The 57671-nt window shown below is 74.7% G+C and carries 39 protein-coding genes and 1 pseudogene (1 of these 40 only partly in view); 17 read left to right on the top strand and 23 right to left on the bottom strand.

Going from position 1 to position 57671, the window contains the following annotated elements:
• Positions 1-139 precede the first annotated feature (139 nt).
• Complete coding sequence (locus ACFWIC_RS02070; RefSeq protein ID WP_380515030.1) at positions 140-1675, bottom strand: APC family permease; 1536 nt, start codon at positions 1673-1675, stop codon at positions 140-142.
• 237 nt (positions 1676-1912) lie between these two features.
• Between ACFWIC_RS02070 and ACFWIC_RS02075 the strand changes: the two genes are divergently transcribed.
• Both ACFWIC_RS02075 and ACFWIC_RS02080 read left to right on the top strand, forming a co-directional pair.
• Positions 1913-2668: a TetR/AcrR family transcriptional regulator gene (locus ACFWIC_RS02075; RefSeq protein WP_329883469.1), complete on the top strand. Its 756-nt coding sequence runs from the start codon at positions 1913-1915 to the stop codon at positions 2666-2668.
• Positions 2669-2939: 271 nt separating this feature from the next.
• Entirely contained in the window at positions 2940-3701 is a 762-nt protein-coding gene (locus ACFWIC_RS02080; protein WP_380360130.1) for a methyltransferase domain-containing protein, read from the top strand.
• A 103-nt stretch (positions 3702-3804) separates the two neighbouring features.
• On the opposite strand, the gene ACFWIC_RS02085 is transcribed toward ACFWIC_RS02080, so the two are convergent.
• Positions 3805-5073 (bottom strand): sensor histidine kinase, encoded by a 1269-nt coding sequence (locus tag ACFWIC_RS02085; RefSeq protein WP_380360128.1) that lies wholly within the window; start codon positions 5071-5073, stop codon positions 3805-3807.
• A 368-nt stretch (positions 5074-5441) separates the two neighbouring features.
• Here ACFWIC_RS02085 and ACFWIC_RS02090 point away from each other — a divergent pair, with 368 nt between their 5' ends.
• The 4 genes and pseudogenes from ACFWIC_RS02090 to ACFWIC_RS02105 all read left to right on the top strand — a co-directional run.
• Entirely contained in the window at positions 5442-6017 is a 576-nt protein-coding gene (locus ACFWIC_RS02090; RefSeq protein WP_329879113.1) for a TetR family transcriptional regulator, read from the top strand.
• Between the two features lie 104 nt (positions 6018-6121).
• Positions 6122-6841 (top strand): transposase, encoded by a 720-nt coding sequence (locus tag ACFWIC_RS02095; RefSeq protein ID WP_380515035.1) that lies wholly within the window; start codon positions 6122-6124, stop codon positions 6839-6841.
• A gap of 396 nt (positions 6842-7237) precedes the next feature.
• Positions 7238-7399, top strand: a complete 162-nt coding sequence (locus ACFWIC_RS02100) for a hypothetical protein (protein WP_329949439.1) — start codon at positions 7238-7240, stop codon at positions 7397-7399.
• 81 nt (positions 7400-7480) lie between these two features.
• Positions 7481-7753: pseudogene (locus ACFWIC_RS02105) on the top strand (GNAT family N-acetyltransferase); the annotation flags it as partial.
• Positions 7754-7991: 238 nt separating this feature from the next.
• On the opposite strand, the gene ACFWIC_RS02110 reads toward ACFWIC_RS02105, so the two are convergent.
• Both ACFWIC_RS02110 and ACFWIC_RS02115 read right to left on the bottom strand, forming a co-directional pair.
• A complete protein-coding gene (locus ACFWIC_RS02110) occupies positions 7992-8897 on the bottom strand; it encodes an aminoglycoside phosphotransferase family protein (protein ID WP_380360123.1) in 906 nt (301 codons plus the stop codon).
• Between the two features lie 202 nt (positions 8898-9099).
• Positions 9100-9762: a hypothetical protein gene (locus ACFWIC_RS02115; RefSeq protein WP_329949437.1), complete on the bottom strand. Its 663-nt coding sequence runs from the start codon at positions 9760-9762 to the stop codon at positions 9100-9102.
• 226 nt (positions 9763-9988) lie between these two features.
• Here ACFWIC_RS02115 and ACFWIC_RS02120 point away from each other — a divergent pair, with 226 nt between their 5' ends.
• A complete protein-coding gene (locus tag ACFWIC_RS02120; protein WP_380515040.1) occupies positions 9989-10474 on the top strand; it encodes a DUF1877 family protein in 486 nt (161 codons plus the stop codon).
• 116 nt (positions 10475-10590) lie between these two features.
• Here the strand turns inward: ACFWIC_RS02120 and ACFWIC_RS02125 are convergent, their stop codons facing one another.
• Positions 10591-13338 carry a M4 family metallopeptidase gene (locus tag ACFWIC_RS02125; protein WP_380515042.1) on the bottom strand — a complete coding sequence of 916 codons (2748 nt, stop codon included), beginning with the start codon at positions 13336-13338 and terminating at the stop codon, positions 10591-10593.
• Between the two features lie 400 nt (positions 13339-13738).
• On the opposite strand from ACFWIC_RS02125, the gene ACFWIC_RS02130 reads away from it, so the two are divergent.
• From ACFWIC_RS02130 to ACFWIC_RS02140, 3 genes are all read left to right on the top strand, one after another.
• Positions 13739-14212 carry a hypothetical protein gene (locus ACFWIC_RS02130; RefSeq protein ID WP_380360305.1) on the top strand — a complete coding sequence of 158 codons (474 nt, stop codon included), beginning with the start codon at positions 13739-13741 and terminating at the stop codon, positions 14210-14212.
• 276 nt (positions 14213-14488) lie between these two features.
• On the top strand, positions 14489-15118 hold the full coding sequence (locus ACFWIC_RS02135) for an RNA polymerase sigma factor (protein ID WP_380360303.1): 630 nt from the start codon (positions 14489-14491) through the stop codon (positions 15116-15118).
• Positions 15115-16179 carry a CU044_5270 family protein gene (locus ACFWIC_RS02140; RefSeq protein ID WP_380515045.1) on the top strand — a complete coding sequence of 355 codons (1065 nt, stop codon included), beginning with the start codon at positions 15115-15117 and terminating at the stop codon, positions 16177-16179. Before ACFWIC_RS02135 ends, ACFWIC_RS02140 begins: the two co-directional genes overlap by 4 nt.
• Positions 16180-16279: 100 nt before the next feature.
• Here ACFWIC_RS02140 and ACFWIC_RS02145 read toward each other — a convergent pair whose 3' ends face one another.
• Positions 16280-16489, bottom strand: coding sequence for a DUF397 domain-containing protein (locus tag ACFWIC_RS02145; protein ID WP_380515047.1), 210 nt, complete (start codon positions 16487-16489; stop codon positions 16280-16282).
• The gene (locus ACFWIC_RS02150) at positions 16476-17318 is read right to left on the bottom strand and encodes a helix-turn-helix domain-containing protein (protein ID WP_380515050.1); all 843 of its coding nucleotides are present in this window, start codon (positions 17316-17318) and stop codon (positions 16476-16478) included. The genes ACFWIC_RS02145 and ACFWIC_RS02150 overlap by 14 nt, the downstream gene beginning before the upstream one ends.
• Before the next feature lie 124 nt (positions 17319-17442).
• Between ACFWIC_RS02150 and ACFWIC_RS02155 the strand changes: the two genes are divergently transcribed.
• The 3 genes from ACFWIC_RS02155 to ACFWIC_RS02165 all read left to right on the top strand — a co-directional run bounded on the left by ACFWIC_RS02155 (position 17443) and on the right by ACFWIC_RS02165 (position 18501).
• Complete coding sequence (locus ACFWIC_RS02155) at positions 17443-17697, top strand: hypothetical protein (RefSeq protein ID WP_380515052.1); 255 nt, start codon at positions 17443-17445, stop codon at positions 17695-17697.
• Positions 17694-17936 (top strand): hypothetical protein, encoded by a 243-nt coding sequence (locus ACFWIC_RS02160; protein WP_380515054.1) that lies wholly within the window; start codon positions 17694-17696, stop codon positions 17934-17936. Before ACFWIC_RS02155 ends, ACFWIC_RS02160 begins: the two co-directional genes overlap by 4 nt.
• Before the next feature lie 76 nt (positions 17937-18012).
• On the top strand, positions 18013-18501 hold the full coding sequence (locus tag ACFWIC_RS02165; RefSeq protein ID WP_380515056.1) for an NUDIX domain-containing protein: 489 nt from the start codon (positions 18013-18015) through the stop codon (positions 18499-18501).
• A 90-nt stretch (positions 18502-18591) separates the two neighbouring features.
• Here ACFWIC_RS02165 and ACFWIC_RS02170 read toward each other — a convergent pair whose 3' ends face one another.
• Positions 18592-19119, bottom strand: a complete 528-nt coding sequence (locus tag ACFWIC_RS02170) for a hypothetical protein (protein ID WP_380515059.1) — start codon at positions 19117-19119, stop codon at positions 18592-18594.
• A 587-nt stretch (positions 19120-19706) separates the two neighbouring features.
• Here ACFWIC_RS02170 and ACFWIC_RS02175 point away from each other — a divergent pair.
• The gene (locus ACFWIC_RS02175; RefSeq protein ID WP_380515062.1) at positions 19707-21335 is read left to right on the top strand and encodes a hypothetical protein; all 1629 of its coding nucleotides are present in this window, start codon (positions 19707-19709) and stop codon (positions 21333-21335) included.
• 109 nt (positions 21336-21444) lie between these two features.
• Here the strand turns inward: ACFWIC_RS02175 and ACFWIC_RS02180 are convergent, their stop codons facing one another.
• The 3 genes from ACFWIC_RS02180 to ACFWIC_RS02190 form a co-directional block, all read right to left on the bottom strand.
• Positions 21445-22737, bottom strand: coding sequence for a hypothetical protein (locus ACFWIC_RS02180; RefSeq protein WP_329948161.1), 1293 nt, complete (start codon positions 22735-22737; stop codon positions 21445-21447).
• A gap of 316 nt (positions 22738-23053) precedes the next feature.
• Positions 23054-23863 (bottom strand): hypothetical protein, encoded by an 810-nt coding sequence (locus tag ACFWIC_RS02185; protein WP_380515064.1) that lies wholly within the window; start codon positions 23861-23863, stop codon positions 23054-23056.
• Between the two features lie 7 nt (positions 23864-23870).
• A complete protein-coding gene (locus ACFWIC_RS02190; RefSeq protein ID WP_380515067.1) occupies positions 23871-24254 on the bottom strand; it encodes a hypothetical protein in 384 nt (127 codons plus the stop codon).
• Positions 24255-24356: 102 nt separating this feature from the next.
• On the opposite strand from ACFWIC_RS02190, the gene ACFWIC_RS02195 reads away from it, so the two are divergent.
• Complete coding sequence (locus ACFWIC_RS02195; protein ID WP_380515070.1) at positions 24357-28550, top strand: CHAT domain-containing protein; 4194 nt, start codon at positions 24357-24359, stop codon at positions 28548-28550.
• Positions 28551-28571: 21 nt separating this feature from the next.
• Here the strand turns inward: ACFWIC_RS02195 and ACFWIC_RS02200 are convergent, their stop codons facing one another.
• Positions 28572-29447, bottom strand: a complete 876-nt coding sequence (locus ACFWIC_RS02200) for an S-methyl-5'-thioadenosine phosphorylase (RefSeq protein ID WP_380515073.1) — start codon at positions 29445-29447, stop codon at positions 28572-28574.
• Positions 29448-29973: 526 nt separating this feature from the next.
• Here ACFWIC_RS02200 and ACFWIC_RS02205 point away from each other — a divergent pair.
• A complete protein-coding gene (locus ACFWIC_RS02205; RefSeq protein WP_329880693.1) occupies positions 29974-30453 on the top strand; it encodes a hypothetical protein in 480 nt (159 codons plus the stop codon).
• Between the two features lie 103 nt (positions 30454-30556).
• On the opposite strand, the gene ACFWIC_RS02210 is transcribed toward ACFWIC_RS02205, so the two are convergent.
• On the bottom strand, positions 30557-31582 hold the full coding sequence (locus ACFWIC_RS02210) for a hypothetical protein (RefSeq protein WP_380515076.1): 1026 nt from the start codon (positions 31580-31582) through the stop codon (positions 30557-30559).
• A gap of 414 nt (positions 31583-31996) precedes the next feature.
• Here ACFWIC_RS02210 and ACFWIC_RS02215 point away from each other — a divergent pair, with 414 nt between their 5' ends.
• The gene (locus ACFWIC_RS02215) at positions 31997-35110 is read left to right on the top strand and encodes a BTAD domain-containing putative transcriptional regulator (protein ID WP_380515079.1); all 3114 of its coding nucleotides are present in this window, start codon (positions 31997-31999) and stop codon (positions 35108-35110) included.
• Positions 35111-35248: 138 nt separating this feature from the next.
• Here ACFWIC_RS02215 and ACFWIC_RS02220 read toward each other — a convergent pair whose 3' ends face one another.
• From ACFWIC_RS02220 to ACFWIC_RS02265, 10 genes are all read right to left on the bottom strand, one after another.
• A complete protein-coding gene (locus ACFWIC_RS02220; protein WP_329948169.1) occupies positions 35249-35458 on the bottom strand; it encodes a hypothetical protein in 210 nt (69 codons plus the stop codon).
• Between the two features lie 199 nt (positions 35459-35657).
• Positions 35658-36464, bottom strand: coding sequence for a dimethylargininase (gene ddaH, locus ACFWIC_RS02225; RefSeq protein WP_380515083.1), 807 nt, complete (start codon positions 36462-36464; stop codon positions 35658-35660).
• Between the two features lie 80 nt (positions 36465-36544).
• On the bottom strand, positions 36545-37834 hold the full coding sequence (locus ACFWIC_RS02230; protein WP_380515086.1) for an MFS transporter: 1290 nt from the start codon (positions 37832-37834) through the stop codon (positions 36545-36547).
• A gap of 7 nt (positions 37835-37841) precedes the next feature.
• A complete protein-coding gene (locus ACFWIC_RS02235; RefSeq protein ID WP_380515089.1) occupies positions 37842-51554 on the bottom strand; it encodes an amino acid adenylation domain-containing protein in 13713 nt (4570 codons plus the stop codon).
• 56 nt (positions 51555-51610) lie between these two features.
• A complete protein-coding gene (locus tag ACFWIC_RS02240; protein WP_380515092.1) occupies positions 51611-52609 on the bottom strand; it encodes a TauD/TfdA family dioxygenase in 999 nt (332 codons plus the stop codon).
• An 8-nt stretch (positions 52610-52617) separates the two neighbouring features.
• The gene (locus tag ACFWIC_RS02245) at positions 52618-52830 is read right to left on the bottom strand and encodes an MbtH family protein (RefSeq protein WP_329880702.1); all 213 of its coding nucleotides are present in this window, start codon (positions 52828-52830) and stop codon (positions 52618-52620) included.
• Between the two features lie 265 nt (positions 52831-53095).
• On the bottom strand, positions 53096-54280 hold the full coding sequence (locus tag ACFWIC_RS02250) for a cytochrome P450 (protein WP_380360614.1): 1185 nt from the start codon (positions 54278-54280) through the stop codon (positions 53096-53098).
• Positions 54274-55074 (bottom strand): thioesterase II family protein, encoded by an 801-nt coding sequence (locus ACFWIC_RS02255; RefSeq protein ID WP_380515097.1) that lies wholly within the window; start codon positions 55072-55074, stop codon positions 54274-54276. The genes ACFWIC_RS02250 and ACFWIC_RS02255 overlap by 7 nt, the downstream gene beginning before the upstream one ends.
• The gene (locus ACFWIC_RS02260; protein WP_380515100.1) at positions 55071-56924 is read right to left on the bottom strand and encodes a non-ribosomal peptide synthetase; all 1854 of its coding nucleotides are present in this window, start codon (positions 56922-56924) and stop codon (positions 55071-55073) included. Before ACFWIC_RS02260 ends, ACFWIC_RS02255 begins: the two co-directional genes overlap by 4 nt.
• 161 nt (positions 56925-57085) lie before the next feature.
• Positions 57086-57671: the 3' end of an amino acid adenylation domain-containing protein gene (locus ACFWIC_RS02265; RefSeq protein WP_380515103.1), read on the bottom strand. Its footprint extends 3983 nt past the window's final position; 586 of the gene's 4569 nt are visible here — the last part of the coding sequence; its start codon lies beyond the right edge, outside the window; its stop codon occupies positions 57086-57088.

The following is a 57671-nucleotide window of genomic DNA, read 5'->3' on the forward strand; positions in this document are numbered from 1 at the left end:
GTTCAGCTTATCCGTGGTTGTGCTGTGGGTGGTGTACTTGGTCGGGGGGGTCCGCGTGGGGGGGGGGGGGCGCGCCGGGGGGGGGGGGGGCCGGCGCGGGGAGGTGTCCGCGGGGCCCCGCCGCAGGGCGCCGGGCGGGTCAGCCGGCGTTGCCGCGGGCGGCGGCGCTCCCTGACGTGGTGGCGTTGCCGTGGGTGGTGGCGTTGCCGGACGGGCCGTCGCCGGACGGGCCGGTGGGGCCGTCGGCTGCGGCGGCATCGGCGGCGTGGGGGAAGAAGTACGGCGATCGGCGGTACCAGCGGGCCCACGCGGCGGCCACCAGCCCGGTGACGATCATCAGCGCGGGCACCATCAGGTTGAACCAGCCGTTGTCGGCGGCCAGTTCGAAGTGGTCCGTGGAGACGTAGAACGTCCGGACGAGGTACCCGCCGACGGCCAGCAGGACGATCGCGCCCACCACCGGCGCCACGACGGCGCGCAGCCCCTCCAGCGGTGCGGTCCGCAGCAGGTGCCGGAAGCGGACGGCGGCGGCGATCGCCGTGAGCGCGTAGTAGAGCGCCACGACGATGCCGATCGCGTTGACGGCGGCCGAGATCAGGTCGTTGACGACCGGGATGGACACCGACAGCAGCGCGAGCACGACGGCGATCGCGGTGATCAGGAGGGTGGCGGCGGCCGGGGTCCCGTACCTGGGGTGCAGCCGCATCCAGACCGGGCCGAGCGTGCCGTCGCGGCCCATCGCGTACATCCCGCGGGCGGTCGGGATCACGGAGGCCTGGAGCGAGGCGACCGCCGAGAAGGTGAGGGCGATCAGCGGGAGCGCGGCCAGCGGCTGGTCGGCGAGCTTCGCACCGAAGTACGTCAGGCCCTGGGCGCCGTTGTCGGCCAGCTCGTCGAGCGGGAGCACCCGCTGGAAGGCGGTGCCGGCGAGCAGGAACAGCGTCAGCATCATGGCCAGCGCGATGAACCCGGCGCGGAACGCCTCGCGCGGGTGACGGACCTCCTCGCCGACGCTGAAGACCGACTCGAAGCCCCAGTAGCAGAACACGGCGAGCACCATGCCCTGGGCGAGCGCCTCGGGGGACGGGATGTCGAAGGGGTTGAACCACTGGAGCGAGAACGGCTGGTCCCCCGCGAACAGGCCGTAGCCGCAGAAGGCGAGCAGCACCGCGTACTCGAAGACCAGCAGGTACTTCTGGAGCCGGGCCGCGAGGTCGAGCCCGCGTACCGCGACCAGTGCGGCGCCGATCAGGACGGTCAGGCCGATCAGGGTGCACTGGAGGGTGGACTCCGGGTCGAGCCGCAGCCCCGCCACGCTGCGCACGCCGGCCTGGTCGGCCAGCTGGACGAGCGCCGAGCCGGTCACCGTCGTGGTGTACGCCATGAAGACGACGGTGCCGAGGGCGCTGACCCAGCCGGACAGGAAGCCCAGCCAGGGGTTGAGGGTGCGGCCGATCCAGCTGTAGCTGCTCCCCGCGTCGGGTTCGACCCGGTTGAGCCGTCCGTAGGCGCCGGCGATGCAGAGCACCGGGAGGAAGGCCAGCAGCATGATGGCCGGCAGGTGGAGGCCGACCACGCCGGCGGTCAGACCGAGTCCGATGCCGATGCTCGTGGTGGCCGCGGTACAGGTCGCCGCGATGGTGACGCTGCCACCGATACCGATGGAGCGGCGCATGGCCGCAGGCGCGCCGGGGGCTCCGGGTCCGCCGGGGGTACCGGTGGCACCGGCGGACCCGGGGGCTCCAGTCGCGCCGGGTGCGCCGAATCTCGGACCGTTACCCGTGTCCTTGGACGTACCGGCCAAAGGATCACCGCCTTGATCGTGGGGGGGGTTCGGCCGAACGGCCGGTTGGCGAGCCATGAAACCGCCGGGCCCGTTCACACGTCAATGCCGTTGTCATAAGCTCCCGCCATGGCCGAGCGAGTAGTCCCGGAGCCGCACCGGCGGCGCAGACGACCCACCAAGCAGGGCGTCGTCCTGTCCGAACAGTTGATCGTCGACACCACGTTGCGGCTGGTCGGCAGCCACGGCGCCGAGGCGCTCACCGTCCGGCGCCTGGGCGCCGCCCTCGGCGCCGATCCGAGCGCGATCTACCGGTACTTCCACAGCACCGACGACCTGCTTCTGGCCCTCGCCGACGAGTTCGTCGGCCGTGCCCAGAAGGGCTGGCGGCCCACCGGCGACTGGCGCGCCGATCTGCGCGAGATCGGTCTGCGCCTGCACGCCGCCTACCAGACCCACCCGCAGGCCGCGATACTCGCCGCCCACCGGACCACCGGGCGCGAGCACGAGATGCGGGCCGTCGAGCGGATCCTCGGCGTGCTGCGCGGCGCCGGCTTCCCGGACGTCGAGGCCGTCCGGATCTACCACGCCTTCGTCGACCAGGGCCTCGCGTTCGCGGCCCTCGACGCCGCGGCGCTCGCCCTGCCGCCCGCGGCCCAGGCCGCCGACCTGGAGGTCTGGCAGGCGCGGTACGGCCGGCTGGACGCCTCCACCCACCCGAACATCGCCGCGACCGCGGGCCTGCTGGCCCAGGACATGCGGCGCAGCGGGTACCCGTTCGCGCTGGAGCTGCTCCTGGAGGCGGCGGCGGCCCGGCTGGCGGCGACCGACGGGAACGCCGCGACGGGCGGGAAGACGGGCGGTGGCGCCGAGCGCGGACGGTGACGGCGGCCCGAGCGGCGGCGGCCAGGCGCCCCGCGTCGGGCCACTGCCCGTTCCCGCAGGTGGTCGGCGGGCGGCACCGGCCGGGTGCCCGGTCGGTGCGGAGCCCCGAAATCCGGTGGGGAGCCGCCGCCGTCTCGGATAGGTTTCCCTCGCCGAGGCGTCGAGCCACCGGGACCAGGACGGCTACCCCCGCGACGGCTGCCCCCGGCGACGGCGGCCCGCGTGGACGACGGACCGGTGACAGGCCCGCGGACCGACGAAGGGGAGAGCCGTGTCCGAGACCGACGAGGCGATACACGAGCTGCTGGTGGACTCCGCGCAGTTGCCCCCGGGCGGCCGGGTGGCGGATCTGGGCTGCGGGCGAGGTCCCACGCTCGCGGCCTTCGCCCGCCGGCTGCCCTCGGCCCGCCTGATCGGGTTCGACGTGTCGACGGCCGACGTCGAGGCCGCCCGGACGCTGTTGGCCGACCACCCCGGCGGCGCCGAGCTGCGGGTGACCGACCTGTCCGGCCCGCTCCCCCTGGCGGACGACAGCGTCGACGCGGTGGTCTCCTACAACGTCCTGGAGTGCCTCGCGGACCCGGCCGCGCTCCTTCGCGAGGTGGCGCGGGTGCTGCGCCCGGGAGGACGCGCCGTGGTGGCCCACGTCGACTTCGACTCACTGATGGTCGCGGGCGCGCCCCGGGAGCTGGACCGCCGCGTCTGCCACGCGTTCACCGACGACCAGCAGCCGTGGATGTCGCACGTCGACGGCCGGATCGGGCGGAAGCTCCCCGGCCTGCTCGGGACTTCGCCGCTGGTGGTCGAGGACGTGGTCCCCCTGGTGACCACCTCGACCGTGCTGGAGGGCCACGCCGCCCGCCGCATCGGCCACATCCGCGAGGCGGTGTCCGGCGCCGCGGCCACGGGGCGCGGGCCGGTCTCCGCCCAGGAGGTCGCGGACTGGGACGCGGCCGTCCGCCTGGCGGCCGCCGAGGGCAGGTTCTTCTTCGCCGAGACGGCGGTCACCGTCATCGCCCGGGCCGTCGCCTGACGCGCACGCGCAACCGGGTGCCGGGGGGTCGATCCCGTGGTGGCGGGCCGTGGCCGTGCCCCGTCCCGGCGGTCCGGGGTCCGTGGCCCGGGGTCCGGGTCGGTCAGGGCGTGGACGCCGCGCGTTCCGCCCCGTGCCCGGCGGGTGCCGCGGCCCCGTCGGCCCCGTCGGTCGCCCCGGCCGCCCCGATGGGCGGCAGCGGCAGGTCGGCGACCACGGCGAAGCCTCCGTCAGCCTGCGGGCCGACCGTGAGGGTGCCCCCGTGCAGGGTGACGCGCTCGCGCATGCCCACCAGGCCGTAGCCGCCCGAGCCCGCCGCCCGGACGCCGTCCTGCGGCAGCACGCCCCAGCCGTCGTCCCGCACCTCGACGGTGATCCCGTCCTCGCGGTACGTCAGCCGGACGGTCGCGCGGGCCGGCCCCGCGTACTTGCGGGTGTTGGTGAGGGCTTCCTGGACGACCCGGAACACCGTGAGGCCGACGGTCGGCGGCAGCGGACGCCGCGGCCCGCGGACGTCGAGCGCGGTCGGCAGTCCGGCGAGGCGGGACTCGTCCAGCAGACGGTCGAGGTCGTCGACGCCGGGCTGGGGCAGCGACGGCGCGGTCTCCGGCTCGTCGTCGGCGCGCAGGACGTCGAGCAGTTGGCGCATCTCGCGCAGGGCCATCCGTCCGGAGCCCTCCAGCGAGACGAGGGCCTCGCGCACGACCTCGGTGTCGCGGCCGAGGTTGGCCCGGGCGCCGCCGGCCATCAGCTGCATGGTGGTGATGTGGTGCGCCACGATGTCGTGCAGCTCCCGCGCGATGCGACGGCGCTCGTCCGCCACCGCGCGCTCCGCCAGCAGGGTCCGCTTGATCGCCATCTCACGCTGCCAGCGGTCGACCACCATGGCGGCGCCGACGACCATCAGGGTGCTGAGGACCGGGGAGAGGGCGTCCTGCCAGAGCGGCCACCGGCCGGGATTCTGGCTCAGCAGCGTGACCGACACCGTCGCGACGGCCGCGACGGCCGTCCCCCGGCCGGAGTGGGCCCGGGCCGCCGAGTACAGGGCGACCACGAGGACGGCACCGAGGTGCGGGGGCAGCGGAAGGACCAGGGAGGCGATCCCGTCGAGTGCCAGGACGGCGGCCAGCGCCGTCGCCGGGTGACGGCGCCGCGCGAGCAGCGGCAGGCCAGCCGCCCCGACGAGGAGGAGTCCGGCCGGGCTCACCTGGTACCGGCCGTCGAGGCCGGAGAGGAACGCGTAGCTGAGCAGGTTCATCGCGCAGGCGCCGACGGCCACGAGCGCGTCGCTACGGGACCACGGCGGCCCGGCGCCGTCGGTGTGCAGCGGCTCCCGGGCGTCTTCGGACCCGGTGTGTCGACTCATGGACATGTCTGTTCCCCTTGCGTCCGGCCTCCCGGCCACTCCCGGGACAGGGTTGCACAGCGGGCCGCGACGGCCGCACCGGCGGCGAGCGGCGCACGGACCTGCCCCCGGGAACGGTCCCGGCGCAGCGGCGCCGGTCCACCCGGCGGGGGCCGCGGCCCGCCTCCCGGCTCCGTACGGGGCGGTACCGATCGCCGTACGGGCGGAGGTACGGGTGGAGGTGCGGGTGGAGGGCCGAACTCCTCGCCGGGACCGGCGAGGCGGCCGTGGACGGAGACCGCGAGGTGGGACGCGAGCTTGCGCATGCGCCGCTCTCGGGTGCAGTACTCTGAGCGAATCGGTCAGGCCGTAGTACTTCAACCGGAGTGGTGTCCATGGCGCGCAGGAACGACGAGCGACGAGCCGCCCTCGTCGACGCCGCGATCGAGGTTCTGGCCAGGGAAGGAGCGCGCGGGCTGACCTTCCGGGCGGTCGACACCGAGGCCGCCGTCCCGGTCGGCACCGCGTCCAACTACTTCGCCAACCGCGACGACCTGCTCACGCAGGCCAGCGCCCGGGTCTACGAACGCCTCCGCCCCGACGAGTCGGAGATCACCCGCCGGCAGACGGGCGTGACGGACCGGGAGTCGTACGCCGCGTCGATGCACGAACTCGTCGACCGGGTCAGCTCGTTCCGCACCGGCTACCTGGCGCTGCTCGAACTGCGACTCGAAGCGACCCGGCGCCCCGACCTGCGCGCGGTCCTGACCGAGCGCGTCCGCGCCGATCTCGACGCCAACGTCGCCTTCCACCTCGCCTCGGGCCTGCCCGGCGACGAGACCACCGTCCGGTTGCTCTACCTGGCGTTCAACTGGCTGATCGTGGAGCAGCTCACCCTCCCCGACGTCCTCTCGGAGGCCGAGCGCCACGCACTCGTCAACGCCGCGGTCGACCGCCTCGTGACGCCCTGACCTACGCGGATCCGTCGCGGACCCGTCGCGGATCCGCACCGGCGCCCGGGACGGCCGCGCCCGGCCCTGTCGGTGCGCCGGGTCGGACCGCCAGGGTCGGTCGCATGCGACGGCGAAAGCACGTCCCGGATCCGACCCCGGCCCCGGCACTGCCCGAACTGCCGGAGAACCGCGCCCTGTTGGACTACTTCCGCGAGCGTTCGACCCTGCCGCGCGGCCCGAACGACCTCACCCTGGGCAACCGGCAGCTGCATGCGCACCCCGACCTCTGCGACCGACTCTCCCGCCTGGTGCCGCGCCACCCCGTGGAGTCCGCCTACGGCGTGCCCGTCCTCGCCTTCGAGGGCGTGGCCGCCGTCGTGGCGTGCGGCACGGACATCCTTCCGTTCCGCCGGTGGCAGCGGAACGGCACCTGGCATCAGGTCTTCACCCGGCTGCAGTCCTTGGCCGACGCGAAGGGGAGGATCACGTGGGACCTGAGCGTCGACTCCACGGTCTGTCGTGCTCATCAGCATGCGGCTGGGGCCCGCAGGCAGGGCGAGCTGCAGAAGGAACCGCCAGGCGGTGTGTTCACCGAACCCGAGGATCACGGACTGGGTCGCTCACGCGGCGGGTTCACCACCAAGTTGCACCTGACCGTCGAGCAGGGTCAGAAACCCATGTCGATCGTGATCACGGCCGGGCAGCGCGGCGACTCCCCGCAGTTCGAACCCGTGTTGGACAAGGCCCGCGTGCCCCGCATCGGTCCGGGACGGCCACACGTCCGCCCCAACCGCGTGCGGGCCGACAAGGCCTACGCCTCCCGCCAGCCCTGTCGATCGTGAGCCCAGTCCATCATCACCTTGGCGGTCGACTCCTCTGGGCCGAACACTTCATGGAGCCTTGGAACGTGGGCCTGGTAGTGCTTGTCTGCACTGCCTTCGCGGTACTCGACCTGGTAACAGCAGGTCGTGCAGAACCTCCTCGGTTGGATCGTCCACGGTACGACCGCCCGCTTCAACTACACGCGGCACTGGCTCTAGCATGCACGCGACTGTACCGACCCATAGGACTCAACTGCCCAGCCGTCCACAACCTCCCGAGGCAGAACACCTGGCCCGATGACGAGGCTGGCCGCGCCGCCCACCTTCCAGGAGAGGAAGCTGCGATCCTTGCCCAGGCGGACGAGCTCAACGCCCACATCGCTCGGTTCCTCGAACACTACGGGTAGGCTCGTAGGTATGGGAATTGACTGGGAGAACATACTCGGCGCAAGCGGTGACGGCCTCGACGATGCCTACGACAGCGCGGTCTCCGCGGCCATCTACAGCGATGACCCGGTGGAGGACCGTCGGCCACTCCCGGTCGGCGAAGAGCACGACGACACAGACGGCTTGCGCTGAACTGAGGAAACGCCCTGGCAAGCCGCGGCGTTTCGCCGTCAGGTCAGGGGTCAGTCAAGAGGCGGCCGAGCTCAACTCTGCGGCTCGATCGCCGCCTTCACCGAACTCGTCATCCCCGGCAACGGCACAGGTGACGGCCAGCACTGCGGCACGGGGGTGCTGCCCGAGCACCGAGGTCACGGCCTCGGCCGATGGATGAAGACCGAGTCGATCCGACAGGCCCACAGGGACTATCCGGACCTCGGTGACCTCCTGACCGACACCGCCGACAGCAGCGCGCGCATGCGACGGGTCCACGACGGTCTCGGCTACACACCCACGCACACGACACACCAGTATCAGCTCGACCTTTAGCAGAGAGCGGACGGGCCGGACCGGGACATCACCCCGTCCGGCCTGTCCGTGCTTTCGATACACGCCCTAGTCGCACTGCTGCGCGAAGCCCTGGTCCACGCCCGCGACCTCAGCAGGAACCGGCCCGGAGGTGCACCGGTCGCGCGGGGCGTGGCCGCACCGGCCGTCAAGGCCCCGCAGGACGGGGCCCGGTGAGCGGGGCGCGGTGAGCGGGGCGCGGTGAGCGGGCCCGGGCGGGTCAGCCGACGACCGGGTCGTCGAGCACCTCGACGAGGACCCGGGCCTGGAGCCCCCCGGAGTCGGGGCCGGACAGACCGGCCGTCGTCGCCAACGCCTTCCACAGCGCCCACCCGCGTGCCCGCCGCCAGGTGTCGTCGGGAAGGCCGACGGCCTCCCGGAACGCCTTCCGCTCGTCGCCGGTGAAGTACGTCCAGGCCATGACGAGGTCGCACGCCGGGTCGCCGGTACCGCAGGTGCCGAAGTCGATGACCGCGGAGAGCCCTCCGTCGACGGCGAGGAGGTTGCCGGGGGCGACATCGCCGTGGAACCACACCGGGGACGACGGCCAGGCCGTGGTCAGGGCGCCCGCCCAGACCGCCCGGCAGGCGGCGACGTCGACGGAGTCCCGCAGCACGTGGAGGGCGTTCTCCACCTGGTCGGCGTAGACGCTGGGATGGCAGCCCCGGAAGAACGAGTGGCGGCCGGCCGCGGGGCCGTAGACCGCCGGGACGTCGCGGAGTTCGGTCAGGAACGCGCCCAGGTCGGCGGCCAGCCGGGTGCGGTCGACGGCGTCGGCGGCCCCCGGCGCCCCGGCGTCGTCGACGGTGCCGCCCGGCAGCCAGCGCCGCACCGACCACGAGAAGGGGTAGCCCTCCCCCGGACGGCCGGTGGCGACCGGCTCCGGCACGGGCGTCGACAGGTGCTCCGCCAGGAGCGGGAGGCAGCAGTCCTCCTTCTCGACGCCGGCGACGTAGCCCTCGGCACTGGGCAGGCGGACGACCAGGTCGTCGCCCAGCCGGAAGGTGCGGTTGTCCCAGCCCTGACGGGCGACCGGCCGGACCGGAAGGCCGCCCCACTCGGGGAACTGCTCGGAGACCAGCGCACGGACGAGTTCGGCGGAGATTTCGACGGAGATGTCGGTCACGGGCGAAGTCTGTGCCCGGCCTTCCGTGCACCGCAAGCGAGTTACCGGCCGATACTCCGGTCCCGCCGGTCGGGGAACCGTTCTGGCGTCCCGTCAGATCACTTCGGGCCGGCCGGACCTACCGAGCCGCCGAGCGACTTCGGGGCCGGGGGCCGCCGCCCGGGGGCGTCAGGCGTCCGGGGGCGTCAGGCATCCGGGGGCGTCAGGCGTCCGGATCGGCGCCCTGCTGGACCTGCTTGATCCGCTCCGCCTGGAGCGTGGCGAACTGCTGGAGCGTCTTGTGGTCCCGCTCGTCCTCGTCGAGTTCGATCAGGGCCACGACGGTGCCGACCCGCATCGCCGTGGACGAGGCGACGGTCCCGTCCCCGGAATCAGCCGAATCGGCGGGCTGCTCGAATCCCCGCGCCTGGTCGGCGGCCACCTTCAAGGTGATCGGACGCACGTCGTCGTCGGCCTTCTCCAGGGACGCCGCCAGTGCCTCGAAGACGGGGCCGGCGTTCTCCACGGTGTCGAAGGTCAGCAGGGTGAAGCGGATGTCGTTGTCGGTGTCGGCGGCCAGCTCGTAGCGGACGGAGCCGCCGAGTTCGAGGCCCTCGCAGTCGACCGACAGCTTCTTCCGGCAGGTGCTGGACGCCTCGGCCTGCCCGATGGCCTGCGGCGGCTTCGAACCGGAGGAGAGGCCCCAGCCAGTGGGGAGCGAGGCCGGGCTCGGCAGCGCGTCCTGCACCTGGTCCGGTTCCGACAGCACCACCGCGGCCCGGATCGCCGCGCCGCCGCCGGAACTGCACGCGCCCGTGCCCAGTGCGAGCGCGGCGACCGCCGCCGCCAGTGCGAGATTGCGTCCGTGCCGCTTCATCTTGTCCATCGCGGTGCCCCGTTTCGTCCTTCACCTCAAGATCAGCAGCGCACATCAAACCACATGATCACCTGGTCGTTCCGGCTCGTCGCCCCTGCCGAACCAGGGCCCCGGAACAGGGCCCCGAACCGGACCCGGCCGGTCACCTGCACCGCACGGGCACCATGACGCGGCGTGAGGGCCGACCCCGCGGTTGATCTCGCCGGTCGAGGTCCTAGGCTCAGGGGCCATGGGCATGAACGGGCGATACCTGCGGCTGAGCGCACGCCAGTTGGAGCGCGCGGCGGCGGAACCCGGCTGGGTGCGGGAGTGGGTCACCGAACTGGACGAGGACGTGGACGAGGCGGCCGCCCGGGGGCGGCTGCACGAGACCGGGCGGGCCGGGCCGGTACTCGACTTCCTGCTCCGCCGCCACGACTTCCCCGTCGACGTCATCCACGGGGAGGCGGAGCTCCCCGGCGCCGGGCAGTGGGGGTACGGACCACCGCGCTGCCTCACCCCGGAGCGGGTCGGCGCCGCCGACGGGGCGTTCGCGGACCTCCCGCCCGGCGCGCTGGTCGACGGCATCACCCCGGCCGAGCTGGCCACCGCCGTTCCGCTGCCCGCCGGTTGGACGGACGGGGAAGCGCTCCACCTGGCATCCGGCCACTACCGCTCGCTCGCCGACTTCCTGCACACGGCTGCCCGCTACCGACACGCGGTACTCGTCTGGACCGAGTAGGACCCGTCACCCGACCCCGCCCGGCAGCGGCTGACCGTGCGCCCCCGACCGGGCGGGGGCGCACGGTCCGGCGAGCAGTGGCCCCGCCCGCACGGGGCCACTGCTCGCGAAACGGATCAGCAGGTGCCGGCCGGGCGGTCGCGGACCACGAGGTCGATGCGGCCGGGGCTGTAGTCCAGCCAGAGCACCCGGGTGCCCCGGTCGGCGGCCGGGTAGGCCTGGACACCCCGGTTGCAGGAGAGCCGTACGGGGGCGCCGCCGGTGACGGGCACCTGGTACAGCTTGGGGAGCGCCGCGTTCGTCCAGCCGCCGCTCGGCTTGGCGCCACCACGCTGGTAGGTGACGACCCGGTCGGAGGCGGTGAACTCCCCGGCCGTCGGGGCGTAGGGCGAGTCGGCGGGCACCACGTCGGTCACACCGGAGCCGTCGACGGCACCGGACCGGATCGCGACCCGCAGGTCCGGGGGCGCCGCCCACCGCGACCAGAGCAGCCGGCCGCCCGCGAACTGCGCGGAGGTCAGTTGGCCCGGCCTGTCGCCAGCCGGGAAGCTCTCCGGGTACTGCGCGGTGATCCGGCCGGCGGCGAGGGAGTAGACCGTCGGCGCCGAGAAGGTGGCCCCCTCGGCGTTCCAGCTCTCGATCCAGCCGAGCAGACCGTCCTTGAAGGCGAGGTCGGACAGCCGGTGACCCTCGGCCACCGGGATGTCCACCGGGTCGGCCCCGTCGCGGAACACGAGGAGCCGGTTCCGGCCGTCCGCCCAGGAGGTGACCAGGACGGCGATCTGCCCATCGGATATCCGGGCGCCGTTGATGCCGTAGTCCGGGGAGTTGAACACGCTGCGGACCGGGCCGCCGGACAGCGGGCGCGCCAGCACCTCCGTCACCCCGAACCCGATCGCCTGCCAGACCGCGGTCCTTCCGTCGGTGTCGGGGGACAGGTGGATCCGGCCGTCCGGCGGGCTCAGCCGTGTCCGGGTACCGGGGGCGGTGACGGAGCCGGTGTAGAGGGACTCGTCGACGCTCTTCGGGTCGTCCCGTCCGCTCGCCACCCAGTGACCCCCGGCCACGGCCGGCGGAGCCTCGATGCCGGCGCTCCGCAGCAGCCCGCGGCTGTCCATGCCGATCCGGCTCTGCCAGCCGGCCTTGATGCCGTGGGCGTCGAACGCGGCCGCCACCGTGCGCAGTTGCGCGCGGCTCAGGCCGAGCGAGCGGCCGGCGGCGAGCACCGCGTTGCGGCCGTCGACGAACTCGTCCAGCGGGGTGAGGTACTCGGTGATCGCGCGGTAGACCAGACGGTCGGCGACGAGCGGGTCGAGGGCCCGGCGGATGTCCCACAGCGCCCCGCCGAAGATGGTGGCGTTGAGGTGGACGCCGCTGTTGTCGACGTCGCTCCAGGCCCCGATGTAGTCGTCGACGGTGGTACGGCGGTCGTCGAGGCGACGCCGCGCGCACTCCTCGGGTGTGCCGGTGCGGCAGAGGCTCTCGTTCATGAGGGCCGCACGGGGGTCGGTCATCGGGATGCCCCGGGTGGTGACCTCGATGGCGTTGCCGAAGTAGTCGGCCAGTGCCTCGTTCATCGCCCCGGGCTGGGCGGAGCCGTCCAGGTCGGCGGTGTGCTGGACGACGGCGTGGGTCAGCTCGTGCCCGACCACGTCCATCGCCACCGAGAACGGCCGGTAGGTGGCGTCCCCGTTGCCGTAGACCATCTTCACCCCGTCCCAGAAGGCGTTCAGGCTCGGCTTGCCGCCCTCGCTCGTGTTGGCCACGGAGACGATCGGACCGCCCTTGCCGTCCAGCCCGTTCCGGCCGAGCCGGTCCCGGAAGAAGTCGTACGCGGCGGCGGCGTTGAGGTGCGCGTCCGTCGCTCCGCCGGTACCGGTCGAGGCCGGGAAGTCCGGGCCCGGGGAGGAGACCGGTGACCGGCCGGTCATCGGGCCCCGGAACGCGCCGGCGTCCTCCCCGGCGGCGTCGTAGGTGAAGATGCCGGCGCCCCGGGTGAGGTCGACGAGCTGGTGGCTGCCGTCCGGCCGGCGGGCGACGTTCACCGGGACGGTGCGGCCGAGGATGTCGGGGGCGGTTCCGATGACGGGCACGCCGACGTCGGCCGCCGGGGCGGCTGCGGCGGCCGGGGTGCCCGGGGCGGTGGCTCCCCCGGTCGGGTACGGGGCCCGGGTGTCGCGGGCGAGGGCGACCACGCCGCGCACGGCGTCCACGAAGACCTCGCGGACCAGCGGCGCCCCGGTGGCCGGGTCGGCGGCACGGACGACGAAGCGCTGGACGAGCCGCCCGCCGCCGCCCGGGAGCACGATCCGGCCGCCGTCCTCCGCCGTGGCCCCGCCCCGGGCGCCCCGGTCCGCGACCGAGTCGAGCGCGAGCCCGCGCAGCGCCTCGTCCGACACGGCCGGGGTGGTCGGGGCGGTCAGCCCGGTGAAGTACTTGCCGCCGACCGACTCCACCGTGCGGTCCGCGCCCTCGCCGACCAGGCGGACCAGGTACTGCCCGCCCAGCACCGGCACGCCGCCGTGGTGCTGCTGGAACCTGACGGTGTCGCGGCCCTCGGCCGCGTGCTCGACGGCGAGTTCCGTCAGCTGCGCGGTGTCGATGCGGTAGCGGTCGGGATGGGCCGCGAGATGGGCCCGGGCCGCCTCGGCCGGACTGCCGGGCGCCGGCTCGGACAGTCCGGTCACCAGCTGCGGGGCGGCGGTGCCCTCCCCGGCCACCAGGCCGGGGACCGGGTCGGGCTCGGTGGCCGGGGAGGGCGGCGCGGCCAGGGCGGGCGACGCGCTCAACGCCAGGGCCAGCGCCAGGCTCAGGGCGGCGCCGACGCCTCGGGGCTTCTCGGGTAAGCGGGAACGGTGATGCACTGCGGTCCTCCGGGGGATGCGGATGCGGCACAGGCGACACGAAGACGCTGATGTGACGATGCGTCACTCGATGCTCGGTCGCGGAGGCGCGGCCCGTCCAGGCGATCGGACCAGCCCTGCACCCCTGCGCACCCCTCCGGTGTCCGAACGGGCACGACCCGGCGCGGGCGGCGGGAACCGGCCCGGCGGGGCAACCGATCCGGGGCCCGTGGCGTACCCGCGACCGATCGTTCGAGGAGGGAGGTGCTCGGTGACCGCCGACCGGTGGGCGGGCGAGCGATGAACTCGATCGGCCGGCACTCCCGTTGGTACCGGTGGAGGCCCCGCCGGGCGGGCCCCGGAGGGTTGCGGCCCGGGCGCCCCGGGCGGAAGGCCCGGTCCCGACCGATCAGGAGCAGACATGAACAAGATCAAGGCCGCCGTCGCGGCCGTCGCCGCCCTCGCCGGAATCGGGCTGAGCGCGGCTCCCGCGTCGGCGGGTGACATCAACATCCCCGCGCGTTGCAGCAACAACCAGTTCGGCGGCAGCTTCCTGTGCGGCGGCGACTTCGGCGACGGTGTGACCTACTTCGGCTTCCAGGACGGGAACAGCGAGATCTTCGTGATCGGCACCGACCACGCCGTGTGGACGCGCTGGACAAGCGGCAGCTCCCACAAGCTGAGCAACTGGACCTCCATGGGCGGCTACTTCACGAGCAAGGTCGTGATCCGCCGCCAGACCCTCGGCGGCGCCTTCACCATCACCGCGCGCGGCAGCGACTACAACCACATGTGGTCCCGCGACCGCAGCCAGAGCGGGAACTGGAACGGCTGGTACGTCGACGGGCCGCCGATAGCCGGCGGCGGGCAGGTCCTGACCGGGGCGCAGGAGTAGTCCCGGACGACCACTCCCTGACCGCCCCCTGACCGTTCCCGGCCTCCTCCGCGCGCCTGGCCGCCAGATCGCCCCGGTTCCGGTGACCCCGCCTACGGCCCGGCACCCGCGCCGACGGCCCGGCCGTGGTGGACGACGAGTTCGCGGGGAGGGTCGGGGGCGTAGGAAGCTCAGGGGCCGGGGGGCCGGGCGTAGTCGGCGGGGCCGACCGACTGTGACGCGGGTCACCGGAACTGCCGTACGGCGGCCGGACAACCCAGTGACGTGGACTTTTCGATGCACGAACGGATCAGAGCCGGCGACCCCGACGCCTTCCGGCAGTTGTTCCAGGAGCACTCGCGGGCAGTCCTGGCACACGCGGTCCGGGTGACCGGGGACCGCGCCGGGGCCGAGGACGTCATGGCGGTGGTCTTCCTGGAGGCCTGGCGGCTGCGGGAGAAGCTGCGCGACGAATGGGCGACGCCCCGCCCCTGGCTGATGGGCATCACCGTCAACGTCCTGCGCAACCGGGCCAGGGCCGCCCGCCGGCACACCGCCGCCCTCTCCCGCATGCCGATCCCCGAACCGGACCCGGACTTCGCCGACGAGCTGGTCGGCCGTCTCGCCGACCACGAACAACTCCTCGCGGCCAAGGCGGCGTTGGAGAAGCTCCGGCGCGGCGAGCGCGAAGTCTTCTCACTGTGCGTGTGGGCGGGTCTCACGTATCCCGAGGCCGCAAAGGCGCTGGGCATCCCGGTCGGCACCGTGCGCTCCAGGCTCTCCAGGGCCCGCACCCGACTGCGTGCGCTGGCCGACAAGGAGCTGCGGCGGATGCCGAGAACTCTCCCGGAACCCCTGCGGGCCGCCGGACAAATACAGGGTGGCCGGATGGTTCCGGCCCGGTCGGACAAGGAGTGGAACAGATGACCAGCGTCCCGGAGCGGCAGCAGCCTCTCGACGACACGGAGCTGAGGCACCTGCTGCCCGCGGCCGAAACGCCGGCCGTCCAGCCCGACCGGCAGCGCCAGATCGAGGAGTTCCTGATGAGCGAGATCACCCGCACCCCCGAAGCCGCAGGGCCGGCCCGACCCGAGGCCAGGAACCGGCGCCGGCTGCTGATCGCCCTGCCCGCCACACTGGCCGCCTTCGCCCTCGCGGCCACCGTGGCGGTCACCACGTTCGGCAACCCGGACACCGCCCCCGTGCGGGGCGACCGTGTCCCGGCGTCCGTCGTGCAGGTCACGGCCGGCGACACCGCAGGACTGGCCGGCGCGGTGGAACGCATCTCCCTGGCCGCCCAGTCCACCCCCGACCTCGTCCTGCGCCCCGGCCAGTACGTCTACGTCGAGAGCACCGTCTCCTACCTGATGGGCTCCCTCAACGCCGACACCGGCGCGGAGAAGGCGTGGGTCGACAAGCCCCACCAGCGGCAGATATGGCGCTCCGCCGACGGCCGCACCGGCTGGCTCACCGAGGAGGGCAAGACCGCGCAAGGAGGCGAGGCACTCAAGTCGGACACCGACGCCCGCCTGCGGTACCCCTCCTACGACTACCTGCACACCCTGCCCACCGACCCGCAGGTGCTGCTGCAGAAGATCTACACCGAGACCGCGGGAGGCGGAAACAACGGACCGGACCAGGAGGCGTTCGACACCGTCCTCGCCATGGTCCGCGAACAGGCCGTCCCCGGCAAGCTCGCCGCCGCGCTCTACCAGGCCGCGGCCCGGATCCCCGGCGTCGTCCTCGTCGACAACGCCACCGACGCCGCCGGACGCGCCGGAATCGCCATCGCCCGCACCAACACCACCACGGGCTCCCGCGACGAGATGATCTTCGACCGCACCAGCTACACCTTCCTGGGCGAGCGCGGTGTCCAGGTCACCGAGGCCTTCGGGGTCAAGCCCGGCACCGTCACCGCCAACACCGCCGTCCTCAAGCGCGTCGCGACCGACGCCCCCGGCCGCCCGCCCGGCACCGGCAAGGCCTGACGCGTCGGCCGCTGAACGACCGTAGACAGCGGGCCTCCCGCACAGGAGGCCCGCTGTCGTATCAGTCGGCCGCCCGTGTGCCGGTCGATCCACGGTCGCGTCAGACAGAACCGAACTCGTCCGACCGGACCGCAGCGACGAAGGAGCGCCAAGCCTCCGCAGGGAAGACGAGAGCCGGGCCTTGGGAGTCCTTTGAGTCACGGACAGGCACAACACCGGGAAAGCCGCGGGCAACCTCGACGCAGTCACCACCCTGGCCGCTGTACGAGCTCTTCCGCCACTGAGCATCGGTGAGGTCAATGTGCTGCATGGCTCTCAAATTCCTTCCGTACTGCTCTGATCAGCTCCAGTGATCCGGCCCGGGGTAGCGCCTCGACCTGCAGCCGATCGTAGTCCCTGGCCCAAGATGACAGTATCTGGACGTCTCGCTCCAAGTAGCCCGTCTTGTGGCTCTCCGTGTAGCCCAGGGGCTTGCCGTTCGGCATGGTCAGCAGTGTCACTGTATGGGCGAACGGGCGGTCCTCCCCGAGCTCAAGCGGCGCTACCTGGATGGTCACATTCGGCAGCTCGGCCAGCTTCTCCAAGGATAGGAGTTGCTGGGCCATCACTGCAGGCCCACCGATCGGTCGCCGCAGGTTCCACTCGTCAACCACCGCTTGCACGAACGGTGGAGGGGTTCGCCGCATGCCTGCCTGTCGGTCCAGAAGGAACTTCACACGGGCTTCCGCCTGCTGCTGCGTGGTCATCCCCCGCCGAACAGCAGCCAACTCGTACGCCGTCGCGTACTCCTCGGTCTGGAGAAGCCCCGAGATCACGCCAAGGTGGAAGAGTCGGATTGTGACCGCCTTCGCCTCCTTCTCCGCATACTCCGGGAATCCCTCTTTGAGCACGACGTGTTCCAGTTGGTCGAGCATCAGTTCAATGGTGCCGCCGGTCTCAAGGGCGCGATCCGCCTCCTGAGCGAGACGGCGGCTCGGAGGCTCCACTCCTCGTTCAATTCGCGAGATGTACGAGGCTGAGAATCTGATGATCTCGCCGAGTTGGGGCTGCGTGAGCTTCTGAGCCTTGCGTGACCTGCGGAGTTGAACGCCGATCGGGGCGAACCGAGATGAGGTTGGGTCAAGCTCGCGCTCGTTCATGGCGTCTCCAACTGAACCTACAACTATTTCGCCAGTTCCTCAGCTTCCGATCGTAGCTCCAGTTCCTCCACCATGGATGCGGATCGTAGTGATCCCGATGCACAGCGCGACCAAGGGAGCCCCCATGCCCAGCTGCCCCCGCATGCCCGTGTACACCCCCGTCGTCGGGGAGGTGGTCCGTGACTTCGGGTGCCGCGTCCCCGCCGGTGGGGTGCTCGAAGGCGTCTACATGGACACCCTCGGCGGCCTCGCCTACCTCCGCCACGAGGGCGGCGGCTGCGAGTGGACCACCAGGCCCGAACTCGTCCGACCCCTGCCCGAACCCCGCTACCTCAGCGTCCAGCAGCCCAGCAGGCCGCGCGCCGACGACCCGTCGTGAACCGGGCCCCCGCGCTCGTCGCCACCGCCCTCGGCGTCCCCGCCCTCAGCACCCTCACCGCCGCCCTCGCCTGCCGGCCGATCCACGACGGACCGCTCGGACCCCGCCTCCTGATCTTCGGCCTCGTCCTCGCCACCGGCATCAGCGCCGGCCTGCCCGCCTGCTTCACCTGGCTCTCACCCGACACCCACGACAACCCCGACCCCGACCCCGGTCCCGATTCCGACCCCACCCCCTGAACCCCCACGGTCGGGCCGCCGGCCCCGGCGCAGGCCCGACCGGAACCGCCGTCAACTCCCCACCGAGGAGACCCCCGTGCTCAACCACCTCCCCACGATCCTGACCCACCCGCCCCGCCGCCGCCTCGGCCACCAGGCCCTCATCCTCAACCGCGACGGCGCGATCCTCCTCGTCGCCACCACCTACCGCTCCGGCCTCATGCTCCCCGGCGGCAGCGCCGAAGCCGACGAACTCCCCCACCTCGCCGCCCGCCGCCACACCGAAACCGAAACCGGCCTCGTCCTCCCCCTGCGCTCCGTCCTCGCCACCGACTACGTCGACGCCCGACACCTCCCCGAAGCCGTCAACTTCGTCTACTGGGGCGGCCGACTCACCCCCGCCCAGGAATCCACCGTCGCCCGCCACCGCCCGCCCCACACCATCACCGCCGTCCACTGGCTCCACCGCGCCCAACTCACCGACGCCATGACCCCCGACCAACACCACCGCACCACCCAGGCCCTCGACGCCCTCGCCCGAGGCGCCCACCTCCCCTTCCTCCTCCGCGGCATCCCCGCCGAATGACACCAAAACGCTCGCGCGCCGCCCCAACAGGACGGCGCGCGAGGGACCGTAGGGGACCGGGACCTGAACGGGCCGGGCTCGGCTCCGGGATCAGCCGATCACCTTGATCGCCTCGATCGCGCGGTTCTCACCGGTGGTACCGACCAGGACGCGCCCGCCGCTCCGCCACCCCTGCCAGCCGTAGCCGCTCAGGTGCGCGTCGGCGTCCATGCTCCTGCCGTCCGTCAGGAACTCGACGGCCTCGATCGCCAGGGACTGACCGGTGGTGCCGATCTGGAGGATCCCGCCGTCCCCGACACAGGCCCAGGGCTGCCAGCCGAGGGTGGACACGTGTGCACGGGCGCACAGTCCGGACATGCCGCTGGTGCTGAACTTCAGTGCCTCGACCGCCCGCCCCTCGCCGACGGTTCCCGCGACGGCGCCGTTGCAGCTGCTGCCGCTCTGCCACCCGATGCCTGCGACATGAGCCCAGTAGCAGATGAGGCGGACGCTCGCCGCCTGCCCCGAGCCCGCGACCGGACGGCCGTCCGCCGCCGCTCCCGCAGGACCGGCGGCGGCGAACGACCCTCCGACGGCAAGGACGGCGGCGGCGAGTGCCGTACCCAGTGACTTGCGCATGGGCGATCCCCTCCAAGGGGGGGCGGGACGGGTCCGATGACCCGAGCGGTCGGACTCTGCACGGCCATGGTCGACAACCGACCTCTTCCGGTCAACGCCTGTGATTCACCATGACCCCACGAGCAAGAGGACTTGGCAGACATTGCACCGGCCGCCCCCGGCCGACGCCCGGCCGCCGAACCGCACCCGCCGGGTACGGCGGCCTTCCCGTGGACTCCCCGCAGCTCGACGGCGGCCGGGACGCCTCCGACCTGCTCGCGGCCGGGGCGCCGAACGGGCGGGAAACGCCCGCCGCGGCTCTGGCTGAATTTCCCTCAACTCCTCTTTTTGCCAACGGTGTTGATTGCCCCGAACCCGAGGAATCCGGGATCCGCGGTTCCGGCCAGATCGAGATCGGTTCGGGCCAGCTGCACGTGATCGCGATGCCCGGACGGGTGGGGGCTGCTTACCGTCGACAGGCCTGTTGGCACCTGTCCTCGGGCGCGGCGTGGGGCCCCGAACGACCCGAACGGCACTTCGCGACACCCGGCCCCGCTGTGCGTCCGCTGCCCGCACCGTGTGTAACGCCGAGGTAGGGAGTCCGCGCTGTGCCGTCCTTGCTGCACTACGAGATCGTCACGGATCCGACGTCACTGCAGGCGTCGTCCGACGGGGCACCGTCCGTGGGGACGGTGTACGTGATCGTCTCCAACTCCCACCAGGAAGAGGTGGAGTGGAGGTACATCGACGTGGAGATCCCGGTCGGCTCCGACCCCGATCACCTCACGGCGGACTCCGCGGCGATCACACCGGGCTTCTCCATGACGTACACGCCGCCACCCTGGCTGGACGAACCGCAGTTCGCCTGGGACGACACCCAACGCGTGTTCCGGGCCCAGCACGGCACCTGGCCGGGGAAGAAGGTCACCCTGCCCGGCAACGAGGGGATCATCCTCAAGCTGGAGAACATCCCCGTCACCCGGGGCGACGGCCTGGTCCTCGTCAAGATCCACGAGAGGACCGGTGGCGGCGACGGCAACGCGGCCATGCCGACGGACTCCTTCACCACCACGCTGGCGTTGGCCAAGCAGTCCCCGAAGGTGCCGCGCAACTTCCGCGCGACGCAGTCCCTGCTGGACACGGACGCGGGCCAGTGGCTCGAACTCAAGTGGAACGGGCCCAGCAACCTCGACTACTGGATCCGCTACCCGGACGGCACGGCGGCCCACGCCGTGCAGGCGGTCACCGCGCCTCCGGTGGTCGACACGTCCTTCAGCTGGTCCGTCCCCGCCCCGAAGCGCGGCACCACGTACACGCTGATCGCCGGGACGGACAACGGCGGGCAGCCGCAGCACGGGTACTTCCTCACCACCACCGTCCACGCGCTCATCCCGGAGTTCGGGAGCGGGACGCGCTCCCCGTGGATCGAGGGGACGGCGGACAAGGGCCGGGTCACCTTCACCCCGGACGGCGTGAAGGTCGACGACCGGAACGGTGCTGCGGGCACGGTCACGGCGAAGACCGCCGACGTACAGGACGTGAGGACCGGGTCGGTCAAGGGACGGACCCCCGACTCCGGCTGGATCGACTTCCCCGACACCGGCATCGACGTCTACCACGGCCCCCACAAGGACCTCGGCGTCGTCACCGCCGACCGCGCCGACGTCAACGGCGTCAACACCACATGGGTCGGCGACCGCGCCGCCGGAAACGGCTGGATCGACTTCCCCCAAGCCGGCATCAACGTCCGCAAGGACGGCACCCAGGACTGGGGCACCGTCGCCGCGGACAAGGCCGACCTCAACGGTGTCAACACCAAGTGGGTCCAGGGCCGTGACACCTCCGACGGGTGGATCGAGTTCCCCAAGTCCGGCGTCCGTGTCTACCGCGACGGTGGACACGACCTCGGCGCCGTCGTCGCCGACAAGGCCGATCTGAACGAGCTGCACGCCGGCGAAGGACACGTGAAGGGCCTGCTCACCGTCGGCGGGGGGATGAAGCTCAGCCACGACGGCGAGCGGCTGTTCGTCACCATGCCGGACCGGATCCTCTTCTTCGGGATCAACGAGTTCAAGAAGTGGGTGACCTTCGATCGGGGACTCGGCGTCACCTTCGGCCGGGGCAACTTCTCGCTGACGAAGGACTACGGCCTGCTGACCCGCGGGTGCGACGTCCAGATCCAGCAGGGGAAGCTGTCCATCTCCACCGGCAACCCGCCCCACGTCCGGGAGCTCTAGGGTCTGCGGTGCGCGTGCCGGTCGCAGTCGCAGTCGCAGCGCTTCGCCGAGGACTGCGGCTTCGACCGGCACGCCGCCCCGTCGCGGCCGGTCGGCCGGCGGGGCCCGATCAGCCCTTCGGCTTGTTCAGACGGGACTTGAGCATCAGCGCGCGGGAGAACTGGTCGGCGGCGGTCGTCGTCCGCTTCGGGAAGTTGGCCTTCATCAGCTTGTCGTAGGCGTCCGGCCGGAACTCCGCCGTGAGCAGCCAACCGCTGCGGACGTAGCTCGTCGGCGCGCTGTTCCCGGTGCCGTCGGTGCCGTCCACACGCCCGGCGTAGTGGCCCGATCCGGTGCTCATCACGTCCACGAAGGTGTTCGCCAGCGGCGCCAACTGCTGGGCGGTGATGCCGTACCGGCCGGACAGGTAGGCACGGTAGAGGCCCGCGCAGTCCAGGCTGCCGTGGTTGTTGTCCTCCTTGTCCCGGGTCTGCGCCGCGTACACCCAGTCGTAGGCGGTCTTCCCGGCGGGATCCCGGTAGCTGCGGGCCTCCGCGAAGAACCAGTCCACGCTGGCCTGCACCAGCCGGTCGTACCGGGCGACCCGCTTCGCGTCGTCGCCCAGCAACTGGTGGGCGACCGCCAGGTTCTGGAAGGCGTAGTCGAACATCATCTGCTGGTTCCACGGGACCGGCTTGCCGCCCTTGTACGGCGAGTCCGCGGCGAAGTACTGGCGGTCGCCCTTCGAGACGTCCAGCAGCCGGCCCAGGATGTGGCGGTCCACGGCGGTGTCGGCCTCCTTGACGAACCGCTTCGCCCGGTCGAGGTAGGTGGCACCGTAACCGTGCGGGTCGTGGTCCGGCACCTTCGTCTGCCAGAGGGCGGGCGTCCGCAGGACGAGCTGCGCGCAGTAGGCCAGGTGGCCGACCGGATCGCCCTGCTCGCCGCCGGTACCGACGGGCGCGGCCGACACGTCGTTGGGCCAGGCCGGATCGACCTTGCCGGTCCAGAGCACGTGCTGCCCGACCGGCTTCGCCGCCAGGTCGTTGCGCTCGGAGAGGACGGCATCGCAGAAGACGATCATCCGGTCGAGGACCGCCCGGTCGGCGGACACCTCGTACACCAGGCCCATCGCCTTGGTGTCCTCGCCGCTGTGTCCCTGGGCCCACTGGTTGCGGATGTTGTTCGGGGCGGGAGTGAGCGTCAGGGCGTAGGAGCGGAAGGACTCGATCTCCGCCTTCGTGACCGGACCGTCCAGGCTGCTGAACGTCAGCACCGGGCGCGCGGCTCCGGACGGCCGCTCCGCGGCGGACGAGGTCGGCGCGGGAGCGAGGGTGAGGATCACGGCACCCGTGGCGACGAGCGTCGTGCACCCGATCACCAGCCTCCGGACGGGGATCCGGACGGGATTTCGCTGGGCCATGGCAGTCTCCTGGGCGGGGCGTCGGGCTTCGGGCTTCGGGCTTCGGGCTTCGGGGCGTAGCGGGGCGGTCCTCCGGGGGGACCGCCGCACGCATCCTGTCGCCCGCCGACCCGGCCGGGCCGCCGATCCGGCCCCACCGGCGGGAGGTCCGCCCGAACGGGCAGCGACGGGGCCTCGTAGGGGTGGGGCCGGTGCGCGGCAGGGCACCGGCGGGCGCCCGCCGCCGGCGTCTGCCCGGCCCGGGCGCGCGAGAAGTCGGCCCGTCCGACGTCCCGCGCGGGACGGGCGGGGGCCGGACCGAGGGTCGGGGCCGAGGTCAGGGGCTGGGCGGGCTGTCGGTCTGCCGCAGGGCGAAGACGGCCTCGGTGGTACGGCAGAGGGAGTCCACGGCGCGGCGCAGGGAGCGCCACGAGGCGAGGCCGACGAGGATCCCCACCACCGCCGAGGGCCACCACCAGAGGCCGACGACGGCGAAGGCGGCGCCCCACACCAGGCCCTCGCAGGCCGCGTCGTAGGAGTCGCGGACCGCGCTCAGCGCCTCGCGGGAAGCGTCGGACGCACCGAGGAACAGGCCCGTCCACGCCTCGGCGACATCCGCGCCGGTCGTCGCCCTGATGCGCTCCTCCGCCGCGCGCAGCCGGTCGCCCGACCAGGTGGGGCCGGTGGGAGCGATCGGGTTCGCCCGGGCCCGGAGCGCGTCGAGCCGGGCGGCGCGCAGTTCGCGGCCGGCCGCGCGGGCCCGGACGGCCTGCCGGGCGATCTCCGCAGGCGACGCCCACCGGCGTGCCCGACGGCGGGTCAGCCGCTCCCCCAACGGCGTCAGCCACCAGGGCCAGGCCCCCGACGCCAGCGCGCCCACCGCCCCGGCGGCGAAGGGCAGCAGGAACGCGGCGACCACCGCGGCCACCGCGAGGAGGGCGAGCACCGCCGCGCTGTCGGACGCGAGTCCGCCGTCGAACCGCAGCACACCGGCGACCGCCTCCCGGGCGAGGCCGCGGTCGGCCCAGTGCCGGTGCCCGAGCCGGCCCCCGACGGCGGCGACGACGACCAGGAGGACGGCGGGCAGCAGACGGCGCAGGAACCACCCGTCGGGGATGCGTTTCTGGAGTTCGAGGAGCAGGCCCATGCGCGTCTCAGTCCACTCGGCGCAACGGTCCGCCGCTCAGCGCGCAGACCCGGGCGTCCGGCGGGGCGTCGTCCGGCAGGTCGACCCGGGCGCAGCGGTCCGTGGGGCAGACCCAGCCGACCGACCGCGGCGTGGGCCCGCCCGGCCAGTCGCCGACCCCCATCGTGGTGCGCAGGCCGATCCCGCCGGGGATTCCGGCGTCCTCGGCGGCCTCGTGGAGGGCCCGGACGGCGTCGCGCCACGCGCCGGTGGCCGGGTCGGCGTCGCGGACGAGGGCGAAGGGCCCGTCCCAACGGGTCGCTCCGACGAGATCGCGCAACGCCCCGGCGTTGCGGCACAGGTACTCGACGGCGTCCTCGAAGACCCGCCGCTCCTTGCCCCCGGCTCCCACGGGCTCTCCCTTACCGTTCCCCCTCGATGCGCTCCTCGCCACGATACGTCAGGTTACGCTGAATACGTGACTGACCTTCACCAACGGTTTACTGCAAGGCTGTTGAGGTACAGGGACACCGACGACGCACTACCGCTCCGGGCTCCGGAGGTGACGGACGAGGCGTACGCGCTCCTGCGCGAGGCGACGACATGGCCCGAGAGTCCCGTCGATCTCGACAGGGTCTTCGCCGTCTTCCGGACGTTCTGGTTCCGGCACGAGGGGCCGGACGACCCGGAGGCCGCCGTCAACGTTCTCTTCATCGGCGCCACCTCCGGCTTCCTGCAATCCCGCACCCCCGGGGACATCCGGTTCCCGGCCGTGCTGCGCGAATCCTTCGACCCCGCCGACCCGCTCCACGACGCGCGCTTCGCCCAACTCGCGGGCGCCGCCCACGGCGAGCTGGTCGAAGCCCCGGATGTCGCCGAACCCGACCGACTGGCAGCCCTGGGCCGCGCGCTCGCCTGGTCCGCGTTCGCCCGGAGCCTGCTGCCGGAGGGGCCCGACGGGGACATCGGATTGACCATGCAGGCCCTCGTACTGGAGCTGGCCCGGTTCCGGCTCACCGCCGATCCGGGCGCGCTGGCCGTCGCCGGGCGGCACGGCCGGGTGGCGACCGAGGCACTGTCCTCCGTCACCCCCGGCGACCTGGACGCGGCCGGCACCGGCATGGCCGCGCTCGCCCTCGGAACCGTCCTGGACGCGGCGCGAATGCTCGGGGACCCGCCGCTCGCGGAGGTCGACCGCCTGGTCGCGGCGGCCCCGGCCGGCACCCTGCCCCCGGAAGCCCTGGAGGCCCTGCGGACGGTGCGCGAGCTCCAGGCCGATTCGACCTCCTGGCCGGGGCAGCTCGAGCTGCGGATCGGACTCGTCCTCACGGAGGCAGGCACCCAGGAGCACGACGCCTGCCGGATCGCCTGCGCCGTGCACCGGCTGCGCTCGGCCCTCGCCGCCACACCCGCCGAGCACCCGGCGCATCCCGTCGTCACCGCCGCCCTGAGCGTGGCGCAGCAGGCGTTCCTCCGGGAGCGAGGTGACGGCACCGCCCCCGAACAGCTCGACCCGGGCGCGGCAGGGGAGCTCGTGAACCAGCTCCGGGAGCTGTACGACCACCAGGGCGCGCCCCCCGACATCGAGCTGGAACTCCTCGCCGTCGCGGACTCGATGAGCACGGGCACGAGGGTCCCCGACGAGCAGATCACCCGGTTCCGCGCCGCACTGGCCGCGGTCCCCCCGGAGGAGCCGCGCCGCTACGCCTACGTTGCCGTCCTGGCTGCCCTCACCGGGCTCGGGGCCGACGAATCGCGGGCGGTCGACCCGGCCGGGGCCGCCCGGAGGGATGCCGACGTGAGAACGCTGACCGAGGAGGTCGCCCGCACGTCACCGGCGGGCTCGTCGATCTGCGATCCACTGCTCGCTGGCCACTACGCGCCGGCCCTGGCCCTCGCCGTGATCGCCGCCCTCCCCTCGGAACCGGCCGACGGCCTCGACGACCCGCAGCTCGCCCGGCTGAGGTCCCTGCCGACCCGGTTCGCTGCTCTGCGGCTCGACCTCATCGACCCCGGCGACACGGACGGCCTCGACCACGCGATCGCGGAGTTGCGCGCGATCATGGCCGAACTCACCGAGAACGAGAGCCTCCAGAGGGCCCACGTGGCCGCGACCCTCGGCACCACCCTGATGGTCCGGGCCAACACCTCCCAGGACCTCGGTGTCATCGACGAGATCATCCAGCTGCTCCGCTACGCCCGCACCCGTGCCCCTGCGGACTCCGAGGCCACCGACGAGCTCCTCGCCTACGCCCTCACGGCCGTCTCTGCCTTTCGCATCGATCCGGAGGCCGCTCGCGAGGCAGCCGCGGTCATCGCCGAAGCAGCGATCCGCCCCAGGGACCCGCGCAGGGCCACCGGCCTCGCCCAGGCGTTCGTGTCGGCCAACACCGAGTACGCCACCGCCGTGCAGAACTACCTGCTCGGTCACGAGCCGGACCAGCTGGCCCTGGCCCGCCGGGCGGCGCTGCGGATCAAGGAACTCGGCGCCGAAACGAGCTCGGCCAGGTGGACGGCGCAGTTGCGGCTCGACGCGGTCGGCGATGACTGCCTCAACCTGATCGACCTCCTCGGCCCGGGGGGTCGTCCGAAGGCCGTCCTCACCGACGAGCTGATCGACCGGTGCCGGACGACGTTCGCCGCGTTCGTCCCGGGTCACCGCCGACGGCTGACGTCCGCGATGACGCTCGTCACCGTCCTCACCCAACGGGTATGGGCGAACGGGAGCAGCGACCCCGGTCAGAGTCGGCGTTTCATCGACGAGATCGAGCGGGTCATCGCCACCGTCGCGCCGGAGGCCCCCGAGGGGTGGGCCGACCTCCTGCGGATCCCCGTCTCCATGGCCGTCGGAACCCTGCAGTTCCCACCACCGGTGGACTCGACAGGGCCGGCACCCGAGAGCTCGAACCGGCTGGAAGCCGTGGACCGTCTGCTGTTCGAGGGCCTGATCGCCATCAACCCGCGGATTCCCGGCGGCTTCACGCCCTCCGTGGCGACCAGGGTGCACATCGAGATCTGGGGCGCGCAGGATGCCCTGCGGGCGTCGAGGTCTGGCATCCCCAAGGCCCTTGCGCACGTCGAGGTGGCCGTCGACCTGCTGGCGCAGGTCACCGACCGGGGCAGCTCACAGCCCGCGGCCGAGCACGGGCTGTCCTCGTTCGACGGGGACCTCCGGGGCATCGTCGAGCTGATCCTGTCGGTGGCTGCCGGCCGGGACACGGGCGCCCGCCGGACGGGGTCCGTGGTCGACGGGCCCGACGTCGAGCGGGCCGTCGAGCTGCTGGAGCGCGGGCGCGGGCTGCTGCTGTCGCGGCGGATCGAGGCGAGCGCCGACCTCGGTGATCTGCGGGCCGCCCACCCGGGGCCGGCGGGCGAGTTCGAGCGGCTCACCGGCCTGCTGGCCGATCTGACCACGACCGGGCCGGAGGCCGGACCGGCGACCGGGCCGGCCCCCCGTCCGGCCGAGGCCGGGCCTCGCCGGGCCCCCGACGTCGTGCCCGAGCGGGCCCGGCTCGACGGGCTCCACGCCTCGCGGGACCTCGACGAGCTGATCGGGCACATCCGTACCCTGCCCGGATTCGACGCCTTCCTCCGGCCGCTCACCGGCGACCGGTTGCGCGAGCTGGCCGTCGACGGGCCCGTCGTCGTCCTCCTCCAGGGCCCGCACTACCTCCACGCCCTCGTGGTGACCGGCCGGACGATCACCGCGCTGCCCCTCGCGCCCCCGACCGACGAGCTCACCGACACGGCCCACCGGCTGCGCGAAGCCGTCGGCGCCGTCAGCCTCCGGGGCTCCGCCCGGCCCTCCCCGGCCGACCTCGTCGGCGCCGGGGCCACCACGCGTCGCACCCTGTCCTGGACCTGGCACAAGATCGTCCGCCCCGTCCTCGCCCATCTGGGGGCCGACGGACCCGTGCCCGACTCCGGGGCGTGGCCCCGGATCTGGTGGATCCCCACCGGGGCCTTCCACGCCCTGCCGCTGCACGCCGCCCAGTGCACCCTGCCCGACTGCGACGAGCCCGGCTGCGGCGCCGCGCTCGACACCGTCGTCTCCTCCTACGTCCCCGGGTTCCAGACCCTGGCGTACGCCCGCTCCCGGGCCGCCCACCGCGAGGGCGGCGGCCCGGCCGCCGGAGGGACCGCCGCCCTGCTGGTCGCCGCCCCCGAGAACGAGATGCCCGGCGTCGCGGAGGCGGCCCGCTACGCCGCCGGCCTGCTCCGGGCGCCCGCGCCGCTGGTCGGCACCGCGGCGACCCGCGAGGCCGTCCTCGGCGCACTCGGCGGCACCCAGTGGGTGCACTTCGGCTGCCACGCGGCCACCGACCCGGCCGAACCGTCCGGCGCCCGGCTCCACCTGCCCAGCGGCGAGCAGCTCTCCGTCCTGGAGATCTGCCGGGCCCGGCCGCACGCCGCCAGGCTCGCCTTCCTCACGGCGTGCGGCACGGCGCGCACCTCGGAGCGGCTCAGCGACGAAGCCATCCACATCACGAGTGCCTTCCTGCTCGCCGGCTTCCCCGCCGCGGTCGGCACGCTCTGGGAGATCGACAGCGCGCACGCGGACCACGTCACCCGCGACTTCTACCGCCGAGTGACGGCCGACGACACCCCGGGGAGCGCCCTCGCCCTGCACCACACCGTCCGCGAACTCCGCCGCCGGACACCCGACCGCCCCCACATCTGGGCCGCCTACGTCCACGCGGGCGCCTGAGGGCGGGCCGGGCAGTCCCGGTCAGGTGGCCGGGAGGCCGGGGAGGCCGGGGAGGCCGGGGGTGAAGCCGTCGAGGGCGTGCGGGCAGGGGCAGGTGCGGGTGGCGGGGAGGGCCTCCAGGGCGGTGAAGAGGACCGTGCGCAGCCGGTCCACGTTTCGGGCGAAGACCTTCAGCACCTCGGCGTGGGTCACGCCCTCGCCGCTCTCCACGCCCGCGTCCAGGTCGGTGACCAGGTTCAGGGAGGTGTAGCAGAGGGCGAGTTCGCGGGCGAGGACGGCCTCCGGGTGGCCGGTCATGCCGACGACCGACCAGCCGTTCGCGGTGAACCAGCGGGACTCGGCGCGGGTGGAGAAGCGCGGGCCCTCGATCACCACGAGGGTGCCGCCGTCGACCGGTTCCCAGGTGGCGGCCCGGGCCGCCGCCAGGACGGCGCCGCGGCCGGCCGGGCAGTAGGGATCGGCCATCGGCGCGTGCACGACGCCCGGGACGGAGCCGTCGGGGAGCGGGACGCCGTCGTAGAAGGTCTGCTCCCGGCCGGAGGTGCGGTCGACGAACTGGTCGGGCACGAGCAGGGTGCCCGGCCCGTACGCGGGGCGCAGCCCGCCGACCGCGCAGGGGCCGAGCACCTGGCGGACCCCGAGGGAGTGCAGGGCCCAGAGGTTGGCGCGGTAGTTGATCCGGTGCGGCGGGACGGCGTGCCCGCGCCCGTGCCGGGGCAGGAACGCGACCCGCCGGCCGCCCACCTCGCCGACGAACAGCGAGTCGCTGGGCGGCCCGTACGGGGTGTCGACGGTGACTTCGGTGACGTCGTCGAGCAGCGCGTACAGGCCGGAGCCGCCGATCACGCCGAGTTCCGCGCGCGGGGCCGGATCGGGTGCGGGCCGGGTGGTCGTCACGTGGTCACCTCTCGGGGGCGGTCGGGGTTGCACCGGCCACCCTAGGAGGGCGCGACGGACGAGGGGTACCCGGCGGCGGTCCGGCCGCGTCGGGCGGGCCCGGCCGGGCCTGGTGGTGGGCCGCGTCGTCAGCGGGGCGGTCCGCCGGCGGTCAGCTCGGCCACCGCGTAGGGGCGGTGACCGAGCATCGGGACGCGCAGGACGGCGGCGGCGATCCGCTGCGCGGGGCCGATCCGTTCCATGACCGGGTGCTCGGCGACGGCCTTCCAGCCGGGTGCGGCGGCGGCGAGCCCGGCGGCGCCACGCCCGAGAGGCCGTGCACCGGGAAGTCATCCGACATGAAGGTTAGCCTTGCCTAAGTTCGATGTCCGGTCAAGGCTCGACCGTCCGCCGGCGAACCGGCAACTCCCGTGGACGTGAAGCGAGAAGGGCGGACGGGTCGAGGGAGCCGCGGTGGTCGGGCCCTACGCTGAGAGCGACTGGAGCGAAACGAGAGGTGGCCGGTGACCGGGAGCGGTGAGCGGGCGTGACGGCGGGCGCGGGGTTCGGCAGGCTGGTGCCGGTCGCGGACGGGCCGGGCGGGTTGCGGGTCTGGGGAGTGACGGAGCCGCCCCGGTGCGCGCGGGGCGGGGAGCCGGTCGAGGTCAACGTGCTGCTGGAGGCCGGCGAGGAGCCGGGGCAGGTGGATCGGACGCTTCTCGGCGAGGTGGTCGCGGAGGTGGACCGCTTCGTCGGGGCGGCGCTCGGGTTCGTCCAGCGGGTGATGGCCTCGGACCCGGGGTCGCTCGGGCTTTCGGCGGAGGAGGCGGGGCACTACCTCGCGGCGCCGGCCGCGGAGCTTCCGCTGGGCGCCCCGCAGGTCGACTTCTTCGTGGACGGGTGGCAGCTGCGGTTCACCGAAGGGAGCCTGCCGGTCTGCGACCCGTACGGCCTGGCCGTGGTGTTCGACGGGCGACGGCCGGTGCGGGTGGAGGACCTGAGCGACGCCGAACCGGTCGAGGAGTAGGACTTCTCCGGCCGACCGGCCGGCCTGTCGCCGCCGTGGTCGCCGCCGTGGCGGCGGGCAGGGCGTAGCGGCGGGCAGGACGTAGCGAAGCGAAGCGGCCCGGTCAACAGAGTGCGTCCCAGTCGTGGAGCGCCCGCAGCCCCGCCGCGCGTTCCGCCTGCGTGGCGGAGTCCGGGGCCGGGGTGAGGAGGTAGTCGGCGACGGGGGTGAGCAGGAGCGGGCCGTCGGGCACGGGGGCCAGAAGGGCCTCGTCCCAGTCGTGGCGGATGGCCGTACGGCGCAGCAGGGTGCCGTGGCGGGCGGCGGGGCGCAGGGCGGCGGCGGCCTCGGTGCGGCGGCGGTTCTCGGGGGCGAGTTCGGCTTCGAGGGAGGCACGGACCAGGGCCAGCGGGCCGAGCGGGAGGTACGTGGCGGCGAGGTCGAGGAGGGCCGCGGCCTCGGGGGCGAGCCGGTAGGCGGCGACGACGGCGGCGGTCTCGGCGGGTTCGAAGGGTTGCCGGTCGAGGGCCGCGACGTCGAGGACGTCGACCGGGAGGAAGGGGCGGCGGAGGCCCTCCTCGGCGAGGGCGATGAGGCATTCGACGTGGTCGTCGGCGACCAGGTAGGGGCGGACGGGGACGCCCGCGCCGTCCCCGTCGAGGGCCGCGGTGGTGACGCGGACGCGGTACCACGGGTCGACGAGCGGGTCCTCGGCCGGCCAGAGGACGGTGACGGCGGTGTGGTGGGGGCGGTCGCCGAGCAGCGTGACCTCGATGTGCTCCACCGGGTGGTCGGTGACCAGGCGGACGACGGCCTGCCAGAGGGCGGCCTCGCCGGGGGCGACCAGGTCGAGGACGTCCAGCGGCCTGAGCAGGTCGGCCGGGTAGTAGCCGGCGAGCGGGAGGCCGCGGAGGGCGCGGACGCCGGTGGAGCGCGCGAGGTCGTCGGCGAGGCGGGTGTAGCGGTCGGCGCGGTCGCGGGCCCGGCGGAGTTCGGCGCGGGCGGGCTCGCCCATCCGGACGCCGTCGCCGGCCAGGGCGGAGAGCACCAGGGTGGGCAGCCGGCGGCTGCCGCGGGCGCGGTGGAGCAGTTCGGCCGGCCCGTCGGCCGGGTCGACGTCGAGCAGGTGGTAGAGCAGAGCGGTATTCACGGACGTCCGCCTCCGAAGGTATGGTCGTGGCCCGCGCTGCGGCGACCGACGGCGGGGCCGGAGCACGGGGGTCCCGGCCGTTCCGGGCGGAGGCAGGCGCGGGGTGGACCGGCCCGCAGCGGTAGCGGCCTTGGGGGGTAGGGAAGTTCGGGGAGCAGGGGGTTTCCCTGTGCCCGGCGTGCAGGGCGGGACGGGGGCCGGCCGGACCGTCTCCGGTGGCCCCCCGCACGGTCGATTCTGTACGACCGCGTTCAACGCCCGGTCACCGCAGGCTCAACGAAGTCTCGACATCGGGTGCGGCGCTGTGGTTTATAGGTGACACGAAGTCTGACATGTGCACGAGCGGGGCGGGCACTGTCCTGGGGCAGCTGGGGGCAGGATTTGGGCGATCTCCGTTTTTCCTTACTCGGTCTGATGCGGTCGTACCGGGGCGCGTCGGCGCTCAAGGTGGGCAGTCCGCAGCAGCAGGCGATGCTTGCCGTCCTCCTCCTGCGGCCCGGCCACTCCGCGAGCGCCACCGACCTGATCGCGGCGCTCTGGGGCGAGGAGCCCCCGAACGCCGCGATGACCACCGTGCGCACCTACGCGTGGCGGTGGCGGAAGATCCTCGACGGGGGAACCGTCGGCGGCGCGGACGGGCCCGCCGACGGCGGTCGGGGCGGCGACGACAAGGCACCGAGCGTCCTGGTGTCGATGGGCGACGGCTACCGCCTCGTGCTGCCCAAGCTCGCGGTGGACGCGGCCGAGGCCGAGTCGCTGGCCGCCGAGGCGGAGCGCACGGCCCGGACCGACCCGCTGCGCGCCCGCGACCTGCTCAACCAGGCCCTGGAACTGTGGCAGGGCGAGCCGCTGGCCGGCATCCCCGGTCCGTTCGCGGAGCGGCACCGGCAGCGGCTGGAGGAACTGCGGCTGACCCTCCTGGAGGAGCGGATCGGCCTGGACCTGACGCTGGGCCGTCACTCGCGCTGCATCCCGGAGCTGACCGCGCTCACCACCGAGCACCCGCTGCACGAGCGGGCCTACGAGCTGCTGATGCGCGCGCTGTACCAGGCCGGACGGCAGGCCGACGCACTCGCGGTGTTCCGCGGCGTGCGGCAGCTCTTCCTCGCGGAGCTGGGGGTCGGGCCGGGCACGGAGCTGGAGCAGCTGCACCGGCGGATCCTGGAGGGGGACCCGGCCCTGGCCGCACCCGCCGCGCCGGAGCCGGCGGGCCCGGCGGTGGCGGGGAGCACCGGGCCCGAGGCCGCCGCCGGGGCGGGCGAGCCGGAGGAGACGGGCGAGGCCCGCGCGACGGCCCGACCGGCCGCCGCGCCGCCCCGCCCCGCGCAGCTGCCGCCGGACGCCGCCGACTTCACCGGGCGGACGGCGCCGGTCCGGGTGCTGGACGAGGCCCTGGGCTCGCCCTCCCCGCAGGCCCTGGTGATCGCGACCGTGGTCGGCATGGGCGGGGTCGGCAAGACCGCGCTGGCGCTGCACGTCGCGCACCGGGTCCGGGACGCCTACCCGGACGGCCAGCTGTACGTGGACCTGCGCGGGTCCGACCCCGTCCCGGCCGATCCGGAGGCGGTGCTCAGCGGGTTCCTGGTGGCCCTCGGGGTGGCGGCGGACGCGGTGCCGGACGGGCTGGACGCCCGCTCGGCGCTGTTCCGCTCGGTGGTGGACGGACGACGGCTGCTGCTGGTGCTGGACAACGCGAAGGACGCCGCACAGATCCGGCCGCTGCTGCCGGGGGCGGTCGGCTGCGCGGTGCTCACCACCGGGCGCACCCGGCCGGCCGGACTGCCCGCCACCGTCCAGGTCGACCTGGACGTGTTCCAGCCCGCCGAGGCGTTGGACCTGCTGGGCCGCACCATCGGCGCCGAACGGCTGGCCGCCGAACAGGACGCGGCGCGGGAGCTGGTGGTGGCCTGCGGCCACCTGCCGCTGGCGGTCCGGATCGTGGCCGCCCGGCTGGCCGCCAGGCCCGGGTGGACGGTGGAGACGCTCAGCCGCCGCCTCCAGGTGGAGCGGCGGCGGATCGACGAGCTGCGGATCGGGGACCTCGCGGTGGCGGCGGCCTTCGAGCTGAGCTACCGGCAGCTGACCGCCGACCAGGCCCGGGCGTTCCGGCTGGTCGCGTCGGTGGACGGGCCGGACATCGGCCTGGCCTCGGCCGCCGCGCTGCTGGACCTCGACGAGTACGACGCCGAGGACCTGCTGGAGGCGCTGGTGGACGTGGCGATGGTCGAGTCGCCGTTCCCGGGCCGGTACCGGTACCACGACCTGCTGCGGGCGTTCGCCCGGCGGCGGCCGGCGGAGGGTGCGGAGCCGGCCCGGGACCACGGCGAGGTGGTGGCCGCCCGGGACCGCCTGCTGGACCACCTGCTGGCCACGGCGTGCACCGCGTTCCAGCACGCGGTGCCGGGCGACCCGGCGGCCGGCGCGCTCGGCCCGGCCCGCTCCCGCGGCGTTCCGCTGGCCGGCCACGACGCCGCGCGGGCGTGGGCGTCGGCGGAGCGGGCGGGCGCGGTGGCCCTGGCGGCCCAGGTCGCGGAGCAGGCGGGAGCAACCCCGGCGGGCGAGAATCCGGCGGGCGGGGCGGCTGCTTCGGACGGTGGGGCGGCCCACGGTGGGGCGGACGGGTCGGCGCTGCGGGCCGCGATCGACCTGCTGATCGCGCTCACCCCGTTCGTGCTCACCCCGCCGAGCCGCCGGCTGGCAGCCACCGCCGACGCGCTGGCCGAGGCCGCGGCCCGGCACCGGGACGTCCGGGCCGAGGGGCGCGCGCACTTCCTGCGCGGGAACGTCGCCCTCGCCGCGACCCGGCTGGACGCGGCCGAGGCGGCGGCCCGGCAGGCGGCCGGGGCCGCGCGGGCCGCCGGGGACACGGTGATCCTCCGTCAGGCGCTGAACGACCTGGGCCTGATCTGCCAGTTCCTCAGCCGCTACGACGAGGCGGTCGACCTCTACGACGAGGCGCTGCTGCTGGCCAACGCGCTGGGACACCGTTCCGGCGCCCTGGTGACGACGGTGAACGCCGCGCTGGCGCGGGTCCGCAGCGGACGGGCGGACGAGGCGGTGGCCATCTGCCACGAGGTGCTCGCCGAGCTGCGCACCCGGCAGGACGACCCGGGGCGCGCGTACACCCTCTACGTGCTGGGGCTGGCGCTGCACGCGCTGGGCCGGCACGCGGAGGCGGTCACGTGGTTCGGCGAGTGCCTGGCGGTGGCGCTGGGCGCGGGTCTGCGGGACCGGGCCGCGCACGCGCGCTACCGGTTGGCGGACAGTCTGCGCTCGCTCGGCCGGGCCGACGAGGCGTTGGACCACGCCGGGCAGGCCCTGGTGCTCTGCGAGGAGCTGGGGGCGGAACGGGACCAGGCACAGGCGCTGGTGGTACTGGGCCGCTCGCTCGCGGACCTCGGACGCGGGGCGGAGGCGGGGGTCAGGCTCCGGCAGGCGTTCGAGATCTTCGCCCGTCTGGGGCTGCCTGAGGCCGCCGAGGTGGCGGTGCTGCTGACGGAGCCCGCGTTCGCGCTGGTCGAGCCGTGAGCCGGCCGGCCGCCGGTGCGGCGGAGGGCTCGGGGCCGTCCGTGCCGTCCGTGCCGTGTGGACGGGGGCGGAGCAACGGCCGTTGAAGAAACGGTTCTGCGCTCGGGGAGGCGGCGGGAGCCGTGCCCGGTACGGGGGTCAGGAGCCGGTGCTGTTCCAGTCGCCGTGTCCGCCGCCGTCGGTGGGGGTCGGGGTCGGGGTCGGGGTGGTCGTGACCACCCCGCCCTGGCCGGCGCCGGTCGCACCGTCGGCCATCGCCGTGCCCGCCGCACCGAGGGCGATCGCCAGACCGAGGCCGGCGGCGGCCAGGCGGATCCGGGTGAGACGGTGGTTCGAGCGCTTCGCCATGACTGCTCCCTAGGGCGTCTTCCCTGGTGGGAAGGGGTTTTCCGGGGTGATGGGATCATCATGGCAAGGCGCGTTCAACGGCAGATCGACGCACGAGCACCGTGCGTCGATCACCGTCGTCGATCCGGTCGCCCATCACCGAGAGCGGGCGGGCGCGGGCGAGCGGGGGCGGGCCGGGTCCCGGTGGCCGCAGCACGCTCTAGGGGCGGATCTCCAGGGTGCAGCACTTCACGCTGCCGCCGCCCTTGAACAACTCGGAGAGGTCCACCCCGATCGGCCGGAAGCCGCACTCCCGCAGCCGGGCCGCCACCCCGGTCGCGGCCTCCGGCAACACCACGTGCAGGCCGTCGCTGATCGCGTTGAGCCCGAACACCGCCGCGTCCGCCTCCTCCACCAGCACCGCGTCCGGGAACAGCCGCCGCAGCACCGCCCGGCTGCCCGCGGAGAAGGCGCCCGGGTAGTACATGACCTCGTCGCCGTCGAGCACGCTCAGCGCGGTGTCGAGGTGGTAGAAGCGCGGGTCGACGAGGTCCAGGCCGATCACCGGCCGGCCGAGGAACTCCTGCGCCTCGGCGTGCCCGGCGGATTCGCTGCGGAAGCCCCGCCCGGCCAGCAGGTGGCCGCCGGTCAGCAGCAGGTCGCCCTCGCCCTCGTTGACGTGCTCCGGGTCGTGCGTCGTGAAGCCGTTCGCGCGGAACCACTCCAGGTAGGCCGGGCCCTCGGCGGCGCGCTCGACGTTGCGGAACCGGGCACCGAGCACCCGGCCGTCGACGACGGTCGCACCGTTCGCCGCGTACACCATGTCGGGCAGGCCGGGCAGCGGGTCGATCAGGTCGACCCGGTGACCGAGCTCGCCGTAGAGCTCGTACAGCCGCTCCCACTGGGCGACGGCGAGGCCGGTGTCGACCGGCTTGGCCGGATCCATCCAGGGGTTGATCGCGTAGCTGACCTCGAAGTGGGTCGGACGGCACATCAGGTAGCGGCGCGGGCGGGCGGTGCGGGTCATGGCGGGGCTCCGGGAAGTGAGGGAGGTGAGGGAGGTGAGGAGACCGGGGAGACCGGGGGTGAGGGTCCGCCGGGGGCGGGTCAGGAGTCGGCGGGTCGCTCGGGGAAGTTCCGCAGGCCGCGCAGGGGGCCGGCCAGCAGCACCGCGCCGGCCGACAGCAGCACGCCCGCCATGATCCAGATGGTGGTGCGGGCACCGAGCACCTCGCCCAGCCAGCCGCCGAGCAGGGCGCCCACCGGGATGGCGCTGAAGTTCACGGTCGAGGCGCTGGCCCGGATCCGGCCGATCATCTCGGGCGGGCAGTACGACTGGTAGAAGCTGCCGGCGATGACGTTCCCGGCGATCACCCCGCAGACCGCGACCGACCAGGCGACGGCGCTCGCCGCGAGCGGCAGCTGCTCACCGGCCAACGGCAGCAGGAGGATGAACGGCGCGGCGACCAGTTCGCAGAGCAGCAGCCCGCGCGCCGTGCCGAACCGCCGGGCGATCCGCCCGGCCAGCGCCGCACCGGCCAGGCCGCCGATCGACACCACCGCGAAGACCATGCCGATCCCACCGGGCGTCACCCCCACGCTGCGGACCAGGAAGACCGTCTGCACCGCCTGGATGCCGTTCAGCCCGAGGTTGCCGACGGCACCGAAGGTCGCCAGCGTGCGGAGGTACGGGTCGTGCGCCAGGAAGCGGACGCCCTCGCCGATCTCCCGCAGGATGCCGCGCCGTTCGGAGACCGGCGGCGGCGTCTCCTCGGCCTTGATGGTGCCCACGCAGAGCGCCGACACCAGGTAGGTGACCGAGTCGGCGAGCAGCCCGCTGGCCGCGCCGAACACCTGGGAGAGCAGGCCCGCCAGACCCGGCCCGGCGATCTCCGCCGCGGAGTCCCCCGAGCGCAGCTTGACGTTGGCCTCCAGCAGGTCCTGCTTGGCGACCAGCGCGGGCAGGACGGCGCCGTAGGCGGTGGAGAAGAACACCTTGACCGCACCGGCCAGCAGCGCCACCGCCACCAGCTGGGCCATGGTCAGGGCGTCGAGCCAGCCCGCCACCGGCACGCTGCCGAACAGCAGCAGCAACAGCAGGTCGCAGACCAGCATCACCTTCAGCCGGGGCCAGCGGTCCACCCAGGCGCCGGCCAGCAGACCGAGGAAGAGCCAGGGCACCCAGGCGGAGGCGGTCAGCACGCCGACCATGAACGGGGAGGCGTCGAGGGTCACGACGGCGACCAGGGCGAGCGCGACGTTGCCGACGGCGGTGCCGAGGCCGCTGGTCGTCTCGCCGATCCAGAGCTTGCGGAAGTCGCCCTGCGCCCAGAGGCCCCAGCGGCTCCTCCTCGGCGGGTCCGCCACGGGCGGCGGGACGGAGACAGTGGTGGTCATGACGGGGTCACTCTCCAAGCTTCTCGGCCAGCACGGCAGCGATCCGTGCGACGGGGTCGGGCTGTGTCATGGCGCCGTGCTCGCAGGCGATGCGGTGGAGCGTGACGCGGCCGTCCACGTACGGCCGCCAGGCCGCCTCGTAGGGCCAGTCCGCGGGCTTGTCGAGGGTGGCGCCGAAGAAGACGGCGTCGCCCCGGTAGCGGTCCGGCACGTGTTCGGCCATCAGCTTGCGGTGGTGTTCGAAGACGTCGGGCAGGACGCCGGCGGCCTCGCCGAGCAGCGCGGTGAGGTCGGCCTGCCCGCGTCCGTCGGCCGGGTCGTACCCGAGCGAGACGAGCAGCTCGGCGAGGGTGTCGACGGGGTCGTCGGACGGCGGGGCGTCCGCGTACCCGGCGGGGTCGGCCGGCACGCCGTCGAGGAGGGCGAGCAGCGCGACCTCGGCGCCGTCGGCCTGGAGCCGGACGGCCATCGCCTGGGCGACGACCGCGCCGAAGGACCAGCCGAGCAGGTGGTACGGGCCCTCGGGCTGGACGGTGCGCAGCTCGCGCACGTAGTCCTCGGCGATCTCGGTGACGGCAGCCGGGGAGCCGCCGCGCAGGCCGCGGGCCTGGAGGCCGTAGACCGGGCGGTCGGGGCCGAGGTGGCGCAGCAGGCCCGAGTAGACCCAGCTGATGCCCGCGGCGGGGTGGACGCAGAACAGCGGGGCCCTGCTGCCGCCGGCGCGGAGCGGGAGCAGCACGTCGAGGGCGTCGGAGGGGTCCGGGGCGCCGGGGGCGCCGGCGGCGGCCGACGGGCCGTCCGCCGCGTCCAGGCGGCGGGCCAGGCCCGCGACGGTGGGGGCCTCGAAGAGGGCCCGCATCCCGAGGTCGGTGCCGAAGGCGGTGCGGATCCGGCCCAGCAGCTTCATGGCGAGCAGCGAGTGGCCGCCGAGGTCGAAGAAGCCGTCGTCGACGGAGACGCCGGGCAGTCCCAGGACCTCGGCGAAGAGGCCGCAGAGCCGTTCCTCGCGCGGGGTGCGGGGCGGGCGTCCGGTGGGCGAGGCGGCGAAGTCCGGGGCGGGCAGGGCGCGGAGGTCGACCTTGCCGGCGGCGGTCAGCGGCAGCGCGTCGAGGAGCACGACGGCGGACGGGACCATGTGGGCGGGCAGCGACTCGGCGGTGAAGGCCCGCAGCTCGGCCGGGTCGAGGGGGGTGTCGGGCGTGGCTCCCGGGCCGGTGTCCCGGCCGGTTCCCCGCGCGGCGGATCCGCCGTCGGCGACCACGTAGGCGACCAGGCGGGGGCCGGCGGCGCCGTCCTCGCGGGCCGTCACGGTGGCGGCGTGGACGCGTGGGTGACGGGTGAGCACGTGCTCGATCTCGCCGGGTTCGACGCGGAAGCCGCGGATCTTGATCTGCTGGTCGGTGCGGCCCAGGTAGGCGAGGGCGCCGTCGCGGGTGCGGCGGACCAGGTCGCCGGTGCGGTACATCCGCTCCCCCGGCGCGCCCACGCCTGCGGCGAAGGGGTCGGCGACGAAGCGCTCGGCGGTGAGCTCCGGGCGGCCGAGGTAGCCGCGGGCCAGGCCCGCCCCGGCGAGGTACAGCTCGCCGGGGACGCCGACGGGCACCGGGTTCAGGTGCTCGTCCAGCACGTACGCCCGAGTCCCGAGGACGGTCCGCCCCAGCGCGGGGCGATCGGTGGCGGCGAACGGCTGGGTGAGCGCGTCGACGGTGGACTCGGTGGGCCCGTACAGGTTGTACGCGGCGGTGGCAGGGGCCTCCCGCAGCCTGGTCCAGAGCGACTGGCCGACGGCCTCGCCGCCGAGCAGCAGCACCCGCGGCGCCGGCGCGGCCAACAGGCCCTCGTCGAGCAGCTGTTCGGCGTAGGAAGGGGTGATCTCCAGGACGTCGACGCGCTCGGCCCGGACGTGCCGGACGAGGGCGGCGGCGTCGCGGCGGACGTCGTCCCCGAGCAGGTGCAGTTCGTGGCCGGCGACCAGCCAGAGCAGGCCGTCCCAGGAGGCGTCGAAGCAGAGCGAGGCGGTGAGGGCGACGCGCAGGCGGCCGTGGGCGCGCTCGGCCGCGCCGATCGGGCCGGTCGGGGCCCGGTGCGAGGCGAGCAGGGCGGCGATCGAGCCGTGGCTCACCACCACGCCCTTGGGGCGGCCGGTGGAACCGGAGGTGTAGACGACGTACGCGGCGTCCCCGGCGGTGGCACGGGGGGCGCGGGTGGCGCGGGTGGCCGGGGTGCGGGGGGCCGGGGTTCGGGTGGCCGGGGTGCGGGGGGCGGCCGTCCGCTCGGCGGCAGCGCGGGCGGCGGCGGGGCCGTCCGCCGGGCCGGGGCAGAGGGTGGCCAGGCCGTCCAGCAGTTCGGGCAGCGGCCAGCGGTCGTCGGTGAGGACCAGCGCGGGCGCGGCGTCGGCGAGCATGGCGGCGGTCCGGTCGGCCGGGTACTCGGCGTCCAGCGGGAGCGAGGCGGCGCCGGACCTGAGGACGGCGAGCACGGCGACCACCGTCTCGGCGGACCGCGGCAGCGCCAGGGCGACCACCGACTCGGGGCCGGCGCCCGCCGCGACCAGGCGGTCGGCCAGCCGGTCCGCGAGCGCGTCCAGCTCGGCGAAGGTCAGCCGGGTCCTCCCGGAGACCAGGGCGGTCGCGTCCGGCGTCCGGGCCGCCAGGGCCGCGAAGGCGTCCGGCAGCAGCGGCGCCTCGGCCGGCGGCGCCGCCGCTTCGGTGAGGAGTTCCGCGCGCTCGGCGGCGGAGAGCAGGTCGGCGCGGCCGATGGACTGTTCGGGGCGGGCGGCCACCGCGGCCAGCAGCCGGCCGAAGCGGACGGCGATCGACTCGACGGTCTCCCGGTCGAACAGGTCGGTCGCGAAGTCGATCGCGCACTCCAGTCCGGCGGGCGCGCCGTCGGCGTCGAAGGACTCGCCCATGCCGACGGAGAGGTCGAACTTCGCCTCGTACCCGCCGACCGGTTCGACGGTGGCCGGCAGGCCGGCCAGGTCGAGCGGTGCGTCCCCGGCGCCGCCCGGCGTGCCGCCCTGGAGCAGCAGCATCACCTGGAAGAGCGGGTGGCGGGCCAGCGAACGGGTGGGGTTGAGCTCCTCGACGAGTCGCTCGAACGGCACGTCCTGGTGGGCGTGGGCGTCGAGTTGGGCCTCCCGGACGCGGTGGAGCAGCTCGGCGAAGGCCGGGTCGCCGGACGTGTCGGTGCGCAGGACGAGGGTGTTGACGAAGAAGCCGACCAGGTCGTCCAGCGCCTCGTCGGTGCGGCCGGCGACGACCGAGCCGATCGGCACGTCGGTACCGGCGCCGAGCCGGGTGAGCAGCGCCGCCAGGCCCGCCTGGAGGGTCATGAACATCGTGACCCGGTGCTCGCGCGACAACGCGACCAGCGCCCGGTGCAGTTCGGCGCCCAGCGGGAGGACCACGCGGTCGCCGCGGTGGCCGCTGTCGGCGCGGCGGGGGCGGTCCACCGGGAGCGCGAGCTCCTCCGGGAGGTCCGCCAGGGTCTCGCGCCAGTAGGCGAGTTGACCGGCGGCGCGGCTCCCGGGGTCGGTCTCGTCCCCGAGCAGGGCGCGCTGCCACAGCGCGTAGTCGGCGTACTGGACGGGGAGTTGACGCCACCCGGGGGCCGAGCCGTCGCGGCGGGCGGCGTACGCCTCGGCGAGGTCGCGCAGCAGCGGGCCCATCGACCAGCCGTCCCCGGCGATGTGGTGGAGAACGAGGACGAGCAGGTGCTCGTCCGGGGCGAGCGGGAGCAGGTGGGCGCGGACCGGGAGGTCGGCGGCCAGGTCGAAGGGGATCGCGGCGCAGGCGGCCACGGCGGCGGCGGGGTCGGCGGGCGGGGCGGGGTGGCGGTCGAACGGGACGTGGGCCCCGGTGGGCGGAACGATCCACTGGTGGGGCTCGCCGTCCTGCTCGGTGACACGTGTGCGCAGGCTCTCGTGCCGGGCCGCCAGGTCGCCGAGGGCCGCTTCGAGGGCGGTCGGGTCCAGTGCTCCGGTGAGGCGCAGCGCGATCGGGAGGTTGTAGAGGGCGCTCGGGCCCTCCATCCGGTCGATCAGCCAGAGCCGTCGCTGGGCGAAGGAGAGCGGCAGCCGCTCCGGGCGCTCGCCGGCCGTCAGGGCCGGCCGGGCGTCGGAGCCGTCCAGCCGCCGGTCCAGGCCCGCCACGGTCGGGGCCTCGAAGACGTCCCGGATCCCCAGCTCGGCGCCGAGCGCCGAACGGACCCGGCTGACCAGCTTCATCGCGAGCAGCGAGTGGCCGCCGAGGGCGAAGAAGTCGTCGTCGATCGAGACGGTCGGCAGCCCGAGGACCTCGGCGACGAGGCCGCAGAGCAGTTCCTCGCGGGCGGTGCGGGCGGCCCGGCCGCCGACGAAGAGCCCGAAGTCCGGGTCGGGCAGGGCGCGGCGGTCGATCTTGCCGCTGCCGGTCAGCGGCAGCGTGTCGAGGGTGACGACGGCGGACGGCACCATGTGGGCGGGCAGCGACTCGGCGGCGAACCGGCGCAGTTCGAGGGCGAGTTCGGTGCCGGGCGCGGCCGTCGCGCAGTGGGCGACGAGGCGGCGGTCCCCGTCGGCGCTCTCGTGCAGGGTGACGACGGCCTGACGGACGGTCTCGTGGCGGGCGAGCACCTGCTCGATCTCGCCGAGTTCGATGCGGAAGCCGCGCACCTTGACCTGGTGGTCGGTGCGGCCGAGGTACTCGACCCGGCCGTCGCGGGTGCGGCGGACCAGGTCGCCGGTGCGGTACATCCGCTCCCCCGCCGCGTCCGCCCCCGCGGCGAAGGGGTCGGCGACGAAGCGCTCGGCGGTCAGGCCCGGGCGGCCGAGGTAGCCGCGGGCCAGGCCCGCCCCGGCGAGGTACAGCTCGCCGGGGACGCCGACGGGCACCGGGTTCAGGTGCTCGTCCAGCACGTACGCCCGAGTCCCGAGGACGGTCCGCCCCAGCGACGGGCGGTCCGAGTCGGCGACCGCCTGGATCAGGGCGTCGACGGTGCACTCGGTGGGCCCGTACAGGTTGTACGCGGCCGTGGCGGGGGCCTCCCGCAGCCTGGTCCAGAGCGACTGGCCGACGGCCTCGCCGCCGAGCAGCAGCACCCGCGGCGCCGGCGCGCCCGGCGGGACCTCGCCCGGCAGGCCCCCGCCCGGCAGGAGCTCGTCCAACAGGCCCTCGTCCAGGAGCTGTTCGGCGTAGGACGGGGTGACGTTGACGACGTCGACGCCCGTCTGCCGGAGGTGGCGGACCAGCGCGGCGGGTTCGCGGCGCAGCTCGTCGTCGATCAGGTGCAGTTCGTGGCCGGCGACCATCCAGAGCAGGCTGTCCCAGGAGGCGTCGAAGCAGAGCGAGGCGGTCAGTGCGACGCGGAGCCGGCCGTGCCGCCGCTCGACGTCGCCGAAGGTGTCGGCCCGGTGCGCGGCCAGCAGGGCGGCGATCGAGCCGTGGCTCACCACCACGCCCTTGGGGCGGCCGGTGGAACCGGAGGTGTAGATGACGTAGGCGGCGTCGGACGGCCCGACCCGGGCGGGGAGGGCGTCGGCGGGCTGCCCGGCCCACAGGTGCTCGTCGGTACGGAGCTGCGGGAAGCCGTCCAGAGCCTCCGGCAGCGGCCAGGCCGCGTCGGTGAGGACGACCGCCGGGCGGGCGTCGGCCAGCATGTGGGCGGTGCGGTCGAGGGGGTGGTCGGCGTCCAGCGGCAGGAAGGCGGCGCCGGCCTTGAGCACCGCGAGCCGGGCGACCACCGTGTCCGCCGACCGGGACAGGGCCAGCGCGACCAGCGACTCCGGGCCGAGGCCGGCCGCCGTCAGGCCGTGGGCGAGACGGTTGGCGCGGGCGTCGAGTTCGGCGTAGGTCAGCCGGGCGCCCCGGAAGACCAGGGCGGTGAGCTCCGGCGTGCGGGCCGCCCGGTCCTCGAAGACGGCCGGGACGAGCGGCCGGTCGGCGGGCGACGGCCGCGCGCCGCCGAGCAGTTCGGCGCGCTCGCCCTCGGCCAGCAGGTCGGCGCGGCCGATCCGCCGCCCCGGCCGCTCGACCACGGCCGCCAGCAGCCGGCCGAAGCGGGCGGCGATCGACTCGACCGTCTCGCGGTCGAACAGGTCGGTGGCGTAGTCCATCGCGCAGTCCAGTCCGGCGGGCGCGCCGTCGGGGCCGAAGAACTCCTCCAGCGTCACGTTCAGGTCGAACTTGGCGACTCCGGTGCCGGCCGGCAGCGACTCGGCCCGCAGGCCGGCCAGCTCCGGCTCGGCCTCCTCGGTGGACTGCAGGACCATCGCCACCTGGAAGAGCGGGTGGCGGGCCAGCGAACGGGCCGGGTTGAGCTCCTCGACCAGCCGCTCGAACGGCACGTCCTGGTGGGCGTAGGCGCCGAGGCCGGTCTCCCGGACCCGGCCGAGGAGTTCGGTGAAGGTCGGGTCGCCGGAGGTGTCGGTGCGCAGGACGAGCGTGTTGACGAAGAAGCCGACCAGGTCGTCCAGCGCCTCGTCCGAGCGGCCGGCGACGACCGAGCCGATCGGCACGTCGGTACCGGCGCCGAGCCGGGTGAGCAGCGCCGCCAGGCCCGCCTGGAGGGTCATGAACATCGTGACCCGGTGCTCGCGCGACAACGCGACCAGCGCCCGGTGCAGTTCGGCGTCGATCGGCAGGGCCACCCGGTCGCCTCGGTGATCGGCGCGGGCGCCGCGCGGGCGGTCCGCCGGGAGGGCCAGCTCCTCCGGGAGGTCTGCCAGGGTCTCGCGCCAGTAGGCGAGTTGACCGGCGGCGAGGCTCTCCGGGTCGGTCTCGTCCCCGAGCAGGGCACGCTGCCACAGCGCGTAGTCGGCGTACTGGACGGGGAGTTGACGCCACCCGGGGGCCGAGCCGTCCCGGCGGGCGGCGTACGCCTCGGCGAGGTCGCGCAGCAGCGGGCCCATCGACCAGCCGTCCCCGGCGATGTGGTGCAGCGCCACCACCAGGACGTGGTCCTCGGGGGCGATCCGCAGCAGGGTGACGCGGACGGGCGGCTCGGCGGCCAGGTCGAAGGGGCGGCGGGCCGCCCGGTCGACCTCGGCGTCGACGGCCCCGGGCGCGCAGTCGAGGAGTTCGACCCGCAGGGGCGCCTCGGCGGGGGTGAGGATCCGCTGGTGGGGCTCACCGTCCTGCTCCGCGATGACGGTGCGCAGGCTCTCGTGCCGGGCCGCCAGGTCGCCGAGGGCCGCTTCGAGGGCGGTCGGGTCCAGTGCTCCGGTGAGGCGCAGCGCGAGCGGCATGTTGTAGAGGGCGCTCGGGCCCTCCATCCGGTCGATCAGCCAGAGCCGCTGCTGCGCGAAGGAGAGCGGCAGCCGCTCCGGGCGCTCGCCGGCCGTCAGGGCCGGCCGGGCGTCGGAGCCGTCCAGCCGCCGGTCCAGGCCCGCCACGGTCGGGGCCTCGAAGACGTCCCGGATCCCCAGCTCGGCGCCGAGCGCGGTGCGGACCCGGCTGAGCAGCTTGGTGGCGAGCAGCGAGTGGCCGCCGAGGGCGAAGAAGTCGTCGTCGACGGTGACCTCCGCCAGGCCGAGGACCTCGGCGAACAGCCCGCAGAGAATCTCCTCGCGGGCCGTCCGGGCGGCCCGGCCCCCGGTCGCGGCGGCGAAGTCGGGGGCGGGCAGGGCGGCCCGGTCGAGCTTGCCGTTGACGTTGAGCGGCAGCGCGTCCAGGGTCACGAAGGCGGCCGGGACCATGTAGTCGGGGAGGGCGGCGGCCGCGTGGACGCGCAGCGCGGCCGGGTCGAGCTGCGGCGTGCCGACCACGTAGGCGACCAGCCGGGTGCCGGCCGCGCCGTCCCGGTGGGGCAGCACGGCGGCGCGCAGCACGTCGGGGTGGGCGGTGAGAGTGGTCTCGATCTCGCCGGGTTCGATCCGGAAGCCGCGCACCTTGACCTGGTGGTCGGTGCGGCCCAGGTACTCGACCCGGCCGTCGGGGCGGCGGCGGGCGAGGTCGCCGGTGCGGTACATGCGCTCCCCCGCCGCTCCCGCCGCTGCGCCGAAGGGATCGGCGACGAAGCGCTCGGCGGTCAGGCCCGGGCGGCCGAGGTAGCCGCGGGCCAGGCCCACCCCCGCCAGGTACAGCTCACCGGGGACGCCGACGGGCACCGGGTTCAGCTGCCCGTCGAGGACGTACGCGCGGAGGTTGGGCAGCGGGCGGCCAATCAGCGGGCGGCCGTCGGTGAGCCGGTGGTACAGCGCGTCGACGGTGCACTCGGTGGGGCCGTACACGTTGAGGACGGCGGTGTCGGGGGCGGCGGCGAGGACGCTCCAGAGGGACTGGCCGAGGGCCTCGCCGCCGACCATCACGAGGGCGGGCGGGCAGACGGTGAGCAGGCCCTCCTCGACCAGCCGTTCGGCGTGGCCGGGGGTGATGTCGAGGACGTCGGCCCCGGTGCGCGCGAGGTGGCGGACGACGGCGGCGGCGTCGCGGCGCAGGTCGTCGTCCAGTACGTGCAGCTCGTGGCCGGCGACCATCCAGAGCAGCGCTTCGAGTGACGTGTCGAAGGACAGCGAGGCGGTCTGGGCGAAGGTGAACCGCCGCCCGGGGCGGGCCTGTTCGGCGACGGTGACGGTCTCGGTGCGGTGGAAGGCGAGCAGGTTGGCGAAGCCGGCGTGGCGGACCACGACGCCCTTGGGGCGGCCGGTGGAGCCGGAGGTGTAGATGACGTACGCGGCGTTCTCGGGGCCGGCCGTGGCCGGAAGGTCACCGGCGGGCCGGTCGGCCCACGCCTCCGGGGCGGCGGGCAGGACGGGCAGGCCGTCCAGCACCTCGGGCAGCGGCCAGTCGTCGGTGGTGAGGACGGCCGCCGGGCGGGCGTCGGCGAGCAGGTAGGCGATCCGGTCGCGGGGGTAGTCGGCGTCCAGCGGCAGGAAGGCGGCACCGGCCTTGAGCACGGCGAGCAGGGCGACCACCGACTCGGCCGACCGGGGCAGCGCGAGGGCGACCACCGACTCGGGGCCGACGCCGGCGGACCGCAGCCCGTGCGCGAGGCGGTTGGCGCGGGCGTTCAGCTCGGCGTAGGTCAGCCGGGTGTCCCGGAAGACCAGGGCGGTGAGCTCCGGCGTGCGGGCCGCCCGGTCCTCGAAGACGGCCGGGACGAGGGCGTCGGACGCGAGGCCGTCGGGGGCGAGGGCGTCCGGCCCCGGGCGGGCGGTGCCGTGCCAGTCGGCCAGGGCCGCCCGGCCGGCCTCGCCGAGCACGTCCAGCTCGGCGACCGGGAGGTCCGGGCGCTCGGCGACCTGGGCGAGGATCGCGGTGAGGGCGGCGGCGAGCCGCTCGGCGGTGCTCCGGTCGAAGAGGTCGGTGGCGAACTCCAGGCCGCCTTCCAGCCCCGCCGGGGCGCCGTCCGGGTGGTGGCGTTCGGAGAGGTTGAGGGTGAGGTCGAAGGCGGTGGTCGGCAGGCCGAGCGGCTCGTAGGCGGTGCGGGTGCCCGGGAACTCCGGACCTCCGCCGCCGGTGGTGTTGTCGAAGGCGATCATCACCTGGAAGAGCGGGTGGCGGGCCAGCGTGCGGGCCGGGTTCAGCTCCTCGACCAGGCGCTCGAACGGCACGTCCTGGTGCGCGTAGGCGGCGAGGTCGGCCTCCCGGACGCGGGCCAGCAGCTCGGCGAAGGTGGGGCGGCCGGCGAGGTCGGTGCGCAGCACCAGGGTGTTGGCGAAGAAGCCGACCAGGTCGTCGAGGGCCTCGTCGAGGCGGCCGGCCAGCGGGGTGCCGATCGGCAGGTCGTCGCCGGCGCCGAAGCGGTGCAGCAGGGTGGCGTACGCGGCCTGGAGCACCATGAACAGGGTCGCCCCGTGCGCGGTGGCCAGGGCGGCCAGCCGGGCGTGGAGGGCCGCGTCCAGCTCCAGCGGGACGACGTCGCCGCGGTGGGTGGCGACGGGCGGGCGGGGGCGGTCCGCGGGGAGCGGCAGCTCGTCCGGCAGGCCGGCCAGGGCCTCGCGCCAGTGGGCGAGCTGACGGCCGAGCGGGCTGTGCGGGTCGGTGTCGGAGCCGAGCAGCCGGTACTGCCAGAGGGTGTAGTCGGCGTACTGGACCGGCAGCGGTTCCTGGACCGGCCGTTCGCCGCCGAGCCGGGCCGTGTAGGCCTCGGTGAGGTCGTGGAAGAGCGGCCGCAGCGACCAGCCGTCGCCGGCGATGTGGTGCAGGACCAGCAGCAGGACGTGCTCGTCCGCGCCTTCGGGCCGCAGGTAGGCGTGCAGCGGGACGTCGGCGGCCAGGTCGAAGGTGTGGCCGGTGAGTTCGTCGACCGGGCGGTCGGTGACGGTGAGCAGCGGGCCGGGCGGGGCGGGCAGCACCCGCTGGTGGGGGACGCCGTCGTGCTCGCCGAAGACGGTGCGCAGGGCCTCGTGCCGGTCGACGACGTCGCCGAGGGCGCGTTCGAGGGCGGCCGGGTCGAGCGGGCCGGTCAGCCGCAGGGCGAGGTTCACGTTGTAGGTGGCGGCGGGGCCCTCGGCCCGGCCGAGGAACCAGAGGCGGCGCTGGGCGAAGGACACCGGCAGCCGTTCGGGGCGCTCCTCCCGGCCCAGCACGATCCGGGCGGGGCCGGCGGCGGACCCTGCGGACCCGGCACGGCCGACGGAGGCGGTGGCGGCGGCGGGCCCGGTCGAGCCGCTCGGCCCGGCGGCGAGGCGGGCGGCGAGGGCGGCCACGGTCGGCGCCCGGAAGAGGTCGCCGATGGCGAGTTCCGCGCCGAGTTCGGTGCGGGCCCGGCCGACCAGGCGGGTGGCGAGCAGGGAGTGGCCGCCGAGTTCGAAGAAGTCGTCGTCGACGGTGATGCCGTCGATGCCGAGGATCTCGCCGAAGAGTGCGCAGAGGGCGCGCTCGCGGTCGTCGCGCGGGGCGCGGCCCGCGGTGTCGGCGGCGAGGTCGGGGGCGGGCAGGGCGCGCCGGTCGACCTTGCCGTTGGCGTTGAGCGGCAGGGCGGGGAGCACGACGACGGCGGACGGGACCATGTACGCGGGGAGCGTCCCGGCGGCGAACTGCCTGAGCTCGGCGGCGAGTCCGGACGCGCCGTCCGGGGCGGCGGCGCAGTAGCCGACCAGCCGGGTGTCACCGGGGCGGTCCTCGCGGGCGATCACGACGACCTGCCGGACGGCGGGGTGGCGGGAGAGCACCGCCTCGATCTCGCCGAGCTCGATCCGGAAGCCGCGGATCTTGACCTGGCCGTCGATCCGGCCGAGGAACTCGACCGCGCCGTCGGCCCGGCGGCGCACCAGGTCACCGGTGCGGTACATCCGCTCCCCCGGCGTGAAGGGGTCGGCGACGAACCGCTCGGCGGTCAGCGCGGGCCGGCGCCAGTAGCCGCGGGCCAGGCCGGCCCCGGCGACGTACAGCTCGCCGGGGACACCGGCCGGGACGGGCTGCAGCCGCGCGTCCAGGACGTGGGCGCGCATGTTGTCGAGCGGGCCGCCGATCGGTGCGCGGGGGCCCGCCAGGTCGGCGGGGGCGAGGTGGTGGAACGTGGCGAAGGTGGTGGCCTCGGTGGGGCCGTAGACGTGGGCGAGCAGCAGGTCGGGGCAGCGGTCGAGGACGCGGCGCAGCAGGGTGCCGGAGGCCGCCTCGCCGCCGGTGCAGACGGTACGCAGGGCGGTGAAGGTCTCGGGGGCCTGCTCGGCGACCAGGTCGAAGAGCGCCTTGGTCAGGAAGACGGCGGTCACGTCGTGCCGGGTGGCGACGGCGTGCAGGGCGGCGGCGTCCAGGGTGCCGGGCGGGGCGACCACCACCGTGCCCCCGTTCAGCAGGGGCGTCCACAGTTCGTAGGTGGCGGCGTCGAAGGCGTGCGGGGAGTGCAGCAGGATCCGCTCGTGCCGGCCGTCCTGCCAGCGGCGGTCGGCGGCGAGGTCGACGACGTCGCGGTGGCGGACGGCGACGCCCTTGGGGGTGCCGGTGGAGCCGGAGGTGAACATCACGTAGGCGAGCCGGTCGGGGTGGACGGGCAGGCCCGGGTCGTGGTCGGGGGCGTCGTGCCCGTCGCCGGGCCGGACCACGGCGGCGGTGTGCGGGAAGCCCGGGTCCGCGCGGTCGGTGAGCAGGACGGGGGCGCCGGTGTCGGCGAGCAGGGCGGCCATCCGCTCGGGCGGCAGGCCGGCGTGCATCGGGACGTAGCAGCCGCCGGCCTTGAGCACGGCGAGGGTGGCGACGACCAGGTCGACCGAGCGCTCCATCAGCAGGGCGACCGGGGACTCGGGGCCGACGCCGCGGGCGATCAGGTGGTGGGCGAGCCGGTTGGCGCGGGCGTCGAGCTCGGCGTAGCCGACGGTGCCGCCGTCGTGGGCGAGCGCGACCGCGTCGGGGGTGCGGGCGGCCTGCGCCGCGAACAGGGCGGGCAGGGAGCCGGTCCGGACCGGGGCGGCGGTGGCGTTCCAGGTGTCGACCAGGAGGGTGCGCTCCTCGGGGCCGAGGACGTCGAGGGCGCCGATCGGGGCCGCGGGGTCGGCCGCCGCGGCGGCGAGCAGCCGGCCGAGCCGCTCGAACAGGGCGGCGACGGTGGCCCGGTCGTAGAGGTCGGCCGCGTACTCGACCGAGCCGGTGAGGCCCGCGGGGGCGCCGTCCGGGCCGTGCCGTTCGGTGATGCCGATGTTGAGGTCGAACTTCGCCACCCGCAGGCCGAGCGGCTCGGGCTCCGACTCCAGCCCGGGCAGGCCGAGTTCGCCCTCCTCGTGGTTCTGCAGGACCAGCAGGGTCTGGAAGAGCGGGTGGCGGCCGAGCACGCGGGTCGGGTTGACCTCCTCGACCAGCCGCTCGAACGGAACGTCCTGGTGGGAGAACGCGTCGAGCTGGGACTCCCGGACCCGGCCGAGGAGTTCGGCGAAGGTCGGGTCCCCGGAGGTGTCGGTGCGCAGGACGAGCGTGTTGACGAAGAAGCCGACCAGGTCGTTCAGCGCCTCGTCGGAGCGGCCGGCCACGCCGGTGCCGAGCGGGATGTCGGTGCCGGCGCCGAGGCGGGTGAACAGGGCGGCCAGGCCGGCCTGGAGGACGGAGAACAGGGTGGACCGGTGGCGGCGCGCCAGATCGGCCAGCGCGGCGTGCAGGTCGGCGCCGTAGACGAACGGGACGGCGTCGGCGGCGCCGGTCGGGACGGGGGGCCGGGGGCGGTCGGCCGGGAGCTCCAGTTCCTCCGGGAGACCGGACAGGACTCCTCTCCAGTAGTCGAGTTGACGGGCCATCAGGCTCTCGGGGTCCGACTCCTCGCCGAGCAGCTCGCGCTGCCAGAGGGTGTAGTCGGCGTACTGGACCGGCAGCGGCTCCCAGGCGGGGGCGGAGCCGGCCAGCCGGGCCCGGTAGGCGGTGGCGAGGTCGCGCAGCAGGGGGCCGAGCGACCAGCCGTCACCGGCGATGTGGTGGAGCACGACGAGCAGCACGTGCTCGGTGGGCGAGAGCGAGAAGACCGTGACCCTGAGGGGGAGTTCGGCCGCCAGGTCGAAGGTGCGGGCGGCGGCCCGGTCCAGCACGGCGGGGTAGTCCCCACCGTCCGGTCCCGGTGCGCAGTCCACCGTCTCGAAGGCGATCGACGCCTGCGCGGACGGCAGGATCCGCTGCACCGGGACTCCCCCGACCACCGGGAACACCGTGCGCAGGGCCTCGTGCCGGGCGACCACGTCCGCCGTCGCGGCGCGCAGCGCGGCGGTGTCCGGCGCACCGCGCAGCCGGACCGCGAACGGCAGGTTGTAGAGCGCGGTCGGCCCTTCGATCTGGTCGACCAGCCAGAGCCGCTGCTGTGCGTACGAAACCGGGATCACGGTGCTTCCTCTACTCACGTCTGCTCACGTCACGGCGTGGGAAATGGGTGGCGGCCTCAGGCCGGGACGGCGGTGGTGGGCAGCACGCCGGGTCGGCAGTCCAGGACGTCGACCGGCCGGCCCATCGCGACGACGATCTTCCGGTCGCCGCGGAACGGGTCGCGGCCGTGCGCACAGAGCACGTTGTCCACCAGCATCACGTCGCCGACCTGCCAGGTCTCGCGGACGGTCGCCGCCTCGTACGCGGCGTTGAGCGCGTCCACGTCCTCCCGCGGGAGCGGTTCGCCGTCGCCGAAACCGGTGTTGAACGGCAGGCCGTCCGCGCCGAACTCGTCGACCATGGCCTCCCGGATGTCCGGGTCGAGCGACCACTCGTTCCAGAAGGCCAGGTGGTTGAACCAGACCTCCTCGTCGGTGTGCGGGTGGTGGACGGTGGCCGGGCGCAACTGGCTGGTGCGCAGGTTGCCGTCCGGCAGCCACTCCCAGGAGATGCCGTTCTCGCGGCAGTACTGCTCGACGTCGGCGCGGTCCTCGGTGCCGAAGGCGGTCCGCCAGCCGAGCGAGACGTAGTCGGAGTAGGTGCGGGTGAGCGTCCAGCCGGAGGAGCGACCGCGCTCCGCCAGGTGCGCGGGCAGCCCGGCGAGGACCTTGCGGACGTCGGCCGTCGGGGTGGCGCCGCCCTCCTCCGGGGCCGTCAGGCAGGCGAAGAGCAGCCGGCCGGGGAAGGTCAGGGTGTAGCTGTTCTCGTTGTGCATCCGGATCGACTGCGCGGGCGGCAGGTCCGTCGACGAGAAGACGCCGTCGCCGAAGTCGCTGCGCGGGGTGGCCTTCTCCCGGTACGGGGTCGGCTCGGGGATCAGCACGTCGCGGACGGCGGCGACGTCCGCGGCGGTGGCCACCGGCAGCCCGCGCAGAAAGATCGTGCCGTGCTCGTGCAGGGCGGCGGTCAGCTCGGCCTCGTGGTCCCGCAGCCAGGCGCAGGCTCCGGCGACGTCGGCGGCGGCCGGGACGCGGGTGAGGGCCGGACGGCCGGGGTTCAGCTCCCAGGTCGGCATGGCGGCGCTCACCGGGTGCCGAGGGCGGCCACCAGGCCGGCCGGGCGGATGTCGGTCCAGTTGGCCTCGATCCAGTCCAGGCAGTCCTGGCGGGTGGCCTCGCCGTGGACGGTGGTCCAGCCGGCCGGCACGTCGATCCAGACCGGCCAGAGCGAGTGCTGGTTCTCGTCGTTGACCAGCACCAGGTAGCCGGCGTTGTCGTCCTCGAACGGGTTGCTCACGGTGGTCTCCTCGAAGGGGGTGTGGCCTGGGGTGTGGTTCGAAGGTATCGGCGCCGTACGGGCCCGGGCGGCACAAGGCCCGGCAGGTGAGCGGCAGTTAGCCACCTGCCGGGCGGGGGCCCGGGACCGGGGTCCGGTCGGTGCGAGAGGAGGGTCGTGGGCGGGGTCGTGGCGGGGTCGTCGGCCGGGTTCGGGAGCGACAGCGGGGTCGTGCGTGGGGGCCGGGGCGGGGGGGGCCGGGGCGGGGGGCCGGGGCGGGGGCCGGTCAGCGCGGGGTGAGGCGGACCGGGAGGTGGTCCAGCCCGAAGTTGATGATCGACCGGTTGTACTGGACCGGCCCCGCCGGCTCGATCGCCGCGGCCTTCTCCAGCGCCGCCGAGAACAGCGCGCCCAGCTCGGCCTTGGCCAGCGGCGCACCGATGCAGTAGTGGGCCCCCAGGCCCAGCGCGAGGTGCTTGTTGGGCGAACGGTCCAGCCGGACCTCCTCGGGCCGGTCGAAGGCCTCCGGGTCCCGGTTGGCGGACCAGACCCAGACCGCCACCCGGTCGCCGCGCCGGATCTGCCGCCCGGCCAGCTCGACGTCCCGGGTCGCGGTGCGCAGCGTGTGCAGGCCGACCGAGGTCCACCGCAGCAGCTCGTCCACGGCCGAGTCCATCGACACCTCGCCCTGCTGCAACCGCCGCCACAGGTCGGGCCGCTGGACCAGGGTGTGCAGGCCCATCGCCGCGGTGTGCCGGACCGTCTGGACGCCGCCGACCACGATGTTGTCCAGGTTGAGCACCACGTCCTCGATCGGCATCAGCCGCCCGCCGACCTTGTAGGTGGCCATCATGGAGATCAGGTCGTCCCGCGGGTCGGTGCGGCGCAGCATCACCTGGTGCATCAGGTACGGGATCAACTGCTGGTGCCCGGCGCGGCGTTCCTCCGGCGTGCTGCCGAGGAAGGCCACGTCGCAGACCCGGACCATCATGTCGCGGTCCTGCTCGGGGACGTCCAGCAGATCGCACATGACGGCGAGCGGCAGCGCCGAGACCACGTCGACGAGGTCGGCCTCGCCCTGCTCCACGGCCCGGTCGAAGAGCTCCCCGGCCCGCTCGGCGATCGACCGGGAAGCCCCGCGCACCCCGCCCTTGGAGAAGAACGGGTTCGCCGGAGCCCGCAGTTCACGGTGCCGGGGCGGGTCGGTGAGGGCCATCATCCGGCCGGAGCCGACCGGCACCTTGCCCTCGCCCGAGCCCAGCAGCGAGCCGGACTCCGAACTGAACACGGCCGCGTTGCGCAGCACGTCCGCCGACTCGCGGTAGGTCATCACCGACCAGACCGGACCGTCGTCCATAGTGTCGGTGCGGTGGACGGGCGCCTCGCGGCGCAGCTCGTCGACCAGGGCCGGGGTGTCGGGGCGGGCCCAGAGGGCCGGGTCGGTGAGGTCGACGGCGGTGGTGGTCACCATTGCTGCTCCCTGGTGTCGTGCGCGGGGACGGAGGTCTGGCGGCCCGCCAGGAGGGTGGTCAGGAGGCCGACCGGACCGGGGCGGTCGACGGTGGCCAGGAGGTGCCCGCCGGGGACGACGTGGTGGCCGAAGTCGCCGCGGGTGTGCGCGGCCCAGCCGGTGAGGTCGGTGGCGCCGAGCATCGGGTCGTCGGCGCCGGCCACCGCGTACAGCGCGGAGCCGATCGGCGCGTGCGGGCGGTACCGGTAGGTGGCGCTGACCGCGAGGTCGGTGCGGATGCCGGCGAGCGCCAGGTCGACGAGTTCGGGCTCGGCCCGGACGACCTCCTCCAGGCCGGTGAGCCGCAGCAGCTCGGACGCGTCGAGGTCCCGGGACTCCCGCTCGGTCCACGCGGCGGGGCTGGGCGCGGCGGCGGCCACCACCAGCTCGGGGCGGCGGTCGGCGGGCAGCGCGCGGGCGACCTCGTAGGCGAGCAGGGCGCCGAAGCTCTGCCCGTAGAAGCCGAACCGGCCACCGTCCAGGTGCGGGGCGATCGCCCCGGTCACGGCCGCCACCAGGGCGTCGAAGTCGGGCGGCATCGGGTGCCGGCTGCGCCCGCCGCGGGCCGGCGGGCGCAGCGCCCAGACCTCCGCGGCCGGGGCGAGCGCCCGGGCCAGCGGGGTGTAGGCGGTGGCGTCGCCGCCGGCGTGCGGGAAGCAGAACAGCCGGAACGGGCGGTGGGGCTGGGGCGCGGGGACGAGGAGCCAGTCGCCCTCGATCCGCGGGCGGGCGGTCGGCCGGACGGCGATGCTCATCGGACGGCCTCCCGGCGGGCGGTGAGCGCGGGGCGCGGGGCGGCCGGGCCCGCCTCGGTGGCGCGGCGGACGGCGGCGGTGAACCCGGCGAGGTCGTCGGCGTCCAGCAGGTGCCGGAGCTGGAGCTCGACGTCGAGCTTGCGGCGCAGCAGGTGGACGACGCGCAGGGCGGCGAGCGAGTGGCCGCCGAGCGAGAGGAAGTCGTCGGTGGGCTCGACGGAGGGGACGCCGAGCACGGTGCGCCAGACCTCGGCGACCAGCTCGTCCACTCCCCCGGGCCCGTCGGCCGCGGCGCTCCCGGCGGTGTCCGCCGACGGCGCGGGCAGGGCGCGGTGGTCGACCTTGCCGTTGGGGGTGAGCGGCAGCGCGGCCAGCACGGTCACGGTGGCCGGCACCAGGTGGGCAGGCACGGTGCGGCGCAGTTCGGCGAGCAGCTCGGCGGGGCGGGCCCCGCCCGTGACGTAGCCGGCCAGCCGGACGTCCCCGGGGGCGGCCTCGTACACGGTGGCCGCGGCCGCCGTGACCCCGTCCAGGGCGGCCAGGGCGTGCTCGACCTCGCCCAGCTCGACCCGGAAGCCGCGCAGCTTGACCTGCCGGTCGACCCGGCCGACGTACTCCAGCAGCCCTTCGGCGCTGCGCCGGGCCTGGTCGCCGGTCCGGTACATCCGGGCGCCCGGCTCCGTCGTGAACGGGTCGGCGACGAACCGGCCCGCCGTCAGGCCGGGGTGGCCCGGGTAGCCGTGTGCCACGCCCGGCCCGGCCAGGTACAGCTCGCCGACGGCGCCGGCGTCGGTGACCGGGGCGAGCCGGTCGTCCAGCAGGTAGGTGCGGACGCCGGGCAGCGGCTCGCCCAGGTGCGGGCCGGGGCCGGTGATCCAGGTGGTGACCGCCTCGACGGTGCACTCGGTGGGCCCGTACAGGTTGAGCGCCTCGATGCCGCCGTCGGCCAGCTCGCGCCAGGTGCGCCCGGGCACCGGCTCGCCGCCCATGAACAGGCGCGGCACCCGGGCGCCTGCCAGCGGCTCGCGGAGCAGCTGCCAGTGCGAGGGGGTCAGGTCGAGGTCGGTGACGCCGTACTCGGCGAGGAGCGCGGCGAGCCGGAGCGGGTCGGCGCGCCGGGCGTCGTCGATCACCACCAGGGTGTCGCCGCGGCAGAGCCGGGTCCACTGGGGGACGGAGGCGTCGAAGGAGACGCTGGCGTTCCAGCCGACCACGGCCGGCTCGGGGCGGTGGGCGCCGCGCTGCGCCAGGGCGTCGGCGAGGTGGGCGACGCCGCCGTGGGTCACCTCGACCCCCTTGGGGCGGCCGGTGGAGCCGGAGGTGTAGATGACGTAGGCGGAGTCGGCCGGGTGCGGGGTGAAGTCGGCGAACGGCGCGTCGCCCTCCGGTCCGTCGGCGGACGGCGCTTCGGTGTCGGGGCGGAGCACCGGGACGCCGGCCGGGACCGGCGGCGCGGTGTCGGTGCTGACCACGGCGGCGAGGCGGGCGTCGGCGGCCATGAAGGAGATCCGCTCGGCCGGGTAGGCCGGGTCCAGTGGGACGTACGCGGCGCCGGCCCGCCAGGTGGCGAGCAGCGCGACCGGCAGGTCGGCGGTCCGGGCGAGGTGGATGCCGACCCGGTCGCCGCGCCGGACGCCGTGTGCCCGGAGGGCGCGGGCCAGGGCGGCGGTGCGGCGGTCCAGGGCGGCGAAGTCGAGGCTGCCGTCGACGCCGTGCACGGCGGGCCGGCCGGGGTGGGCGGCGACCGCGGCGCGCAGCCGGGTCAGCAGGTCGACGGCGGCGGGGGCGGCAGCGGGGGCAGCGGCGGGGGCGGGCTCGGTGGGGGCGGCCGGCTCGGCGAAGGTGGTCATGCGGGGGCACTCCTCGGTCAGGTCGGGCAGATCACGTCGGGTGGGGCGCGCAGGCGGGCGCGCGGGAGCGGCGGCAGCGCGCGGCGAAGGCGGGTGCGCGGGGCGGGTAGGCGGGGCGGGTGCGCGGGGCGGGTACGCGGGGCGGGTACGCGAGGCGGGCGTCAGACGGGCGGGGCCAGCCGGGCCAGGGCCGCGGCGTAGGCGTCGATGAACTCCTCCGCGGTGGCGTCGTCGACCAGCGCGCGCTGGTGGTCCACGGCGAGCAGGACGCGGTCCGAGACCGGGTCCTGGATCAGCGAGGCGCCGAACGCGAAGCTGTTGGGCTCGTGCCGCAGGGTGGGTTCCGAGCCGATCCGGCCGTCCTCGATCCGGGCCGGGCCGAGCCGTCCCAGGGCGTGGAACCGCAGGTAGCCGAACTGGCTGTCGAGCGCGGTGTCGGCCATCATGCGGGCCAGCCGGGCGAACGGCACCCGGCGGTGCGGCATCATGTCCAGCTCCTCCCGGTGCACGTGGCGGACCAGCTCGGCCAGGTCCTCCCCCGGTTCGGCGACCAGCGGCACCGTGTTGAGGAAGAGCCCGTACACCTCGGTGCCGCCGAGCCGCTCCAGGCGGCCGTTCATCGCCAGCCCGGTGGTGACCCGTTCCCGGCCGGTGATCCGGGCGAGGGCGTGCAGGTGGGCGGCGAGGGCGACCGACTTGACCGGGACGCCGAGCGCGTCGGCGGCCCGCCTCAGCTGGCCGGGAGCG

The organism is Kitasatospora sp. NPDC127035 (genome assembly GCF_042726075.1).
GTDB lineage: Bacteria > Actinomycetota > Actinomycetes > Streptomycetales > Streptomycetaceae > Kitasatospora.

Coding starts and splice junctions, on each gene's coding strand:
- ACFWIC_RS02070 (WP_380515030.1), bottom strand. CDS start 1,675: ATGCGCCGCTCCATCGGTATCGGTGGCAGCGTCACCATCGCGGCGACC.
- ACFWIC_RS02075 (WP_329883469.1), top strand. CDS start 1,913: ATGGCCGAGCGAGTAGTCCCGGAGCCGCACCGGCGGCGCAGACGACCC.
- ACFWIC_RS02085 (WP_380360128.1), bottom strand. CDS start 5,073: ATGTCCATGAGTCGACACACCGGGTCCGAAGACGCCCGGGAGCCGCTG.
- ACFWIC_RS02090 (WP_329879113.1), top strand. CDS start 5,442: ATGGCGCGCAGGAACGACGAGCGACGAGCCGCCCTCGTCGACGCCGCG.
- ACFWIC_RS02095 (WP_380515035.1), top strand. CDS start 6,122: ATGCGACGGCGAAAGCACGTCCCGGATCCGACCCCGGCCCCGGCACTG.
- ACFWIC_RS02100 (WP_329949439.1), top strand. CDS start 7,238: ATGGGAATTGACTGGGAGAACATACTCGGCGCAAGCGGTGACGGCCTC.
- ACFWIC_RS02115 (WP_329949437.1), bottom strand. CDS start 9,762: ATGGACAAGATGAAGCGGCACGGACGCAATCTCGCACTGGCGGCGGCG.
- ACFWIC_RS02120 (WP_380515040.1), top strand. CDS start 9,989: ATGAACGGGCGATACCTGCGGCTGAGCGCACGCCAGTTGGAGCGCGCG.
- ACFWIC_RS02130 (WP_380360305.1), top strand. CDS start 13,739: ATGAACAAGATCAAGGCCGCCGTCGCGGCCGTCGCCGCCCTCGCCGGA.
- ACFWIC_RS02135 (WP_380360303.1), top strand. CDS start 14,489: ATGCACGAACGGATCAGAGCCGGCGACCCCGACGCCTTCCGGCAGTTG.
- ACFWIC_RS02140 (WP_380515045.1), top strand. CDS start 15,115: ATGACCAGCGTCCCGGAGCGGCAGCAGCCTCTCGACGACACGGAGCTG.
- ACFWIC_RS02145 (WP_380515047.1), bottom strand. CDS start 16,489: ATGCAGCACATTGACCTCACCGATGCTCAGTGGCGGAAGAGCTCGTAC.
- ACFWIC_RS02150 (WP_380515050.1), bottom strand. CDS start 17,318: ATGAACGAGCGCGAGCTTGACCCAACCTCATCTCGGTTCGCCCCGATC.
- ACFWIC_RS02155 (WP_380515052.1), top strand. CDS start 17,443: ATGCCCAGCTGCCCCCGCATGCCCGTGTACACCCCCGTCGTCGGGGAG.
- ACFWIC_RS02170 (WP_380515059.1), bottom strand. CDS start 19,119: ATGCGCAAGTCACTGGGTACGGCACTCGCCGCCGCCGTCCTTGCCGTC.
- ACFWIC_RS02180 (WP_329948161.1), bottom strand. CDS start 22,737: ATGGCCCAGCGAAATCCCGTCCGGATCCCCGTCCGGAGGCTGGTGATC.
- ACFWIC_RS02185 (WP_380515064.1), bottom strand. CDS start 23,863: ATGGGCCTGCTCCTCGAACTCCAGAAACGCATCCCCGACGGGTGGTTC.
- ACFWIC_RS02215 (WP_380515079.1), top strand. CDS start 31,997: ATGCGGTCGTACCGGGGCGCGTCGGCGCTCAAGGTGGGCAGTCCGCAG.
- ACFWIC_RS02220 (WP_329948169.1), bottom strand. CDS start 35,458: ATGGCGAAGCGCTCGAACCACCGTCTCACCCGGATCCGCCTGGCCGCC.
- ddaH (WP_380515083.1), bottom strand. CDS start 36,464: ATGACCCGCACCGCCCGCCCGCGCCGCTACCTGATGTGCCGTCCGACC.
- ACFWIC_RS02230 (WP_380515086.1), bottom strand. CDS start 37,834: ATGACCACCACTGTCTCCGTCCCGCCGCCCGTGGCGGACCCGCCGAGG.
- ACFWIC_RS02240 (WP_380515092.1), bottom strand. CDS start 52,609: ATGCCGACCTGGGAGCTGAACCCCGGCCGTCCGGCCCTCACCCGCGTC.
- ACFWIC_RS02250 (WP_380360614.1), bottom strand. CDS start 54,280: ATGGTGACCACCACCGCCGTCGACCTCACCGACCCGGCCCTCTGGGCC.
- ACFWIC_RS02255 (WP_380515097.1), bottom strand. CDS start 55,074: ATGAGCATCGCCGTCCGGCCGACCGCCCGCCCGCGGATCGAGGGCGAC.
- ACFWIC_RS02260 (WP_380515100.1), bottom strand. CDS start 56,924: ATGACCACCTTCGCCGAGCCGGCCGCCCCCACCGAGCCCGCCCCCGCC.